Here is a 57,179-nt window from a genome sequence, read left to right as displayed (position 1 = left end):
CGCTGGAACGGCCAGACCACCGGCGCGCACATCTTCTCGGTCGCGCAGCACACGCTGCTGGTCGAGACGGTGATGCGCGCGCGCAAGCCCAACATCGATGCGAAGCTGCGGCTCGCCGCGCTGCTGCACGACGCGCCGGAATACGTCATCGGCGACATGATCTCGCCGTTCAAGGCGGTGCTCGGCGGCAGCTACAAATCAGTCGAGAAGCGGCTGCTCGGGGCGATCCACATCCGCTTCGGCCTGCCGGCCGAGATTGCCCCCGAGATCGAGCGCCAGATCAAGGCGGCCGACCGCGGCGCCGCTTTTCTGGAGGCGACGCGCCTCGCCGGTTTCTCGGACAGCGAGGCGAAGAAGCTGTTCGGCCGCGATCCCGGCCTGCCGGACGCCACCGTGACCGACTATCTGACGCCCTGGAGCGCGGCCAAGGCCGAGAAGCAGTTCCTGACCCGCTTCAATACGGTGCTGGGGGCGTGCTGAGATGCCGCTGACGCCCGAAGAGCGCCAGAACGAGCGCCTGAAGCTGCTGGCCAATTGGGCCAACACGCTGGCGACCGCGATCGTTTCGGTCGGCGTTTTCGTGCCGATTGGACAGGAAATCTATGGCTTCCTGCCGCAAAATACCGACCCGACGCTGATCTATGTGTCGGCCCCGGTTTGCTTCATGGCCGGTTTGATCCTACATTTGGTGGGGCAATGGGTCCTTGGAGGGCTCCGATGACGATGGGCCAGATCTATGCGTTGAGCATGCCGCTCGCGGTGGCCGCGATGGTGGCGCTGTACGCTCTCATCCTGCGGCGTCCGTGGGCAGAGACGGGCGCTCGACAGCCGGTCCATTCATCACAGGCACGCCGTGAGGGTCTGCGCGACGGTCTCGTGGACCACATCGAGCGGCTCAACGCGGAGATCGAGGGCAAGGCCCATCTGGTTCGCCAGGAGCTGCGGCAGCTCAAGAACACGCGCTGAGGGCTGTCGGCGCACACATGCGCCAGCCCGACGGCAGACATCCAAAACGCGCTTTTGCAAAACGCGCTTTTGCCCTTGTGCCCCCATTCGTATAATCGGGCGTTCAAAGGCTCGCCATGATCCACGTCTGCTCACTCGCCGCCCTGCCCGAGACCGTGCGCCTGACCGGCGCCAGCCACGTGCTGACCATCATGGCCAATGTCGAGCAGGTGCGGCGGCCGGAGACGATCCGCCCCGAGAACCATCTGCGGGTCTCGGTCGACGACATCACCGAGCAGCTGCCGGGCTTCATGGCGCCGAGCGAGGATCACGTCGCCCAGGTGCTGGAGTTCGTGCGCGGCTGGGATCGTGCGGCGCCGCTGGTGATCCACTGCTATGCCGGCATCAGCCGCTCCACCGCGAGCGCCTTCGCCGCGGCCTGCGCGCTCAACCCCCATCGCGACGAGCTCGATATCGCCTGGGCGATCCGGCAGGCCTCGCCGATCGCCTCGCCGAACCGGCTGATCGTCAGCCTGGCCGACAGGGCGCTGGGCCGCAACGGCCGCATGGTGCGCGCGCTGGACGCGATCGGGCCCGGCGCCATGATGGTCGACAGCGCGCCGTTCCGGATCGATCTGGACTGAGTTGCGGCGCTGCGTAGCCGAATACCGGCGCGCTTTGAACTTATGTTCCGCGGTTTGACACAGAGGGAACGACGGCCATCGTGCGGCCCGCCGGAGCAGTTGGCCGATTCGCCGGGGTCCGCAAGGGCTCGCAGCTTCCCTCCACCCGTGACGCCTCCCGGCGGCATCGATTTCAGGATTCCCGCGTGATGTTCGATTGGCCCCTGGATTGGATCGCCCTGCTGGTGGCGTTCGCGGCGCTCGCCTTCGCGCGACGGACGTCCGACCGATTGGCCGAGGTGCAGGCACGGCTGGCCAAGCTCGAGGCCGCCCCCCCGATCGCGGCCGCGCCGGTAGTCGCGCCGCCGCTCAGCCCGCTTCAGGAGCCCGCTGAAGCCCCGCCAATGCCGCCTCCATTGCCGGAGCTGACCGAGCCTGCTCTCCAGCCCGCGGCGCTGGCGAGCGACGCAGCGGCCGATCAGCCGCCGCTCGTGTCCCCACCACCCGTGCCGCAGCCCGCGGCCGGCTTCGAGGAGCGCATCGGCACCCGCTGGGTGGTGTGGATCGGCGGGCTGACCCTGGCGCTCGGCGGCTTCTTCATGGTGCGCTATTCGATCGAGGCCGGCCTCGTCGGCCCCGAGGTGCGCGTCGCGCTCGGCGCGCTGTTTGCGGCCGCGCTGCTCGCGGCCGGCGAATGGACGCGGCGCAGGGAGAGCATCTCGCAGATCGCGGCGCTGCCGATTGCCAACATCCCGGCGATCCTCACCGCGGCCGGCACGGCGGTCGCCTTCGCCACCATCTACGCGGCCTACGCACTCTACGACTTCCTGCCGCCCGCGATCGCCTTCGTGCTGCTCGGCGTGGTCGCGCTGGGCACGCTGGCGGCGGCGCTGCTGCACGGCCCGGCGCTGGCCGGGCTCGGCCTCGTCGCGGCATTCACGACGCCGGTGCTGGTGTCGACCGGCGAGCCGAACTACTGGGCGCTCTACATCTACCTCGCCATCGTCACCGCAGCCGCGTTCGCGCTGGCGCGCGTGCGGCTGTGGCGCTGGCTCGCGATGACCACGATCGGGCTGTCGTTCCTGTGGACCCTGCCCGGACTCGACGCGGGCATCGAGACGGTGGCGCCGCACGTCTTCCATGTCGTCACCGGCTTTGCACTGGCCGCGCTGATCGTGGTCTGCGGCTTCATGTTCGGGCCCGCAGCCGACAATGACGAGGTCGAGCCGATCTCGTCGGTGGGGCTCGCCGTCTATCTGCTCGGCGCCATGCTGGTTGTGCTCGCGAGCTTCCATGACGGCCTGGCGCTGATCGGCTTCACGCTGCTGGTCGCGGCCACGCTGGCGGTCGCCTGGCGCGCGCCGAGCGCCGTCGGCGCGGTGGCCGCCGCCGCTGCGACCGTGTTCCTCGTGTTCGCCGAATGGGCGCTGCGCGACAATCCGGACCTGCTGGTGCTGCCCGGCGGCGCGCTGCCGGGAATGGGACCGAACCCGCTCGGCGCATCGGTCACCTCGCATCTGGTCACGGCGGCGATCTTCGCGCTCGGCTTCGGCGGCTCCGGCTTCCTGGCGCAGGGGCGCTCGCACAACGCCGCCGTGCCGGTGGTGTGGTCGGCGGCCGGCGTGTTCACGCCGCTGGCGCTGCTGGTCGCGCTCTACGCGCGCATCGCCCATCTCGACCGCTCGATCCCGTTCGCGATCGTCGCCGTCGTGCTCGCCGCCGCGTTTGCCGTCGCAACCGAGGCGCTGACGCGGCGCGAGGAGCGTCCCGGCCTCAGTGTCTCGATCGCGCTGTTCGCGACCGGCACGCTGGCCGCGCTGGCGCTGGCGCTGACCTTCGCGCTGGAAAAAGGCTGGCTGACGATCGCGCTGGCGCTGATGTCGCTCGGCACCGCCTGGATCTACGAGAGCCGGCCGATCCCGTTCCTGCGCACGCTCGCGGCCGTCTTTGCCGGGCTCGTGGTGCTGCGCATCGGCCATGATCCACGCATCGTCGGCGCCGATGTCGGCACCACGCCGATCTTCAACTGGCTGCTGTGGGGCTATGGCGTGCCGGCGGCGTCGTTCTGGGGCGCGAGCTATCTGATGCGCCGCCATGGCGACGACGCGCCGTTGCGCGCGGTGGAGGCCGCCGCGATCCTGTTCACGACCCTGCTCGCCTTCCTGGAGATCCGCCACGCCGTCAATGACGGCGACATGCTGGCGGTGCCGTCGCTCGCCGAAGTCGGACTCGACGTCTGCGTGGCCCTGGCGCTGGCGATCGGGCTGGAGCGGCTGCGGGCGCGCAGCGGCAGCATCGTGCACAACATCGGCGCCGTGATCCTCACCGGATTCGCCGGCGGCGCCACCGTGCTCGGTCTGCTGATGTTCGAGAACCCGATGATCTCGGACGTCGCGATCAAGGGCGGCCTGCTCAACATCCTGATCCTGGCCTATGCGTTCCCGGCGGTGCTGATGCTGCTGCTGTCCTACGCGGTCGCAGGCCGCCGTCCGCCGGCCTATGGCAATACGCTGGCCGCGGGCGCGCTGGTCATGGCGCTGTCCTATGTCAGCCTCGAGATCCGCCGGCTCTATCACGGCCCCGATCTGACGGCAGGGCCGACCAGCGCCGCCGAGCAGTACACCTATTCGATCGCCTGGCTCGCCTTCGGCGTGGTGCTGCTCGGGATCGGAATCGTCGTGCAGTCGCAGCGCGCGCGTCTGGCGTCCGCCATCGTGATCGCGCTGACGATCCTGAAGGCCTTCCTGGTCGACATGTCGGCTCTGACCGGCGTGTGGCGCGCGCTGTCGTTCATCGGACTCGGCCTGGTGCTGGTCGCGATCGGCTGGCTGTACCAGAAGGTGCTGTTCCGGCGGCAGCAGCAGGTGCCGCCGGCTCAGCCGGCGCAGTGACGATCAGGCGGCCCTGACCGACTGCAGGAACGAGGCGACCTCGCGCTTCAAGCGGTCGCTGTCGGTCGCGAGCGACTTGGCGGCGCTCAGCACGTGCGAGGACGCCGAGCCGGTCTCGGTGGCGCCGCGCTGCACGTCGACGACGTTGGACGACACCTGCTGTGTGCCATGCGCGGCCTGCTGGACGTTGCGCGAGATCTCCTGCGTCGCCGCGCCCTGCTCTTCGACGGCCGCTGCGATCGCCGAGGAGATTTCCGACAGCTTCTCGATGGTGCCGGAGATGTCGCGGATGGCGCCGACCGATTCCTGCGTTGCCGCCTGGATGCTGCCGATCTGCTGGCCGATCTCGCCGGTCGCCTTGGCGGTCTGCTCGGCCAAAGCCTTCACCTCCGAGGCGACCACCGCGAAGCCGCGGCCGGCGTCGCCGGCGCGGGCGGCCTCGATGGTGGCGTTCAAGGCGAGCAGGTTGGTCTGGCCGGCGATGGAGTTGATCAGCTCGACGACGTCGCCGATGCGTGCCGCTGCCTTCGACAGCTCGCCGACGCGATCATTGGTCTGGCGGGCCTGCGAGACGGCCGCCTGCGCCATCCGCGCCGATTCCTGCACCTGGCGGCTGATCTCGGTGATCGACGACGACAGCTCCTCGGTGGCCGAGGCGACCGACTGCACGTTGGTCGAGGCTTCTTCCGAGGCCGCCGCGACCTGGGTCGAGATTTCCTGCGAGCGCGTCGCCGTCGAGGACAGCGCGCCGGCGGAGTGCTCGAGCTCAGTCGAGGCCGACGACACCGTCTGCACGATCTCGCCGATCGTCGTCTCGAACTGGCGGGTGATGTTGTCGACGCGGCGGCCGCGCTCGATCTTGGCCTCGGCGTCGGCGGCGGCGCGCTCGTCGGCCTCCTTCTTGGCGATCAGGGCCTCCTTGAACACCTGCAAGGTGTCGGCCATCGCACCCATTTCGGTCGGCTCGCCGCGGTGTGGCACCTCGGCCGAAAGATCGCCCTGCCCGAGCGCCTGCATCGGCCTGATGATCGAGGCGATGCCGGCCGAGACGTCCTGCACGAGGTAGAAGCCGACGCCGATGCCCGCAGCGATCGTCGCGATCAGGATGGTTGCCATGATCCAGAAGGCGCTGTTGTAGCCATCGACAGCCTCCTGAGTTGCCGTTGCTGCGCCCTTGTCGTTCAACTCGATCGCCTTGATCAGAAGATTCTCGGACTCGGCCGACGCAACGCCGGTGCCCCTGAACAGCCCCTCGATGTCATCAGGCAGGCGGCCGACGCTGTTGCGGGAGACATCGAGGACCTTGTCGGCCTCAACCGTGTATTTTTCCCAAGCCTTCTTCCAGGCCTCGTACAGCCTGTGCTCCTCGGGGTCCGAGATCAGCGGCTCATAGGTCCGGATGTCCTTCCTGACGTTGTCGAGCATGGCCGCCATTCGCTTGTCGACGTTCGCCTTGGCCTCCGCCGACAGCGCCATCACGTGGGCGCGAAGTGTGAGCCGGTAGACGTTGATGTCGGCACGCAGCGCCCCGAGCACCCGCACGCTGGGAAGCCAGTTTGTGGCGATGTCGACGGTGCGGACGTTGATCGACTGCATGCTGCGCACCGCGAGCAGGCCAAGCCCTGACATCGCCACCAGCATGAAGGCGATGACCGCGATGATCTTCAGACGAATGGAAAGCCTGGACACGTCCTGATCCTCCGAGGGAAAGCATCTCGCTGTCGGCCGCCTGGAGGGAGGCCGGCTTCCGCGGTGACCGACCGCGCCGCGGTGGAGACGAAAAAGCGGCACCTGCTGGGGAGCAGGGTGCCGCCGATTACCGCAAAGTTCCGTTAATGCCGAACGTCGTATGACTACGGGACGCGATCTAATCCCGCTCGTCGGACAGATCAGGCCGCGCGCACCGACTCCAGGAACGTCGCCACCTCACGCTTCAGCCGGTCGCTGTCCGAGGCCAGCGATTGCGCCGCGGCCAGCACGTGCGTGGAAGCCGTACCAGTCTCGGTGGCGCCGCGCTGCACGTCGACGACATTCACGGAAACCTGCTGCGTGCCCTCCGATGCCTGCTGGACGTTGCGCGAGATCTCCTGCGTGGCGGCACCCTGTTCTTCCACGGCCGCCGCGATCGCCGACGAGATTTCCGACAGCCGCTCGATGGTCGTGGAGATCGCCCGGATGGCGCCGACCGATTCCTGCGTCGCCGCCTGGATGCCGGACACCTGCTGGCCGATCTCGTCGGTCGCCTTGGCGGTTTGCTCGGCCAGCGCCTTGACCTCGGAGGCGACGACCGCGAAGCCGCGGCCGGCTTCGCCGGCGCGCGCCGCCTCGATGGTCGCATTTAGCGCCAGCAGGTTGGTCTGGCCTGCGATCGTGTTGATCAGCTCGACCACGTCGCCGATGCGCGCGGCCGCCTTGCTCAGCTCGCCGACGCGATCATTGGTCGTACGCGCCTGCTCGACCGCCTCGTTGGCCATGCGGGCCGATTCCTGCACCTGGCGGCTGATCTCGGTGATCGAGGACGACAGCTCCTCGGTGGCGGAGGCAACCGACTGCACGTTGGTAGAGGCCTCCTCGGAGGCCGCCGCGACCATCGTGGAGATCTCCTGCGAGCGCGTCGCGGTGGATGACAGCGCGCCGGCGGAATGCTCGAGCTCGGTCGAGGCCGACGACACCGTCTGCACGATCTCGCCGATCGTCGCCTCGAACTGGCGGGTGATGTTGTCGACGCGGCGGCCGCGTTCGATCTTGGCCTCGGCATCGTGAGCCGCGAGCTCGTCGGCCTCCTTCTTGGCGATCAGCGCCTCCTTGAACACCTGCAGCGTATCGGCCATGGCGCCGATCTCGGTCGGTTCGCCGCGATGCGTCACCTCCGCGCCGAGATCGCCCCTGGCGAGCTCCTGCATCGGCTTGATGATCGAGGCGATGCCGGACGAGACGTTCTGCACGAGATAGAATCCGACGGCGATGCCGGCGATGACGGCCGCGGCAATGATCGAGACCACCAGCCAGATCGCCCGCGAGAAGCTCTCGGCCGCCTGCCGCGTCGCGTTGTCGGCGCCCTTGTTGTTGAAGTCGATGTCCTGGATGAAATACTTGTCGGCGTCGCGCGCGATCGCGGCGGCCGATTTTTCCAGCATTTCGGTGGCTTCGTGCGGGATCTTGCCGACGCTCTTGTTGGATTCGTCCATCACCTGCTTGACCGCGACGACGTACTTCTCCCAGGACTGCACCCAGTTGTTGTAGATCGCACGTTCCTCGGCCGAGGTGATCATCGGCTCGTAGGTCTTGCGGTCCTTGTTGATCGTCTCGAGGATTCCGTTGACGCGCTTCTCCGCGGACTGCTTGGTCTCGGCCGTTTCCGACATCACATGCGCGCGCAAGGCGATGCGCAGCAGGTTGATGTTAGCGCGCAGCTCGCCGATCGCGCGCACGCTCGGCAGCCAGTTGTGGGCGATGTCGACCGTGTTGGCATTGATCGACTGCATGCTGGTGACGGCGAGCGCGCCGAGCCCGCAGATGGTGACGAGCATGAAGGCGATGACCGATATGATCTTCGTACGGATGGACATTGTTGACACGGAGGACCCCAGCTGACTGCGTGGTTCGGCCGCGTTCTGCCAGCGCCAAGGACGGCCCGAACATTCAGGTCTGCGCTGCGCTGCGCGGTCGAAGGTCAGGAGATCGGCAGACTCCGAAAATTCCGGACCCGCACGTCGTCGCTGACGGAACTCATTGGGCGCGAAACAGGCTTATCGGAGGTTAATGCGGGAACCGTAAGATTACGGACAAACCGCATAAAATGATCATCGTGCGCAACGACGCGGTGCTCCGAAACCGGCCCGCGCTGGACCAAGTCTCCCGATACCGTTGCAGGATTGCGTCGAAGCAGGAGCTTCAAACGGTGCGCCGGGCAAAGGGCGATCACTGCCGCCACCCGCACTGGCAGGCGCCGCAGCTACCGACGACGCTGATCATCGTGCGTATCTATCGGAGATGAGGTGGCCGCGGCACGACGCGGAGCCAGGGCCGAACTCTACCGGGTTGCGGCCGACCCGCCCGGAGTGGACGCAGACTTCATCGAAAGATGCCCCGCACGAGCGATCGGCGCCACGGCAAACCGGGCCGGGCTCCGACGGCCCACAACCCAATCACCCGGACAGCCGGACCTCAGCCGACCGCTTCGGACACGAGGCGAATCCGGAACACCGGTTGCTTGGCTTCGTCGAGCAGTTCCATCTGCCACTCGGCCCCCTGCTGCAACGACTTCGAGATCCCACCGATCAGGTCGGAGCAGACAGCCGTCAGCTCGTTCCAGGCGGTTTCCCGGTTGGCGAATTCATAAGGCTGGTCAGCAGCGCCAGAATAGCGGCCCTGGCTGATCCGGAAGAAATAAAGCGACATAACGACCCTTTCTCATGGGCCACCCCCCTGGTCGCAAACTGCACACGAGTCGCTACCGAGGCATGAATTTAAGATTCCGTACGACTACGGCGCAATGACCACTAACGTGCGGTCAGCTTAAAATATTGCTCTATGTTAATAGGGAGCTGGTTTTTCAATGATCGGTGAACTAACAACTAATCGGTCGAGCGACGCAGCTCCGGCGCCGCATCCGACTTCGCGTTATCGGATTTGGTCATCTCAGCCTTCGCGTTTTCGGCCTTGATGTTCTCAGTCTTGGAACTGTCCGCCTTGGCGGCCTTCGCAGCATCTGCCTTCAAGGGTTCAACCTTGCTGCGTTCCACCCGCGGGGTCTCGACCCGCGCCGCGACTTCGGTGTGCGAGCCGTCAGCCGCGGGCGCAGCAGCGCGTGCGCGCGGCCGCGCCACGGCGCGCGCCATCAGCATGGTGGCTCCGCCCTGGTGCTGGAAATCGCAATAGGCGAAGGCGCCCAGCCCGGAGACCGAGCCGCGGAAGCTGCGGTCGTCCTTCTTGTCGAGGTTGAAGCACGGCTCGAACGGCATGCCCTTGATGGCAGCGCAGACATTCTGGCCGCGAATCTGCAGGGTATTGCCGGGCAGACGGATGTGACGCACCGGGCCAGAGCCGGAGAACTGCACCGCGCCGGCGGCGCCCATGTCGTCGAGGATGCGGCCCGCGCCCCGGGTGCCGTCGACACAGGTGAAGGCGAACACCTTCCCGGCGACGAATTTGCGGGCCTCGTCGGCGGTCATCGAACCCGCGATCGCGGGAGCAATCACGGCACCGGCAGTCACGGTCCCCAGCAATATACGCGCGAGCATGCATCAAACTCCCACTTAACCCCACGCAGCGGGTAAGGCGGTATCTTTACCCCATGCTTACCATACCAACCATGGCAACAATGGAGCAGCATGGTTTGAAAAGTCTGAACGTCCTCAGGATATTCTTACCACCGTACGGCCGCGGACCTGGCCCGCGAGGATCTGCGGACCCAGCGACGCGACCTGGTCCAGGGCAATTTCGTGAGTGATTTCAGCTAGTTTTGCGCGATCCAGATCGGTCGAGAGGCGCTGCCAGGCCGCCTTGCGCGCCGGCAGCGGGCACATCACCGAATCGATGCCGAGGAGGCACACGCCGCGCAAAATGAACGGCGCCACCGACGATGGCAAATCCATGCCGGCAGCGAGGCCGCAGGCGGCGATGGCGCCGCCATATTGAGTCATCGCCAGCAGGTTGGCGAGCGTATTGGAGCCGACGCTGTCGATGCCACCCGCCCAGCGCTCCTTCGCCAGCGGCTTGGCCGGCCCGGACAGCTCATTGCGGTCGATGATCTCGGCGGCGCCGAGCGACTTGAGATAGTCGGCCTCGGCCAGGCGGCCGGTCGAGGCGATCACGTGGTAGCCGAGCCTGGCGAGCACCGCCGTCGCCACCGAGCCGACGCCGCCGGCCGCGCCGGTCACCACCACCGGCCCGCTCGCCGGCGTCAGCCCGTGCTTCTCCAGCGCCAGCACCGCGAGCATCGCGGTGAAGCCGGCGGTGCCGATCGCCATCGCGTCGCGGGCCGACAGCCCCTGCGGCAGGCCGACCAGCCAGTCGCCCTTGACCCGCGCCTTCTCGGCATAGGCGCCGAGATGGGTCTCGCCCATGCCCCAGCCGGTGCAGATCACGGCATCGCCCGGCTTCCAGGCCGGATGGCTGGACTGCTCGACCGTGCCGGCGAAATCGATCCCCGCGATCATCGGGAAGCGGCGCACCACCGGCGCCTTGCCGGTCAGCGCCAGCCCATCCTTGTAGTTCAGCGCCGACCACTCGACCTTCACGGTGACGTCACCGTCCATCAATTCAGCTTCATCGAACTGCGTCAGCGCCGCGGTCGTTCCCTTGTCCGCCTTGTCGATCCGGATCGCCTTGAACGTTCCCACAGCCGCACTCCCTGCGCTTTCTTCGTCTCACGCCATGTTTAGCCGATCGGGTCGGCAGCGCAACTCAGGTCGCGGGAACGGCACGCGCGACCGGCTTCTCGACGATCGGCAGGTTGATCAGCGCCGACAGCACGCCGAACAGGATCGAGAGCCACCAGATCGGCGTATACGAGCCGTAGCGCTCGAACACGATGCCGCCGAGCCAGACGCCGAGGAAGCCGCCGACCTGGTGGCTGACGAAGGCGAAGCCATAGAGCGTGGCGAGCCAGCGGGTGCCGAACATGATCGCGACCAGCGACGAGGTCGGCGGCACCGTGGACAGCCAGGCGAGCCCCGACACCGCGCCGAACGCGATCGCCGTCGCCGGCGTCACAGGGAACGAGATGAAGGCGAGCGTCGCCAGCGCGCGGGTGAAATAGATGAAGGACAGGATGTAGCGCTTCGGCAGCCGGCTCTGCAGCCAGCCGACGCTGAGCGAGCCGATGATGTTGAACAGCCCGATCGCCGCGATCACCCAGCCGCCGGTCTGCGCCGACAGGCCTCGATCGACCAGGAATGCCGGCAAATGCACGGTGATGAAGGCGAGCTGGAAGCCGCAGGTGAAGAAGCCGAGCACCAGCAGCACGTAGGAGCGGTGGCCGAACGCCTCCATCAGCGCCGTCGTGAACGACTGCTGCTCGGCCTCCGTCGGCTTGGCCTCGGCGGCCGGCGGCGTTGCCACGGCGAGCGAGAGCGGGACGATGAACAGCATCAGGCAAGCGAACACCATCAGTGCGCTCCGCCAGCCGAACTGGTCGATCAGCGCGACGCCGAAGGGCGCGAACAGGAACTGGCCGAGCGAGCCGGCCGCGGTGCCGGCGCCGAGCGCGATGCCGCGCCGCTCCGGCGGCAGCAGCTTGCTGAAGGCCGACAGGATGAGGTTGAACGAGCAGCCCGACAGGCCGAAGCCGACCAGCACGCCGGCGCCGATGTTCAGCGACAGCGGCGAGCTGGAATAGCGCATCATCAGCAGGCCGCCGGCATAGAGCAGCGCGCCGACACAGATCACGCGCATCACGCCAAAACGATCGGCGATCGCGCCGGCGAGCGGCTGACCGAGCCCCCACAACAAATTCTGCACCGCCACGGCAAGGGCGAACACGTCGCGGCCCCAGGCGAACTCACGGCTCATCGGCTGCACGAAGAAGCCGAGGCTGGAGCGCGGACCGAAGCTCAGCAGCGCAATCGCGCAGCCGCACACGATGATGACCACCGGCGTGCGCCAGCCCTGGCTGCGGGACACCGTGCCGAGATCGCCTGCCTGTACCGACATCCGTGTCCTCCCTGCCGCGGTCGCTGTCCGCCGCGCCTCTCCGGTTAATGCATCTGCATTGAACTCCCAAGCTCAAAAGCGGAACCCAGCCATGAAAAATTTCGATGTGGCGGCCAGCCATGAGCAGGTGTCATCCGAAGCGAGTTCCGGCAGCGGAACTCGCTCCTGCGTCTTTATCCCGGCGGGAAACGTCCTGATGCGCGAGTCGCGAACGACGATTCATCCTGCGCGGGAGCGACCTTCAGAACGGCCGCTATTTGTCGCCAAACACCAATAAACAGCGAAGGAAGTCTCTGAAGAAGAACTAACAGGTACCGCGGTACACATGCGCACGGAATGTGGAATTTGGACAGCACATGGACCACGATCAGATCGAGACATCCGGCCACGTCGTGATCGTCGGCGCCGGAGTTGCCGGACTGTTCTGCGCGCTGAAGCTCGCCCCGCAGCCGGTCACGCTGATCTCCGCCACCTCATTGGGCGAGGCCTCGTTCGGCACGACGATGCAGGCCGACATCGCGGCAGCGGTGTCATCCGGCGACAGCCCCGATACCCACGCCGCCGACATGATCGCTGCGGGTGGCGGCCTGGTCGACGCGACGGCTGCGCTGGCGCTCGCGCGCGATGCTTCGGCCGCGATCGAGGACCTGGTCCGCCTCGGCGTGACATTCGATCGTGATCACGGCGGCAGGCTGGCGACGTCTCGTGCGGCTGCGCACGCCGCGCGACGGATTCTCAGCGTTCGCGGGGACTTCACCGGACAGGCGATCATCACCGCGCTGTCGCAAGCCGTGCGCGCGACGCCCTCGATCCGCATCATCGAGGGCCATGTCGCCGACGCGCTGCTGACGGAAGACGGCGCGGTGCGTGGCCTGCAACTGCGGCCGACCGATGACGACGCGGCCGCGCCGATGCTGATCGCAGCGCCGGCAATCGTGCTGGCCACCGGCGGCATCGGCCGGCTGTTCGCGGCGACCACGAATCCGCCGCACGCCACCGGCATCGGTCTCGCCATCGCCGCGCGCGCCGGTGCGGTGATTGCCGATCCGGAGTTCGTGCAGTTTCATCCGACCGCGATGATGACCGGTCGCGATCCGGCGCCGGTTGTGAGCGAGAGTCTGCGCGGCGCCGGCGCGATCCTGGTCAACCGGCGCGGCCAGCGCTTCATGCTGCCGCGCCATCCGCTGGTCGATCTTGCCCCGCGCGACACGGTGGCCCGCGGCGTCATGGCCGAGATCATCGCCGGACGCGGCGCCTTTCTCGATGCGCGCGACGTGCTCGATGACGACGTCGCCGAGCGCTATCCGATGCTGCACCGGGCCTGCGCCGCCGCGGGGCTCGATCCGACCCGCCAGCCGATTCCAGTGGCGCCGGCGGCGCATTTCCACATGGGCGGGATCGCGGTCGACGCGCGGGGCCGCAGCACGATCGAGGGGCTCTGGGCGGCAGGTGAAGTCGCCGCGACGGCAACGGATGGCGCCAATCACATCGCCGGCAACGCGCTGCTCGGCGCGCTGGTGTTCGCCCGGCGGATTGCCGACGACATCTCCGGCCGGACGTTCACCGCCTCCTCCACCCTGCAGCACGTTGCGTTCGCCGATCCGGCCGGATCCTGTGCGGGCGCTGCCGAGGTGTCGCTGCGCGAGATGATGACGAGCCAGCTCGGCGTCATCCGCGACGAGGAGCGGCTGGCCGAGGCCATCGCCGCGATTGCCAGGATGGAGCGCGACGCCGGCAGCCCGAGGCTGCGCAACATGGCGAGCGCCGCGCTGCTGATCGCCACCGCGGCCTGGAGCCGGCGCGAGAGCCGCGGCGCGCATTGCCGCGCCGATTGCCCGGCCGAGAATCCGGGCTTTGCGCAGCGGACGATGACGACGCTCACGGCGGCGCGCGAAATCGCCGACGAGCTCAGCGCGCGGCCGACGGTGCGCCTGCCACGCTCGCTCAGCGCCTAGCGCCGCGTCCAGTTCGGATTGATCTCGGCCTCGCTCTTGGCGGCCTCGGTGAGCTCGGCCGAAATGGCCGCCGTCTGCTGTGGCGTGCCCCAGCTCGGCGCGTCGCTGCCGTCGCCCCACTTCTTCGGCCGGTAGAAGGTGTGGACGCCGAACTTGTACATCCGCTTCATCTCGGCGACCCAGGATGGCCGCACCCAATAGGCATGATAGTGGGTCGACTTGCCAACCTCCGGCAGCCAGATCTGGCCGTCGAGCATGGCCTTCGCGATCTTCCTGGCGCGGTCCCACATCTCGGGCTCGCGAATGACCTCCGGATTGTTGTCGCAGGCGAAGGTGAACTGGCAGGCGAAGTGGCGGTATTTGTTCTGGTAGACCACGCCGCACACCGTGGTGGGATAGTAGCCGGAGAACGCCCGGTTCAGCACGACCTGCGCCACGGCCATCTGGCCGCGCACCGCCTCGCCGCGGGATTCGAAATAGACCGCTTCAGCGAGGCACTTCTCGGACTTGAAGCGCGCCTTCTCGTCGGTGAGCCCCAGGCGTTCAGCCGGAGTCCTGTCGCGCTGATTGTCGGCGTTGACCTCGCCTTTCGGCGCGATGCTCTCGCCGCCATCACCGGCCTTGGCAGCATCGTCGGCCGGCTGTGACAGCACCGCCATCGGCTTGAGGTCCGGATCCGGCATCACGATCAGCGGCGCCTCGCCCGGCAGCCATGTCTCCATGGTGCCGGCAGCACCGCCCAGCGACGACGTGCCGAAATAGAGATTGGACGTCTTGACGTTGAGGCCGTCATAGCTGACGGCGCCGTCCACCAGGATCTGATCGGTTGCAGGCTTCAGCTCGCCCGAGGGCTGGATCTCGGACTTCGTCGCGTCGTATTGCGCGAGCGGCGGCGCGCTCAGCGCCTCCTGCAATTCGGGATCGAGTGCAGCGCGCTGCGGGAGCGGCGCCTGCGCCGGCGCTTCCGTCGTCTTGGCGCCGAACACCGAGGAGTTCGAATCGGGCTGTGTCGATGGCGTTGGCGCGGGCTCGGACGGCGCGGGCTCGACGGGCGCGGCCGATTCGGTCGGCTGCGCCGGCACCGTCGGCGGGCGCACGACGAGACGATCGCCCTTCAGCGTGCGATCGACCTTGGGAAAGTCGGAGGCCTGGTAGCGCGGCGGAACCTGCAGCACCGGATTGCGCGGCGTCGACCCGGTGATGTCGAGGCCGCGACCATCGAGGCTCGCGAGGCGGATGCTCCCCGCCTGCGGCGCCGAGGTTCCGATCGGACGGCCGAAACTGTAGGTAGCGAGCTGAATGGAGGCCGCAGCCGAGAACACGCGCTTCTGCCAACGCTCGGCGACGCCCGGCTGGCGGGCGAGCAGAGAAGCGATGTCTTGATACCCGGTCTCTGTCGGCATCAGAGCGAAGACGCAGAGACCGAGTCCGAAGGACGCATATCGCGCGCCCTTCGGACCGGGACGCAGAACTAACATCGGTACGCTCAACGCAACGCTTACTGGATCGACCGAACAACAGTGCTTCCGTGCAATTCGATCTTCTCTCTTCGTATCGGGTTTAGGTTGCCGAGGAGTTAATCCGCGTTGCAATCGTGAGACAGGCAAGCGGGGAAGTTGCAGAGCGTTTTGCGATCGATATGTGTGGTAAAGAGCGCGCCGACGAGAACGGTGAACATTCGGTCAACGAACGCGGTGAATGAAAATCATCTGCGCATAATTGACGGCGGCGGAGTGTTCCATCGGACCTGCGCCGTTGCTCTCTCCACTCGTCATTCCGGAGCGCCCCCAGAATGACGGCAGTGTTGGAGAAGGAGTGCAGCTTGCGTCACGTGTGCGCCCCATGGTGACGAACCCTCAGCAATGAAAAAGGCCGGCAACATGTGCCGGCCTTCATCAGATCAGATCGATCGCAGCAAGATCAGGCCTGGCTCGCGATCTCCTTGCCGAGCGCGGATTGCGCGGCGGCGAGGCGCGCGATCGGCACGCGGTAGGGCGAGCACGAGACGTAGTTCATGCCGACCTTGTGGCAGAACGCCACCGAGGCCGGATCGCCGCCATGCTCGCCGCAGATGCCGACCTTGAGCGTGGGCCGCGTGGCGCGGCCGCGCTCGACGCCGATCTTGACCAGCTCGCCGACACCCTCGCGGTCGATCGAGATGAACGGATCGATCTCGAGGATGCCCTTGGCGACGTAGGCGCCGAGGAAGCTGCCGGCGTCGTCGCGGCTGATGCCGTAGGTGGTCTGCGTCAGATCGTTGGTGCCGAACGAGAAGAACTCGGCGGCTTCCGCGATCTGGCCGGCCATCAGCGCGGCACGCGGCAGCTCGATCATGGTGCCGACCTGGTACTCCAGCTTGGCGCCGGTCTCGCGGATCACCGCCTGCGCCATCGCGTCGATGCGCGCCTTGACCAGATCGAACTCGGCCTTGGTCGCGATCAGCGGCACCATCACTTCGAGGCCGACGGCCTCGCCGGTGCGCTTCTCGGCCTCGACCGCCGCCTCGAAGATCGCGCGCGCCTGCATCTCCGCGATCTCCGGATAGGCGATCGCCAGACGGCAGCCGCGGAAGCCGAGCATCGGGTTGAACTCGGAGAGCTCGCGGGCGCGGTCGGCCAGGCGACGCGGATCGGTATTCATCGCGCGCGCGACTTCCTCGACCTCGGCCTGGGTGTGCGGCAGGAACTCGTGCAACGGCGGATCGAGCAGACGGATCGTGACGGGAAGCCCCTTCATGATCTCGAACAGCTCGACGAAGTCGGCGCGCTGCATCGGCAGCAGCTTGGCGAGCGCGGCGCGGCGCTCCTGCTCTTCCTCTGAGAGGATCATCTCGCGCACCGTGCGGATGCGCGTCTCCTCGAAGAACATGTGCTCGGTGCGGCACAGGCCGATGCCCTCGGCGCCGAACTTGATGGCGGTGCGCGCATCCTCCGGGGTGTCGGCATTGACGCGCACGCCGGTCTCGCGCACGGCGTCCGCCCAGCCCATCAGGGTGCCGAACTCGCCGGACAGCTCCGGCTCGATCATCGGCATGCGGCCGGCCAGCACCTGGCCGACGGAGCCGTCAATGGTGATGACGTCGCCGGTCTTGAAGGTGCGCGAGCCGATGCTCATCGTGCCCCGGCCGTAGTCGACGCGGATCGTGCCGCAGCCGGAGACGCATGGCTTGCCCATGCCGCGCGCGACGACGGCGGCGTGCGAGGTCATGCCGCCGCGCGTGGTCAGGATGCCCTCGGCGGCATGCATGCCGTGGATATCCTCCGGCGAGGTCTCGATGCGGACCAGGATCACCTTGCGACCGTCGGCCTGCAGCTTGGTGGCCTCGTCCGAGGAGAACACGATCTCGCCCGAGGCCGCTCCCGGCGAGGCCGGCAGGCCGGTCGCGACCACATCGCGCTTGGCGGCGGGATCGATGGTCGGGTGCAGGAGCTGATCGAGCGAGGCCGGGTCGACGCGGAGCACGGCATCGTTCTCCGAGATCAGGCCCTCATTGGCGAGCTCGACGGCGATGCGCAGCGCCGCCTTGGCGGTGCGCTTGCCGCTGCGGGTCTGCAGCATCCACAGCTTGCCGCGCTCGACCGTGAACTCCATGTCCTGCATGTCACGGTAGTGCTGCTCGAGCAGCGTGTAGATGCGGGTCAGCTCCTTGAAGGCGTCGGGCATCGCGACTTCCATCGACGCCTTGTCGGAGCCGGATTCGACGCGGGCATCCTCGGTGATGTCCTGCGGGGTGCGGATGCCGGCGACGACGTCCTCGCCCTGCGCATTGATCAGGAACTCGCCGTAGAGCTTGCTCTCGCCGGTCGAGGGATTGCGGGTGAAGGCGACGCCGGTGGCCGAGGTGTCGCCCATGTTGCCGAACACCATGGCCTGGACGTTGACGGCGGTGCCCCAGGATTCCGGAATGTCGTGCAGCTTGCGATAGGTCACCGCGCGCGCGTTCATCCAGGATGAGAACACCGCGCCGATGGCGCCCCAGAGCTGGTCATGCGGGTCCTGCGGGAAGTCCTTGCCGGTCTCGTGGGCGACGGCTTCCTTGTACTTGCCGACCAGCATCTCCCAGTCCTCGGAGGAGAGATCGGTATCGAGCTGATAGCCCTGGGCGTCCTTGAAGCTGTCGAGGATGTCCTCGAAATGATGGTGCTCGAAGCCGAGCACGACATCCGAATACATCGTGATGAAACGGCGATAGCTGTCGAAGGCGAAGCGGCGATCGCCCGACAGCGACGCCAGCGCCTCCACCGTCTGGTCGTTGAGACCGAGATTGAGCACGGTGTCCATCATGCCAGGCATCGAGGCGCGGGCGCCGGAGCGCACCGAGACCAGCAGCGGGTTCTCCGGATCGCCGAATTTCTTGCCGGTCAATTTGCCGATGTAGTCGAGCGCCTTGTCGACCTGCGACTGCAGCTCCTTCGGGTAGGTCTTGTCGTTGGCGTAGAAGTAGGTGCAGACCGATGTCGGAATAGTGAAGCCCGGAGGCACCGGCAGGCCGAGATTGGCCATCTCGGCCAGATTGGCGCCCTTGCCGCCGAGCAGGTCGCGCAGGCCGGCCTTACCTTCGGCCTTGCCGTCACCGAAGGTGTAGACCCACTTGTTCGGCTTGATCGCGGTGGCCGCGCTCTTGGCCGGGGCCTTCGCCGCGGACACCTTCGCGGCCTTGGCGACCGGCCTGGCAGCCGTTTTGGCCGGCTTCTTCGGAGCGGTTTTCACCGGCGCTTTCGGTGCAGACCTGGGCGCGACCTTGGCCGGGGCCTTGGCAACGGGCTTCGACGCCGTCTTGAGCGCCTTGCGCGGCGGAGCGAGTGCTGCGGTCTTGGCCTTGCCCGGCTTGGAAGGCTTTGATTTCGCTGTAACTTTCTTAGACTTCGCTACCGCTTTGGCCATGAGGTGCTTCGATCCGCAAATGGGAGGAGAAATCGCGCGCCTTACACCACTTTGGGCGCTGCGGCGCAAGCTCGGGGGTTCCCGACCTTGGGACTAGAAGTGCAGCCACTTCAGCAGGCCCATGCCGATCAGGCCGTTCAGGATGAGGAAGATCGCAACGATCAGGTTCAGCAGGCGCGGCATGATCAGGATCAGGACGCCGGCGATCACGGACATGATCGGCGAGATATGGGCAACGGTCAGGGTCATCGACGAGCTCTGAATGATTGAAGGACGAGGCTGGGACGATTCGATTTGGCCGGACTTTATCCTGGCCTATCGTGGCGGAATAGGAGACGCACGGCACGAGTTCCGGTTCCCCCACCACTGGATCTGCCGCAAAAATGCCGCCGGTTCCACCGTCCGCCGCGCGGAACGATGATCTGTTGCGGGCATTGGGAAGCAGGTGCCGGCACGCGCCGGTCTCTCTCAGCGATCAACAGCTCAGGAGTCCCGTCCATGCGAACCCATCTCACCCTTGCTGCCCTCGTGGCCGCAGTCGTGATTCCGGCGACCGCACAGGCGCAATCCTACACGACGGGCGTCGGCCGCAGCGTCGTGGTCGAGGAGGACGCTCCAGTGATCACGGTCGAGCGCCGGCCGGAGTTTCGCGAATATGTCGTCCGCGAGCGTGTTCCCAACTATGTGATCCCTGATCGCGTAGTTGTTGGCGCCGTGCTGCCGGAGTCCGGTGTTACATACTACGACGTCCCGCAGCGCTTCGGTGCGACACCGTACCGTTACACCGTGGTCAACGGCGAAACTGTTCTGGTCGAACCGCGATCCCGGCGGATCATTCAGGTGGTTGAGTAGTTATAGAGCTGCATTTGGTCGCCAACGCCCCCGCAAGCGGCCAGATGTAAAGGCCCTGCCCGGTTCCCCCCGCCGGGCGGGGCTTACTTTTTTCGTCGTCATCGAAAGCGTCGCGACGCGATCGAAGGGCGGTCCACGACGCCTGCTGTGAGCCAGGGCGCAGTTGCGCTCAGGCAGCCATCTTCACCACCAGGCGATGGATGAGCTTGCCCGAGGAGGCGCTGACCACATCCTCGTCGAGCAGGCTCGTGTCAGCTTTGAAGAGTGAGCGGATTGTTGCGAGATCGACCACCGCATAGAGCCGGCCGTGGGCATCGCGCTGATCGGCCTGCTCCGTCACCCGCCAGCTCAGATACAGGACGCCACCGGGCTTCGTGATCGCGCGCATCCGCCGCACCGACGGCACCACGTCGCTGCGATCGAGATGCATCAGCACGGTCTCGCACAGCACGTTGTCGAAGCTTGCATCTGCGATGTTGGTGAGGGCAGGCAGTTCGGCATGCGTGAACGACGCGTTCGGATAGCGCGTGCGGGCTTCAGCCAGCAGTCCCTCCGACGCGTCGAAACCTTCCGCAGGATACCCGTTGGCATTCAGCCAGCCGACCTCGCGGCCGCTGCCGCAGCCGATGTCCGCGGTGCGGCCACCGGACACGAGGAAGCGCCTGACGATGGCGTGGAGATCGGCCGACGCCGGCTGCGCATGCCAGTCGGCCGCGAACGCCGCCGCCTCACGGTCATAGGCGGCGAGCGTCGGGTGGTCCATCCTCAGCCCTCGATCTTGGAGAAGTCCGCGACCGCGCGCGTCGCGCTACGGATCTCGTTCAGCAGCCTGAGTCGGTTCTCGCGGATGGCCGCGTCGTCGTCGTTGACCTTCACCTTGTCGAAGAACGCATCGACCGCCGGACGCAGCTTCGCCAGCGCGCGCATCGCCGCGGCAAAATCCTCCTTGGCGACGGCAGCGGCGGCTTCAGAGCCGACCTCACCGATCGCCTGGGCCAGCGCCTTCTCCTCCTCGAGCTTATAGAGCGCAACATCCGGCGCGCCCTCGAACTTGCGCTTGTCCTTCTTCTCCTCGATGGCGAGGATGTTGGACGCGCGCTTGGTGCCGGCGAGCAGGTTCTTGCCGTCGTCAGTCTCGAGGAATTTGCCGAGCGCCTCGACGCGGCGGACCACCATCAGCAGGTCATCCTGCCCGCCTAGCGCGAACACCGCGTCGACGAGATCGTGGCGGGCGCCCTGTTCGCGCAGTTGGACCTTGAGGCGGTCGGCGAAGAAGGAGAGGAGATCGCTCAGTTGATTGGTACGACCAAGCAACTCATCTCGATCAACGAGCAGCATCCGATCGGAGTACTTCTGAAACGCCGCGTGAAGCACCTCATCATCATCTAGGATACTTTGGGCCGAGGTTAGATGATCCCAAGCTGGTCGCGTTGCCGCCTTGGCGATGTCGCCATGAACGAAAACGAAGGGTAGCAGGAAAGCTTCGTTTATAAGCCTCAGCCTCAACTTGTTCTCTATGATCAATCTTATTACGCCCAGAGCGGCCCTACGAAGAGCGTAAGGGTCCTTACTACCAGTCGGCTTTTCATCAATGGCCCAGAAACCGACCAAAATATCGATCTTATCGGCGAGCGCCACGGCGACACTCACGAGGCTGGTCGGCACGCGATCGCTTGGCCCTTGAGGCTTATAGTGCTCCTCGATAGCCGCCGCGACCGAGGCGTCCTCGCCCTGCGCCAGGGCATAGTACTTGCCCATCAGGCCCTGCACTTCCGGAAACTCGCCGACGACCTCGGTGAGCAGATCAGCCTTGGCGAGTTTGGCGGCGCGCTTCGTCTGTTCGATGTCGGCTCCCACCAGCGGTGCGATCTCGGCCGCGAGCAGTTCAATCCGCCTGATCCGCGCGGCCTGGGTGCCGAGCTTCTCGTGGAACACGATCTGCTCGAACTTCGGCAGCCGGTCCTCGAGCTTCGTCTTGAGGTCGGTCTCATAGAAGAACTTCGCATCCGACAGGCGGGCGCGGATGACGCGCTCGTTGCCGGCGATGATGGTCTTGCCGCCGTCGGTCGCCTCGATGTTCGCGGTCAGGATGAATTTTGGCGCGAGACCTCCGGTCTTGGGATCGCGGACCACGAAGCATTTCTGGTTGTTGCGGATGGTGGCGCGGATCACCTCGCCGGGGACCTTCAGATACTCCGGATCGAACGATCCCATCAGCACCACCGGCCATTCGACCAGGCCCGCGACCTCATCGAGCAATACGGGGTCCTCGACCAGCTCATAGCCTTGCGCAAACGCGAGCTGCTTGGCGTCGGTGACGATGGTGTCCTTGCGGCGGTCAGGATCGAGCACGACCTTGGCGTCGAGCAGCTTCGCCTCATAATCCTCGAAGCGGCGCACCGAGATCGGCGCGGGCGCCATGAAGCGGTGGCCGAACGTGGTCTGTCCCGCCTCGATGCCGTCGACGGCGAAGCTGATCACGTCGGGCTCCTCGGTCTCCAGGCCGAAGGTCGCGGTGATCGCGTGCAGCGGACGCACCCAGTTCAGCGCACCAGGCTTTTCCGAGCGCTTGCCCCAGCGCATCGATTTCGGCCACGGGAATGTGCGCACGATCACCGGCAGCATCTCGGCGAGCACGTCGAGCGTGGCGCGGCCGGGCTTCTCGATCAGCGCGACGTAGAAATCGCCCTTCTTCGGATCGCGCTGGATCGTGGCCTCCTCGATCGAGGACAGGCCGGTTGCTTTCAGAAATCCCTGGATCGCCGCGTCAGCGCCGCCGACGCGCGGACCCTTGCGCTCCTCTTTCAGGTCCGCCTGCCGCGCCGGAATGCCGTGCACCGTCAGCGCCAGCCGCCGCGGCGTCGCGAACGCCTTGGCGCCCTCATAGACGAGCCCCTCGGCGACCAGCTTGTCGGTCACCATGCGGCGCAGGTCATCCGCCGCCTTGGCCTGCATGCGCGCGGGGATTTCTTCGGAGAACAGTTCGAGGAGAAGGTCGGGCATGTCTCAAGTCTCTCTGCACGAAGAACCACCTTCCCCTGGAGGGACAGGCCATCGCGAATTGCTAAACTCGTGGAAAGCAGCTTGCCTCCCACCGTCCTTCGAGACGCCCGGCGAAGGCGGGCTCCTCAGGACGAGGTCTGATTTTGCGGCGAGATCCGAAAGACCCTCATGGTGAGGAGCGCCGCAGGCGGCGCGTCTCGAACCATGAGGCCCCGGACGCAGCCGCGTTCGTTCTAACCAGCGCCCGCCCCGCCCGCTTCCGTATGCAGCCAGGCCTCGCCGCAGGCCTTGGCGAGCTCGCGGACGCGCAGGATGTAGCTCTGGCGTTCGGTGACGGAGATGACGCCGCGGGCGTCGAGCAGGTTGAAGACGTGGCTGGCCTTGATGCACTGGTCGTAGGCCGGCAGCGCCATCTGGTGCTCCCGGCGATTGCCGTCACGCCAACCGGCGTCGAGATATTTGCGGCAGGCGCCCTCGGCCATCTTGAACTGCTCGAACAGCATGTCGGTGTCGGCATGCTCGAAATTGTGCCGCGAATATTCGCGCTCGGCCTGCAGGAAGACGTCGCCATAGGTGACCTTGGCGTCGCCGTCGCGGCCGTTGAAGTTGAGGTCATAGACGCGGTCGACGCCCTGGACGTACATCGCCAGGCGCTCGAGGCCGTAGGTGAGCTCGCCCGCGACCGGCGCGCATTCGAAGCCGGCGACCTGCTGGAAATAGGTGAACTGCGACACTTCCATGCCGTCGCACCAGCACTCCCAGCCAAGACCCCAGGCGCCGAGCGTCGGGCTCTCCCAGTCGTCCTCGACGAAGCGGATGTCGTGCACGGCGGCGTCGATGCCGATGGCGCCGAGCGACTTCAGGTACAATTCCTGAAGGTTCGGTGGCGACGGCTTCATGATCACCTGAAACTGATAGTAGTGCTGCATCCGGTTCGGATTCTCGCCGTAGCGGCCGTCCTTCGGCCGCCGCGACGGCTGCACGTAGGCGGCATTCCACGGCTTCGGCCCGAGCGCGCGCAAGGTCGTCGCCGGGTGGAAGGTGCCGGCGCCCATCTCCATGTCGTAGGGCTGCAGGATCACGCAGCCCTGCTCGGCCCAGAACCGTTGCAGGGCCAGGATGAAGCCCTGGAACGAACGTTCGGGGCGCATGTGCAGAGGCAGCGAGTCCATCGTCGGTATCGGTCTTTCGCAGGCGTCGGAAAAGCGCGCGGACCGTATCGGCGGGGCCATCAGGAATCAAGGCAATAGGGCCCTCGAAACGACGGCGACGTCCCGTCGTTCGAAGGTCGGCGGAGCGTGTCAGCCCGGCCGGTAGGCGCCGGTGACGGGATCGCGGCGCAGAGTCTTGATCTCGGCGGCCCGCGCGGCCTCGGCGACGCGTGACAGCCGCGCCTCTTCGAGCTCGCGGTTGATCTTCTGCGCGGCCTTGTAGGCCCAGCGAACCACGGCTAGCCCGCCCAGCATACCCGCGAAAGCAACGAACGGCGGCATTGGTCGATCCTCGTTCATGAACAGAGCCACCCCGATTCCCATTGTCGCCGATCCCGGTTCCCCCCGCAATCGGATTGCGAGGGGCGAAATGGCGCGCCCCCCGGGTTCTAGAACCCGAAACGAGCCCAGATCGCCCGGGTTTCGACCGCGGAGATCAGCTCCTCCGCTAGCCCGGTCCAACCGATCCCCAGGCTCCCGGCGCCTGCCGCCCGCCGTCCGAGCAGCCCGGACAGCAGGCCGCCGGCGGGCGCCACCACGGGCATAGCGACCTTGTCGCCGAAGCGGGCGCGCAGCACCGCGCGGAGGTCGCCGATGGCGTCCGCCAGCCCCAGCGTGACGGCGCTGTCGCCGGCCCAGTACTCGCCGGTGAACAGCACATCGTCGGCGCCCTTCAGCCGGGTGGTGCGGCTCTCCTTGACCAGCGAGATGAACAGCGCGTGGATCTCGCGCTGGATCTTCTTCAGCCGCGCCACGTCGTCGGGATTCTCCGGCAGGAACGGATCGAGCATCGCCTTGTGCTCGCCGGCGGTATAGAGCCTGCGCTCGATGCCGATCTTCTTGATCAGGTCCTGCAGCCCGAACGAGCCGCCGACCACGCCGATCGAGCCGAGGATCGAGGACGGATCGCAGAAGATCTCGTCGCCGGCGCACGCAATCATGTAGCCGCCGGACGCCGCGACATCCTCGACGAACACCAGCACCGGCAGCTTCTTCTCCGCCGCGAGCTGGCGGATGCGCAAGTAGATCTGGCGCGACTGCACCGGCGAGCCGCCCGGCGAATTGATCACCAGCGCCACGGCCTTGGCGTTGCGCATCGAGAACGCCCGCTCCAGCACCTTGGCGACGCCCGCGAGCGTCAGCCCCGGCCGCAACGGCGTCACCGCGCCGATCACGCCGGACAGACGGACGACCGGCACCACCGGGACGCCGCGCAGCCGCGCCGGAAGCAGCGCCTTCAGCCGATCGAAGAGCCCGGCTGCATCGCTGGGTTGTGTCAAATTGTCCACCATTCAGTTACCTCGGATTTACCATTTTTTATCGCGCCGCTGCCATCCAAAGGGCTGGAACGAGCCTTGCAATGCCCTGGGCAATTGCACGGCGAGCACAAGGTGCAGAGTGCGGCGGAGGAATACATGAAGGTCTACCTGTTGATGCTGCTGATCGGTACTCTATTGACTGCGATCCGTTTCACGACGGTAACCGAACGCCAGTCGGAAGCTCAGACGCAATAACGCCCGACCACGATCAACCGTTCAGGGGGTGCTCAAGGCCAGCGCCCCCTGCCCCGACAGCACGCGCACGGCCTCGTCATTCGGCACACCTGCCACCTCATTCAGCACCACTCCGGCGTGAATCTGGGTCGGCGCCCGCCCTCCCTTAACGGCCCGGACCAGGATACGGATCGCCGGCTTGCCCGCCTGGCCATGAACCGGTTGAACGGCAAGACTGCCGAAGCCGCGCGCCAGCGCCGCGACCACCTCGCTCAAACCATCGGCCCGCCAGATCAAGGTCAGCACGCCGCCGGATTTCAGCATCCGCCGCGCGGCATGCGTCCAGATCTCCAACGTCGTCGCCGTTGCCATGTGCGCGGTCGCGCGCGCGGCGTCGGGCGAGGCACGGTGACGGGCAACATCGTGGAACGGCGGATTCATCAGCACGACGTCGACACTATCGGGCCCGAGCCCTGCGGCAGCGAAAGCAGCCGCGTCCGCGGCGACGTCCAGCGCCACGACCTCCGCCGGCAACGCATTGGCGCGTGCGTTGTCGCGCGCGAGCCGCGCCAGATCCGGCTCGCGCTCGACCAGCGTCAAGCTGAGACCGCCCACGCGCCGGGCCAAGGCCAGCCCGGCCGTCCCCACGCCGGCACCGAGATCGACCACGCGATCGCCCGAACGCGCGGCCGTCGCCGCCGCCAGCAGGATTGCGTCGTGGCCGGCGCGATGGCCCGTCGTGGGCTGCCGCAGGCGCAATTGGCCGCCGAGCACGGCGTCCTCCGAAATGTCGACAGCGTCACTCATCAGGGCGCAGTTCATGCGCCAGACCGGCGTCGGTGAGAAGCCGCCGGGCCTGGAGAATGTCGTCCTCATGCACGAGGATCCGCCGCGGCAGGATGCCGAGCGAGCCCTCGATGATGCTCATGTTCTGATCGAGCACGAGGTGATGGATGTCGGCGCCGTCGAGCAGCGCCCCTATCGCCGAAACCAGCACGATATCATTGGTCCGAACCAATTCCTTCAATCGTTATGTCTCCATGCGGGCCTGGGTCAAGAAGGGCTTGGGTCAAGAAGAAGGCTTGGGTCAACAAGGCCTGGGTCAAGGTTCCGTGTCTGCCCTTGCCGCCCGCGGCCGCAGTTTCTATTGTCGTTTCGAGCATAGCAAAATCGGAGACCAGAGTGGCGGTTATCGTACCTTTCGAGAGTCCATCGGGAGCCTCCATCGATGGGCTGGTCGCGCTGGTCGCAGCCGACATGGAACGGGTCAACGCTACGATTTTGTCTCGCACCGGGTCGGACGTCACGATGATCCCGGAGGTCGCAAACCACCTGATCTCCTCCGGCGGCAAGCGGCTGCGGCCGATGCTGACGCTGGCGATGGCTCATCTCACCGACTACACCGGCGACGGTCACGTCAAGCTCGCCGCGGCCGTCGAGTTCATGCACACGGCGACGCTGCTGCATGACGACGTGGTTGACGAGAGCGAAATGCGCCGCGGCAAATTGTCCGCGCGCATGCTGTGGGGCAACGAGGCCAGCGTGCTGGTCGGCGACTTCCTGCTCGGCCAGGCGTTCCGCATGATGGTCGAGGTCGGCTCGCTGCGCGCGCTCGACATTCTCTCCGCCGCTGCCGCCACCATCGCCGAGGGCGAGGTGATGCAGCTTGCCGCCGCCAAGAACACCGCCACCACCGAGGACGAATATCTCGCCGTGATCCGCGGCAAGACCGCCGAGCTGTTCGCCGCGGCCTGCGAGGTCGGGCCGGTGCTCGCCGATCGGCCCAAGGCCGAGCAGACCGCCTCGCGGTCCTTCGGCATGAATCTCGGCATCGCCTTCCAGCTCGTCGACGACGTGCTCGACTATGGCGGCAAGGCCGCCAAGCTCGGAAAGAATGTCGGCGACGATTTCCGCGAGGGCAAGATCACGCTGCCGGTGGTGCTCGCGTTCCGCCGCGGTAGCGACAGCGAGCGTGCCTTCTGGATCAAGGCGCTGGAGCGCGGCGAGATCAGCGATCACGATCTCGACCATGCGATCGGGCTGATGAACAAGCACCGCGCCCTGGAGGACACGATCAGCCGCGCGCATCACTATGGCGCGATGGCCGTCGATGCGCTGGCGCTGTTCCCGGCCTCACCGATGAAGACCGCGCTGGAGCAGGTCGTCGCATTCTGCCTGGCACGGTCGCATTAGTTGCTTCAAGCGACTGTCGCTTCGACTACGGCGCTCGTGAAAGGGCCCTCGCCCCAAGGCGAAGCGAAGCTTCGCCTTGGGGCGAGGGCGCTGTATTGGGCAGTCGTTTCGCAGATGCTGATGAGTTAGCTCAGCGTCCCCGCATGCACCCACCATTCGGGATGCGCGGCGGCGATCGCGGCGCCGGCGGCCTTCGCGTCGGCCTTGCTGCCATAGATCGCAAAGCACGTCGCGCCGGAGCCCGACATCCGCGCCAGCAGCACGCCCGCGCTCGTGCGCAGCGCCTCGAGCACGGTGCCGATGATCGGCTGCACCTTCAGCGCCGGCGGCTCGAGGTCGTTGCGCACCTGATCGAGTGCATCGACCCAGCCGCCGACCGAGGCTCCGGCCTTCGGCCAGGACGGCGCGGTGAGAACATCCGTCACCCCGATCAGCAGATCGCCCGGCTTGAGACCAAGCGCCTGGAACACGTCCTTGGTCGCCACCGGCACGCGCGGATTGATCATCACGCAGGGCAGGACGGGAAGCGCGAGCGGCTGCAGGTTCTCGCCGACGCCCGTCATGGTGCAGGCGCGCGAGGGCACGCAAACCGGCACGTCGGCGCCGGTCTTCAAGGCCACCGCCGCGAGGCGCGGGTCGTCCAGGGACAGGCCATTCAGTTTCGCCAGCAACCGCAGCGCCGCCGCCGCATCGGCGGAGCCGCCCCCAATGCCCGCCGCGACCGGCAGCACCTTCTCGAGGGTGAAGGCGCCGAGCTTCAGGCCGGGAACGGCCTCCGCCAGCAGCCGCGCCGCCTTCAGCACCAGATTGTCCGTGGTCTCGCCGCAGGCGTCCGCCAGAGGACCGGTCGTCGTCAGCGTCAGCTCCGGGCCCGGCACCAGCGTCAGCTGGTCCGCGCAGTCGGCAAAAGCAACGACGCTTTCGAGATCATGATAGCCGTCGACCCTGCGGCCGACGACCCGCAGGGTCAGATTGACCTTGGCGCGCCCCTGCTCCTGCAGCGCGCCGGTGACCGTGGACGCCAACATCGGCGCAATGCCCCCAGCATGTTCGGTGGTGGAGGTCGGTTGCCAACGCGCTGCGGCCCAGGCCGAAACGGACGTGGCCGACAACCGCCACCCCTTCATCAAAATCATCCGGGCTCCCCGGCAAGCCGAGGAGCCCGTGATGGCTCTCATATCGCGATCAGGACGAACTAGCCGCCCTTGCCATCGTCCTTCTTGGCGTCGGACGGCGTGTCCTTGGTGTCGTTGCTGGCCGCAGCGGGCGCCGGATCATCCGGCAGGCCATTCTGGATCTTGGCCTCGATCTTCGGCAGCTCCTCGGCCTCCGGCTTCAGGTCGCGGGCATGGGCCCACTGGAACTTGGCTTCCAGCTTGCGGCCGACGCGCCAATAGGCGTCGCCGAGATGGTCGTTGATGGTCGGATCCTCGGGCTTGAGGTCGATCGCGCGCTCGAGGTTCTTGACCGCCTCCTCGTAATTGCCGATGCGGTAATAGGCCCAGCCGAGCGAGTCGACGATGTAGCCGTCGTCGGGCCGCTGCTCGACGGCGCGCTTGATCATCTTCATGCCTTCGTCGAGATTGATGCCCTGGTCGATCCAGGAATAGCCGAGATAGTTCAGCACGTGCGGCTGGTCGGGCTGCAGCTCGAGCGCCTTGCGCATGTCGGCCTCGGCCTTCGGCCACTGCTTGGAGCGCTCCAGGCAGATGCCGCGATAGTAGTAATAGACGCTGTTGGCCTTGTCGTTGTTGGCGGGCAGCGAATCGACGCCGAGCGAATAGGTCTTGGCGCAATCGGCGAACTTCTTGCGGCCGCGCTCGATGTTGCCGAGCGCCATGATCGCCTCGAGATCCTTCGGATCCTGGGCAATCACGTCCTTGAGGATCTTGATCGCCTCGTCGCTGCGGTCGGCGCTGTCGAGATCGGTGGCGAGCTGGATCTGGGCGTTGCGCTTCAGCGGCGAGCTCGCCGGCACGCGCTCATAGACCTTGATCGCCATCTGCGGCTTCTTCACCGTCTCGTAGAGATCGGCGAGCGACAGCAGCGCCAGCGGATGATTCGGCTGCAGGTGCAGCGCGAGCTGCAGATAGACCAGCGCCAGATCCTCGCCGCCGCGGCGGCTCAAGGTGGCGCCGATGCCGTACAGCGCCTCGGCGGCGCCGGCCTGCGGCGAGTCGACCAGCGGCGGCAGCTTCTTGCCGGCCTTGGTCTCGCGCAGGCCCTCCTGCACCAGCGGATGGCGCGCGAGCTTCTTGTCGAAGGCTTCATAGATCGCGGTCGCCGCCGCCGCATCCTTGTTGCGCGACAGCCAATGCGCATAGGCCTCGGTGATGCGCAGCATCGAATCGTCGAGCTTGTAGGCGCGCTCGAACCGGGTGCCGGCGTCCTTCTCCTTGCCGGCCAGCTCCAGGATCATGCCGGCATGAAGGTCCTTGAACAGCGGATACCATTCGGGACCGGTCAGCTTGTCGATATTGGCGACGGCGGTCTTCGAATCGCCCGCGCCCGCCGCGGCCCACGCCGACAGCAAGGTGGCGACGAGATCGGTGATCGGCCCGCGCACCGACTGGTTGATGTTGGTCTGGGCAGCCGCGTATTTCTTCTGCTTGATGTCCTGCACGCCGACCACGAGCCGCGCGATGCGGTTCGACTTGTCGATCGTGAGCACGCGCTCGGCGAGCTTCACGGCCTCGTCGATGTCGCCATCGGCAACCGAGGAGATGAAGGCGCGGTCGAGCAGCTCGTTGTTCTTCGGGTCGCTGCGTAGCGCCGAGCGGTAGAACGCCGCCGCCGAGGCTGCGTCGCGCTCGACGCTGGCGTGGCGGGCCGCCAGATAGCTGCCCGATGTGGTGAGCGACTTCAGATCGACGCTGGTTGGAAATTTTGCGGCGTTATCCGCAGGATGATCCGGCGTCTGGGCCAGGACGGCACCGGGGAGCAGCAAGGCAGAAACGGCAATTGCGGTCCAGCGATTGCGAATTGACAACATCACGGTGCGCTCTGGTTGTTGGAAATGACGGATCGGTACGGACACGAACCCGATCGGCAGCTCTTCAAGGCGCCGACAATGCCGCGTTTGGCGGCCAACCGCAAGGATTTGCAGGATATTCGGGTCAGCCGGGAGCCCCTTTGGCGAAGGTGACCTGCGTCAAACCGCGCCAGTATGGCCGTATCGTGGCCGGCTGCCCTCCCCGGGGCAGCCGACTCACGCAATCGTGCGCATGCGGAGGCTACATCGCCTCGTAGTTCGGCCCGCCGCCGCCTTCCGGAGGAACCCAGGTGATGTTGCCGTTGGGATCCTTGACGTCGCAGGTTTTGCAGTGGACGCAGTTCTGCGCGTTGATCACGAAGCGCGGGCTCGTGCCCTCCTCGACCCATTCGTACACGCCCGCCGGGCAATAGCGGTTGGACGGCCCGGCATAGACGTCGTGCTCGGAGCTCTTCTGCAGCGCCATGTCGGCGACCTTCAGATGCACCGGCTGGTCTTCCTCGTGATTGGTGTTCGACAGGAACACCGAGGACAGCCGGTCGAAGGTCAGCTTGCCGTCCGGCTTCATCGCAGGCTTCGGCTGATGCGCCTTGGCGGGATCGAGCGTGGCGCGATCGGGCTTGGCGTGCGACTGGGTGCCGAACAGCGAGAAGCCGAGCGTGTTGCACCACATGTCGAAGCCGCCGAGGACGACGCCGAGCACGGTGCCGAACTTCGACCACAGCGGCTTGACGTTGCGGACCTTGAACAGGTCCTCGCCCACCGGCGAGCCGCGCCAAGCGTTCTCGTAACTCACCAGCTCGTCATTGGCGCGGCCGGATGCGAGCGCGGCATTGACGTGCTCGGCCGCGAGCATCGCGCTGCCCATCGCATTGTGCACGCCCTTGATGCGCGGCACGTTGACGAAGCCCGCCGCGCAGCCGATCAGCGCGCCGCCGGCGAACGACAGCCGCGGCACCGACTGATAGCCGCCCTCGGTGATCGCGCGCGCCCCGTAGGCAAGCCGCTTGCCGCCCTCGAACACGCCGCGGATCGAGGGATGGGTCTTGAAGCGCTGGAATTCCTCGAACGGCGACAGATAGGGATCGTCGTAGTTCAGGTGGACAACGAAGCCGACCGCGACGAGGTTGTCGTCATAGTGATACAGGAACGAGCCGCCGCCGGTCTTCATGTCGAGCGGCCAGCCGAACGAGTGCTGGATCAGGCCCTTCTGGTGCTTGGTGGGATCGATCTGCCAGACCTCCTTGAGACCGATGCCGAATTTCGCCGGCTCGCTCTTGGCGTCCAATGCGAACTTCGAAATCAGCTGCTTGGACAGGCTGCCGCGCGCACCCTCAGCGAACAGCGTGTACTTGCCGAGCAGCTCCATGCCGCGGGTGAACGAGGCTTTCGGCTTGCCGTCCTTGCCGATGCCCATGTCGCCAGTGGCGATGCCGCGCACCGCGCCCTGCTCGTCATACAGCACCTCGGTGGCCGCGAAGCCCGGATAGATCTCGACGCCGAGCGCCTCGGCCTTGCGCGACAGCCAGCGGCAGACATTGCCGAGCGAGCCGATGTAGCAATGATGATTGTCCATCAGCGGCGGCATCGCGAAGCCCGGCAGCGAGATCGCGCTGCTTTCGGTCATCCAGAAGAACTTGTCGACCTTGACCTGGGTCTTCAGCGGGCAATCATCGTCCGAGCGCCAATCGGGAATGAGCTTGTCGAGCGCAGCCGGATCGATCACCGCACCAGACAGAATGTGCGCGCCGACCTCGGAGCCCTTCTCGACCACGACGATGTTGAGGTCGGCATTGAGCTGCTTCAGCCGGATCGCGGCAGTCAGGCCCGACGGGCCGGCGCCGACGATGACAACGTCGAACTCCATGGATTCGCGCGGAGGTAACTCTTCGGTGCTCATGTCTCTCAATCTCAGGCCCGGCCGGTGCAGTGGATCTGGCCTTTGCATCCCCCTGGCGCGTGCAAAGGTCAAACCCGGAGCTGCAACAGCAACAATGACTTAACTAGGGTTCCTGGAGGCGCCGGCGGTTCGCTGATGGGCAGGTCCCGAGGGGAGCGAAGGCTGGCGCCGGAACACTAGGGCGTTCCGTCCCTTTTTTGGGTTATTCCAAGCTCTTGTTTCCGATTTTTCGGGGCAGGACAACCACCGAAATGCATTCCGCCATGCGCCGAGGCGGCGTACACTATGGCGACGATCGATCATGATGACCCCCGAGCCCCTCCCCGACGTCCGCCAATTGCTCGCCTTCTATCTGGAGGCGGGAGTCGATTGCGCCTTGGCCGACGAGCCCATCAACCGGCTGGTGGAGCCCGACGCCGCGCCCGCTGCCGGACCTGCCGCCCATCAGGCGGCGCCGCCGCAGGCCGGCCGGCTGTCGGCGCCGGCGATCATTCCGCCGCGCGGCGAACCGCCGCCTCCGCCGGAAGCGGCCGTCGCCTCGGCCCGCGAGGCGGCGCGGACAGCACCGACCCTGGAGGCGCTGCGCGCGCTGCTGGAGACGTTCGACGGCTGCGCGCTGAAGCAGACGGCGTCGCGGCTGGTGTTCGCCGACGGCAATCCGCAGGCGCGCATCATGCTGGTCGGCGAGGCGCCCGGCCGCGACGAGGACATCGAGGGCCTGCCATTCGTCGGCCGCTCCGGCAAGCTGCTCGACCGCATGATCGCCGCCATCGGGCTCGACCGCAGCAAGGTCTACATCGCCAACGTCATTCCCTGGCGCCCGCCCGGCAACCGCACGCCGACGCCGCAGGAGACGCAGATCTGCCTGCCGTTCATCCGCCGCCAGATCGAGCTGGTCGATCCGGACGTGCTGGTGACGCTCGGCAACCCGTCGACCCAGGCGCTGCTCGGCACCACCGAGGGCATCATGCGCACCCGCGGCAAATGGCGCGACTACGACACCGGCAAGCGCACCATCCGCGCGATCGCGACGTTCCATCCGGCCTATCTGTTGCGCTCGCCGTCCTACAAGCGGCTGTCCTGGCAGGACCTGCGCGCGATCGCGACGATGCTGGCGGTCTGAGCCCCAGTCTCTCGGTGTCATTGCAAGCGAAGCGCGGCGAAACGTTACGGTCCTTTGGGCCGCACGATCGCCCAGCCGATGCGCAGCACCGGCTGGCGGCCGTTGATCAGCCAGTCGAAGCTGCGCGGCACCTCCGGCACCAGCCCGGGAAAGCGCTGGGCGATCTCCGGCGGGGGGGTGCCGACCGTGTCGGAGGCGCGCCACACCACGACGCCGCCGCTCTCGGCGAATTTGGCCGGCGTGACCCAGGGCGTCCGCTGCGGGGTGGCATCGAGGAACAGATGCGCGCGGCGGCGGCCGAGCGCGACCAGGCTGGCGAGCTGCGGATCGCCGGCGACCGCCTGCAGCCGCTGGTTGGTACGGCGCTCGAAACTCTCGACGAAGAAACGGGAGATGTCGCGGGCCGGCATCGCCGTCGCGACCTCGCGGTCGCCGAGCAACGGCAGCACCACAGCGCTGCCCGCCGCGAGGATGGCGGGCGCGGCGACCGCAACCGCCCAGACCAGGCGCAGCAGCCGCTGCCGCCGCAGATAGATCAGATCGCCCGACGCGACCACCAGGGCAAGGCCGACCATGGTCAGGGTCACGGCAGTGCCGCCGTACACGGTCGGGAGGCCGAACAGAGCGGAGATCAGACTGCCCGCCAGCGCTGGTGCAATCGCGAAGCAATAGACGAAGTCGCGCGCGAGTGGCGGCACCGAGCGGCGATAGATGATCGGCGCATCGGTCTCGCCGCGATCGATCCAGCCGGCGTCGAGCAGCACCAGCAGCAGCACGGCCGAGATCGCCAGCAGCAGTCCCCCCGCCAGCGCGAGCCAATGCCAGGCGCGCACCGAGAGCTCGGCGAGAACGGGCAGCGCCGGTAGGCCGACGCTGTCGGAACGCAGCACGAAAATGAGATAAGGCAGTGCCAGCGCCACCACCACAAGCAGCGCGAACAGCGGATCGAACGAGCGCAGCACGCGGCGGCCCTGCGCGGTCGAGACCACGAAGCCCGCGATCAGCAGCAGCAGGCCGGCGGCGGCCGGCGTGGTCAGCAGCAGCAGGCCGGCCTCGATCGACCAGGCAAACCAGGCGTTGCGCCGGCCCTCGCCGAGAATCCGCCAGCTATGGAGCAGCAGCAGCGCCCAGAGCGGACGCGCCAGCACCTCCGGACCGAATTCCAGCGTGGGCGCACCGAACGCGGTGATGGTCATGGTCAGCAGCACGGCGAGCACCGCCTGCTGGCCGCCGACGATCGCCGCCGCGAGGAGATACATCACCCACAGACTGAGCGCCGAGCACAGCACGGCCAGCACGTAGACGCCGAGCAGATGATCGCCGGCGAGGCGATAGGCAATGTCCGACAGCCAGAACGACAGTGGCGGGCCGAGATCGGTGCCGACCTGGTACTCGCGTCCGAACGCGATGGTGGTGGCAAGCTGGCCGGGCGGGCTGCGATAGAACAGCACGGCCACGCCGAGCCACATCAGGGCCTGGCACAGCACCACGATGACGACGACCAGCCGCGGCCTTGCGCGGATCAGTTCGACAACCAGTGACGTGAAACGCATGAACGGCTGGATCGCTTAGCTGGATCGCTGAGGACGTCGAAGAGGCCGGCAGAACCGTCGCTCATCCGCAGCAGCCTCGCTGTCCGACGCCCGCAATCGATACCGCATGATCGGGGCGCACAAGACCGCCCCCGCTGCGAGGAGTGACACTTCGTGCCGGTTCGCTATCTCAAGCTTTAAGACCGCGGCGCGATCGAGGCAACCAGCATCAGGCCCCGAGCGAGATTTCGGTGGACGTGACCACGGTCACCTCTGCGAAAAGGTCGGGCTCCGGCACCTCGGTCCAGGGCTGATGCTTGCGCCGGGCGGCGACGACCGGCGCAAACAGGCTGCGATGATGTACCGAGGGGCCGAGCCGGTCCAATGCGGCGAGGTGTTCCGGCACAGCATAGCCCTTGTGCTGCTCGAATCCGTAACCGGGGCAATCCTGCGCCAGCGCGCACATCAGCCGGTCGCGCGTGACCTTGGCGACGATCGAGGCGGCCGCGATCGACATCACCAGACCATCGCCGCCGATCACCGCCTCGCACGCGCAATTGACGTCGATGCGGTCGCGACCGTCGACGAACACGTGCTTCGGCGCCTCGGGCAGCGCCCTCACGGCGCGAGACAGCGCCCACAGCGAGGCACGCAGGATGTTGTCGCGGTCGATTCGGGCCGGCGAGGCGACGGCCACCGCAAACGCAGACGTCTTGCAGATCTTGTCGAACAGCGCCTCGCGCTGCTCCGCGCTCAGCCGCTTGGAATCATCGAGCCCCTTCGGAATGCGCGCGGGATCGAGAATCACGGCAGCAGCGACCACCGGACCAGCCAGCGGCCCCCGTCCCGCCTCGTCGCAGCCCGCGACCGGCCAGATCCCCTGCTTCAGCAGCGCACGCTCCCGCCGGAAGCTCGGCGGCGCCACCGCGATGACGCCCTTGCCGAGCTTGGCGGCGGTCTTGCCCTTGGCGCTCTGCGGCGCAGGCTTGGTCCCGGCCTTTGCAGCGGCGCTCTTCGCCACGGCACCGCTGGCGGCCTTCGCCCTGCCCGGTTTCTTTGACTGATCGCGAATCATGGCCGGCATGGTGCGGAACGGCCCGCGGCGGTGCAACCCGAACGGACCTCAATTCCCCGCTATTCGCACCCTCTCCAGCAACCGGCTACGCCGGCAGATGCACCCGATCATCGTCGCCGACATCGATTCCCGGCGCCACCACCACTTCCCAGACATGACCGTCCGGATCGGCAAAATAGCCGGTGTAACCGCCATAGTCGGTCCGTTGCGCGAGCTTCAGCAGCAGCGCGCCCTTCTCCACTGCCGACGCGAGCGCCGCATCGACCTCGGCCTCCGAACGGCAGTTCCATGCCAGCGTCACGCCGCGGAATGCCTGCGGCCGCGGCGTGTCCGGCACACCCGCGTCGTGGGCGAGCGCGCTCCACGGGTACAGCGCCAGCACCGTCCCGCCAGTGTCGAAGAATGCCACTTCCTCGCCGGTCGCGCGGAATTTTCTGACGAAGCCGAGCGATGCATAGAAGGCGATGCTCCGCCGCATCTCGGATACACCGAGTGTGATGACGGTGAACCGCGGGATAACCGCACCTGCACTCATCGCGCCACCTCCACACATGTCAGAACAGGCTGAGCTGCTGCCCGCCGCCCTTCGGCCGGACGAAATGATCGGTCGTCAGCTTGGTCCGGCGCTTGTTCAGCCCAAGCTTTTCGCAGGCGATCTCGAAGCGGCGGCCGATCATCCAGGCCATCGGGCCTGTCCCCTTCATCCGCGTGCCCCATTGCGAGTCGTAATCGCGGCCGCCGCGCATGTCGCGGATCAGGGTGAAGACGTGGCGGTAGCGGTCGGGATAATGCTCGAGCAGCCATTCGCGGAACAGGTCGCGCACCTCCAGCGGCAGCCGCAGCAACACATAGGAGGCTTCCTTGACCCCGGCATGGGCGGCGGCATCGAGGATGCGCTCGATCTCGCTGTCATTGAGCGCGGGGATCACCGGCGCCACCATCACCGTCGTCGGGATGCCGGCCTTGGACAGCGCCTGCAACGCCTCCAGCCGCTTCGACGGCGTCGAGGCCCGCGGCTCCATCGTGCGCGCCAGCTTCGGATCCAGCGTGGTCACTGATATCGCGACCTTCGCCAGGTTCTTCTTGGCCATCCGCGCCAGGATGTCGGCATCACGCATCACCAGCGCCGACTTCGTGACGATCCCGACGGGATGGCCAACCTTTTCCAGCACCTCGAGGATGCCGCGCATGATCTTCCGCTCGCGCTCGATCGGCTGGTAGGGATCGGTGTTGGTCCCGATCGCGATCATCCGCGGCTCGTAGCCGCTGGCCGCGAGCTCCTTCTCCAGGAGCGCGGGCGCATCCGGCTTCACGAACAGCTTGGATTCGAAGTCGAGGCCAGGCGACAGCCCGAGAAACGCATGGGTCGGCCGCGCGAAGCAGTAGACACAGCCGTGCTCGCAGCCGCGATACGGATTGATCGAGCGATCGAAACCGATGTCTGGCGAGTCGTTGCGGGTGATGACCTTGCGCGAGGTATCGGTCGCGACCGTGGTCTTGAACGGCGGCAGGTCTTCGAGGCTCTGCCAGCCGTCGTCGAAGACAACGCGCGCCTCCGCCTCGTAGCGGCCGCTCGCATTGGATTGTGCACCCCGGCCGCGGCGCCGGCCCCGTTCGATGGCGACCGCGAGTTCCGGGAAGTCCTTGTCAGGACCGAAAGAAGGCGCGCCCGCCGGCTCGGAGGGCACCGGGACCGGCGGGCGCTTGAGGGCATGTGAAGATGCTCGGCTCATGGCCAAGACATAGCACACAAAAAGAACATTACAAGAACAAAAGAGAACATCTGCGTGGTGGTTCTGAGCCGGCGCAAGGCCAACCATCACATTCCCGTTCTATCCTCGCAGCGCACTGGAACGGGACGGTGCGGCATTACTCTAATGCACTCTCCCGCGGGCGCGAAGCGGACGGCAAGCGAGGTTACATGAACATCACGTCTTCCCACCAGACGATCCCGGCCGATGATCTCGACCTGCTCGACCGCTACTGGCGTGCGGCCAATTATCTCTCGGTCGGGCAGATCTATCTGCTCGACAACCCGCTGCTGCGCGAGCCGCTGAAAGCGGAGCACGTCAAGCCGCGCCTGCTCGGCCACTGGGGGACGACGCCCGGACTGAATTTCATCTACGCCCATCTCAATCGCGCCATCCAGGCCCAGGATCTCAGCGTCATCTATATCTGCGGTCCCGGCCATGGCGGTCCGGGCATGGTCGCAAACACCTATCTCGAAGGCACATACAGCGAGATCTATCCGGATATCACGGGCGATGCAGATGGCCTGCGCAAGCTGTTCCGGCAGTTCTCCTTCCCTGGCGGCATTCCGAGCCATGCGGCGCCGGAAACGCCGGGCTCGATCCATGAAGGCGGCGAGCTCGGCTACGCGCTGGTGCACGCCTATGGCGCGGCGTTCGATAATCCCGATCTGATCGTGGCCTGCGTGGTCGGCGACGGCGAGGCCGAGACCGGCCCGCTCGCCGCGTCCTGGCATTCGAACAAGTTCCTGAACCCGGCCCATGACGGCGCGGTGCTGCCGATCCTGCATCTCAACGGCTACAAGATCGCCAATCCCACCGTGCTCGGCCGCATGGGCGACGCCGAGCTCAAATGCCTGTTCGAAGGTTACGGTTATGAGCCGCTGTTCGTCGAAGGCGCCGAGCCCAGGGCGATGCATCGGCAGATGGCGGACGCGCTCGATGTCGCGCTCGCAAGCATCCGCTCGATCCAGCAGAATGCGCGTCAGCCGGATGCAACGATCCAACGGCCGCGCTGGCCGATGATCGTGCTGCGCAGCCCGAAGGGCTGGACGGGCCCGAAGGAGGTCGACGGACTCAAGGTCGAAGGTTTCTGGCGTGCCCACCAGGTGCCGATCGCCAATCCGCGCGGCAAGCCGGAGCATCTCGCGCTGCTCGAAGCCTGGCTGAAGAGCTACGAGCCGGACACATTGTTCGACGCGCAGGGCCGGCTGATGCCGGAGCTGCAGGCGCTGGCGCCGAAGGGCGCGCGGCGCATGGGCGCCAACCCGCACGCCAATGGCGGCTTACTCAAGCGTGAGCTCAAGCTCCCAAACTACCAGCATTTTGCGGTCGACGTGTCCTCTCCGGGCCAGACCATCGCTGAAGCCACGCGCGAACTCGGCAAGTTCCTGCGCGACGTGATCACGCTGAATGCAGAGACACGCAACTTCCGCATCATGGGCCCGGACGAAACCGCCTCGAACCGGCTCGATGCCGTGTTCGAGGTCACCGAGCGGGTGTGGATGGAGGGCATCGAGCCCTACGACGTCCACCTCGCCCATGACGGCCGCGTCATGGAGGTGCTGAGCGAGCACCTCTGCCAGGGCTGGCTGGAAGGCTATCTGCTCACCGGCCGCCACGGCCTGTTCTCCTGCTACGAGGCGTTCATCCACATCGTCGATTCGATGTTCAACCAGCACGCCAAATGGCTGAAAGTGTCACGCGAGCTGCCGTGGCGGCGCCCGGTCGCGTCGCTGAACTATCTCCTGACCTCGCATGTCTGGCGGCAGGACCATAACGGCTTCAGCCACCAGGATCCGGGCTTCGTCGACCTCGTCGCCAACAAGAAGGCGGACATCGTCCGCATCTACTTCCCGCCGGACGCCAACACGCTGCTGTGGATCGCCGACCACTGCATGCGCACCTATGACCGCATCAACGTCATCGTCGCCGGCAAGCAGCCTGCGCCGCAATGGCTGTCGATGCAAGATGCGGCCATCCATTGCGACGCCGGCATCGGCATCTGGTCGTGGGCCGGCACCGAGCCCGCCGACGAGGAGCCCGACGTGGTGATGGCCTGCGCCGGAGACGTCCCGACTTTGGAAACGCTCGCTGCCGTCGATCTGCTGCGCAAGGAATTGCCCGACCTCAAGATCCGCGTCGTCAACGTCGTTGACCTCATGACCCTGCAGCCGAAGCAGGACCATCCGCACGGCCTCAGCGACCGCGACTTCGACAGCCTGTTCACGACCGACAAGCCGGTGATCTTCGCCTATCACGGCTATCCGTATCTCATCCATCGTCTCACCTACAGCCGCACCAACCATGCCGGCATGCACGTGCGCGGCTTCATCGAGGAAGGCACCACGACGACTCCGTTCGACATGGTCGTGCTCAACGAGCTCGACCGTTTCCACCTCGCCATCGAGGCGATCGAGCGCGTGCCCGGCCTCAGTGTGTCGGCGGCCCATGTGAAGCAGAAATTCCGCGACGCACTGATCGAGCATGCCCGCTACATCCGGGCGCATGGCGAGGACATGCCCGAGATCCGCGACTGGGTCTGGCCGAACAGCACCGGCGACACCACGCCGACACAGGCAGGCGACTGACGTCGCCCGCACACCTTATATGACGGTTCGATGAATGATCCAACGCAAGGACTTGCGTGCGGTGCTGAGGCACGGTGACGGCATCGGAAACCTGATCGATGCCGTCATGAAATCCCAGATCATCAAGGAGCTCGGCGAAGCCGACATCCTGCTGCCGTCACTGATTGCCGACGGTCTCGCTGCCAACGACCGTGTCAAGGTGCGCATGAGCGCGCTGCAGGCCGCCGCCCAGCACGCTCAGGCGCCGGAACAGCGGCCGACCGATCTCTCGACCGAGTGCCGCGCCGCGCGCATCGCACCGGCTGATCTCGCGAGCCTGATCGGCGGCGCGCATCGCACCGCGACCGGACGCCTTGCCGCTCCCGGTCTCGCCGCGCTGATCGGTGATATCGAAAACGATACGCGCGCGATGATCCGCGCGGTCAACGCCGGACGAAGCTCCGAGGGCCAGTCTGCCGAACGCCGGCTCGGCACGATGCAACGCGCGGGCCTGCTGACGATAGGCGACGAAATCGATTTCACGCGCGTCGCGCGTCTGACTGGCGCCCAGGAAGAAGCGGACAGCCTGCACCGGCTGGTGATGGATCTCCACAAGGCGCTCAACCGCATCGCCGCCGACTGCGCCGAGGACACGCTCGACGGAGCTCATGTGTACGGGCTCGCCGCTGACGACAAGCCCGCTGTCGTCGCGTTCATGCGTGGGCTCAACGCGACGCGCGCACTCAAGTTCGACCATCCCGGCCTGGACACGATGGCGACCCGCGCCGGCGAACGCCTCCTAATCCAGAACGACATCGGCACCACCGATGCGCATGTCATGGTGATCGCGGTCCAAGGTCTGACGGTCACGGTCACCTACACCGACGTTCACCTCGCCCGCGCGAAGTTCTTCGTTCGCCTGTTCGATGGTTTCGCGGCGACCTGGAGCGGTCTCGACCGTCACACCGGGACGAACCTCGCGGACGAGAACGCGTTCTACCTGGTGACCGGCCAATTCCAGGGCAACACCGCGCAAGCGCGCGACGATTTCCTCACGGCACTCGGCGCCGCGCTGGTGTTCCTGATCGACTGGAACAAGGCCCGGAAACTGCTGCGGACCTGGCTGTCCAAGGATGATGCGATCAGACTTCTCGACTGGGCGGCGCGCAACCGGATCGGCCACCGCGCCTTCCTCGAGCTCGGCGGCAACGAACTGTTGGGTGCGGCCGTCCGGAACGCGGCGCCCCATCGTATCGGCTTCGGCGAACGTCTGGATCGCGCCCTGGGCCGCACCGCTGCAGTCGAATTTCTCAAGGCCGCGTTGCGTGCTGCGACCGAGGGCCTGCAGGCCGGCCGCTCGGTGCGGCTGGTCCGCGACCAGATCGAAGCCGATCTGGTGCGGCATCTCGATCGTGCCGACGGTGCGCTGCTCGCGATCGTGATGCGCCAGCTCGGCCTGGCCCACGACCTCGCCGCCGCGCTGAACCGCGATCTCAGTGCGCTGCAGTCCGGTGTTTCCGGCGACCGCAAGCTGCTGGCCGCACGCGCCAGCAGGATCGAACAGAAGGCCGACCGGATCGCGATCGAGGCCCGCGAGGAGATCACGCGGCTCAAGGCCGAGCCGCTGATCGCGCAACTGGTCGACCGGGTCGAAGAGGCCGTCGACGAACTCGAACAGGCGGCGTTCATCGCCTCGCTCGCGCCGGCTGCGATGCCGCCAACGCTGTCGGCGGCCTTGGCCGAGCTCTGCAAGGTCGCCATTGGCGGGATCGAGGCGGCCGCGAGCGGCCTCGCCGCCGCTGCCGAGGTGCCCGAAGGACGGCGGGCGGATTCCGATGATGCGCTCGCCGCCGTGCTGCGCCTCATGGACAGCGAACACGCGGCCGATGCGCAGGAACGCGCGATCACCGCCCTCGTGTTCACAGCGGGCTTCGACGTCGCGACATCGCTGTCCGGGCTGGAGCTGGCGCGCGCCATCGAGCGTGCGACCGACCGCCTGGCGAGCTTCGGACATCTGCTGCGCCAGTACATCATGATCGATCTCGCGGGTTAGGAACTGCCATGTCCATCATTTGCATTTTCGGCACGAACACCGAGCCATGCTCGGCCGAGACCGTCGGCGCCAAGGCCGCCAATCTGGCGCGCATGGCGACGCTCGGACTGCCCGTGCCGCCGGCCTTCGTGCTTCCCGTCGAGCTCTGCGCCGACATCATTGCGAACCAGGCCGATGCCGAACGGCGCCTGCGCGACGGCCTGCGGGCGGGCATCCGGTTTCTCGAACAGACGACCGGCCGGGTCTTCGGCGATCATCGCCGGCCCTTGCTTGTATCCGTCCGCTCCGGCGCTGCGCGATCCATGCCGGGCATGCTCGACACCGTGCTCAATGTCGGCTGCACCTCGGCTGCCATGCGCGGCCTGATCCGCAGCACCGGACGGCCGCGCCTCGCCTTCGACTGTCGCCGGCGCTTCATCGAGAGCTTCTCCGAGACCGTGCTCGGCTTCGATGCCGGGACGCTCGCGGCGCGGCGCGACGAGCTGGTTGCGCACGAAGGTGTTGCCAACGACCGGGATCTGGACAGCGAAGCCATTGCGCGGCTCGCGGCCGACGAACAGGCGCTGGTCGAGACCGGCAGCGATGGCTGGCTGGAGGATGCCGAAGCGCAGCTCATGGCCGCGGCGCGTGCCGTCTATGGTTCGTGGAGCAGCGAGCGTGCGCAGACCTATCGCAAGCTGCAGAACCTGGAGGACCTGCGCGGCACAGCCGTCACCGTGCAGACGATGGTGTTCGGCAATGGCGGTCTCGGTTCGGGCGCGGGTGTCGCGTTCTCGCGCGATCCCTCCACCGGGGCGCGGCAGCCCATGATCGACCTCGTGCTCGATGCGCAGGGCGAGGACGTCGTCTCCGGCCGCCGCATGCCGGACAGCGAGGATGCGATCACGCGCGCACTTCCCGCTCTGCAGGATGAGCTCGGTGCGGTGCTGCGGCAGCTCGAACAGGCATTCGGCGACGTGCAGGACGTCGAGTTCACCGTTGAAGATGGCCATTTGTGGATTCTCCAGACCCGGGCCGCCAAGCGCACGCCGCGCGCCGCGTTGAGGTTTGCGGTGGATTTGGTTCGCGAGCGGGTCATCGCGCCTCATGAGGCCCTGGAGCGGCTGGCCGACATCGATCTGGAGCGGCTGGTCGAGACGTCGCTGGTCGCGGCCGGCGCCCCGGTCGCAACAGGCATCGGTGCCTCCGGCGGCATCGCCACAGGGCGCGCCGCCTTCGACGCGGACGGCGCCAAGCGGCTGGCCGCCAGCGGCGAGCCGGTCATCCTGATGCGCCCGGATACCTCGACCGCCGATGTCGCGGGCTTCGCCGTCGCAGCCGGCATCGTGACGTCGGTCGGCGCACGCACCGCCCACGCCGCTCTGGTCGCGCGCCAACTCGGGCGGCCCTGCATCGTCGGCTGTCGTGCGCTCGAGGTGCGTGTCGAAGCCGGCTGCGCGACACTCGCCGGAACGCCGGTCGGAAGCGGCGACTGGGTGACCATCGACGGCGATCGAGGCTGCCTCTATCTCGGACGGCTGGAGATCGTGGCGACTCGACCCGACGCCGAGCTGGCCGAGGTCGCGGCCTGGCGCAGCGGTGCGACCCAGCCCGACAAACGGCTGTCCGCCTGACCCTCCCTTTTCCTCCCCGTGCCGCCAAACCGGCATGCTGCAAAATTCCGCAGCGCAGCGGGCTGATTTGGCTATGACAAGATGATAACAATCATGCCGGAGGCGCGACAGATAACGATGCCAGGTTCATGCTGAGCGTGATCATCCCGACCGAAGGTGTCGAGCAGACCGCCGTGGCCACCCTGTCGGCGCTGGTGCCCGGCGCTGCGGCCGGTGTCGTCACCGAGGTGCTGCTGGTCGATCGCTCGCCCGATTCCAGCGTGATCGAACGTGTCGCCGACGTTGCCGGCTGCCACTTCATGAAGTTCGAGGGCTCCCAGGCCGCTGCCCTCGCGGCAGGGGCGGCGAAAGCGCGTGCGCCCTGGCTGATGTTTCTGCCGGCCGGCGCGATGCTCGATCCCGGCTGGATCGACGAAACCATGCAGTTCGTCCAGAGCGTCGCCGCCGCTGGCCGGCCGCGCGCCGGCGTCTTCCGTTATGCCCGGTCTCCCTATGCCGCCATCAGCCTGCGCGACCGGCTGCGCGCGGTTGCGCGGGTCCTGGTCGGACCGCTCGGCGATCAGGGCCTGCTGATCGCCAGGGATCACTACCGGCAGCTCGGTGGATACAAGCCCGACCACAAGCGCGCCGAGACGCGGCTGCTGCGTCAGCTCGGCCGGTCCTCGCGGACGATGCTGCGCAGCCGGATCGTGATGGTGTAGCGGCACGACCATACTTGCCATTGTCAACCAATTGGTTGACAATGGCAAATATTGGAGGCGCCCCCATGAATTCCACCCCAGCCGACGGCCAAGTCGCCGCCATCCGCGCGTTCAACCGCTTCTACACCAGGAAGCTCGGCGCACTGGACCAGCATCTGCTCGACAGTCCGTTTTCGCTGGCCGAGGCGCGTGTGCTCTATGAGCTCGCACAGTACGAGGCCATCTCGGCCAAGGAGATCGGTCTCTCGCTCGGCCTCGATGCCGGCTATCTCAGCCGCATCGTCCAGAGCTTCGACGAGCAGGGGCTGATCACCCGCACGCCTTTGCCAACCGACCGCAGGCAGCAGCAGCTCGGCCTGACCGCGAAGGGACGGCAGGCCTATGCCAAGCTTGACCGCAGCTCGCAGAAGGAGATCGCGGCCATGCTGGCGCCGCTGGCGCCCTCCGTGCGCGACCGGCTGGTCGGTGCAATGACGACGATCGCGACCGCCCTGGAGCCGCAGCAGCCGGGCCGCTCCCCGGTCCTGCTGCGCAGCCATCGTCCGGGCGACATCGGCTGGGTGGTTTCACGGCATGGCGCCGTCTACGCCGAGGAATATGGCTGGGACGTCTCGTTCGAGGCGCTGGTCGCCGAGATCGGCGCACAGTTCATCAGGAGCTACGATCCGGCGCGCGAGCACTGCTGGATCGCCGAGCTCGCGGGCGAGCCGGTCGGCTCGATCTTCCTGGTCAAGGGCAGCGGCGAGGTCGCCAAGCTGCGGCTGCTGCTGGTCGAGAAGAAGGCACGCGGGCTCGGCGTCGGCCGGGCTCTGACCGAACAATGCATCCGCTTCGCGCGCGAGAAGAACTACAGGACGATCGAGCTGTGGACGCAGAGCATCCTCACCGCCGCACGCGACATCTATGCCCGCGCCGGGTTTCGCAAGATCGCCGAGGAGCCGCACGCCATGTTCGGCGTCCCGCTGACCGGCGAGACATGGCGGCTGGAGCTGTAGCCGCGCGGCTAGCACAACAACCGCCGGTAGGCCGAGATCACCTCCACAACAGGCTGCGCATGCCGATTGCGAAGTTCCGGCGCGCCGGTAGTATCGCGCCAAACCGGGGCGGGTATCGGCAGTGATGCAATCGATGGTGCGTTCGAAGCTTGCGGCGCTTGTCGCGCTGGCAGGCTTGTTTGGGGTCGAGGCCGGGACGGCGGCTCACGCCGCACCCAAAGGGCGCGCAACGGTCGCGATTACGCGCACGACGGACTTCCTCTATCTGGCGGCGCCGGCGGCGATCGAGATCAATGGCGCCAAGGTGGCGAGCCTTGGCCGCGGCGAGAGCTATAGCGGCCCGATTGCGCCGGGCGCCACCACGATCACCGTATCGACATGGTCCTCGCCGGGCTCGTCGAACATTCGTTTCACCGCCGTGCCCGGCAAGACCTACCGGATGGTCGTGGGGCCGCGCGGCCAGAATTTCGCGGCCAGCATGATGGGCGGCCTCATCGGCGCGGCGATCGAAGGCGGCGGCGCTTTCGATATCGTACCAACGAAGTGAGACGCGCGATCAACGCGCGATACGGCATTGCGCCGTGGCCCTACGCCGTCGCGCCCTGCGCCTTGGGCCGGCGCAGATGCTCGTCGAGCCGCGGCATGATCTCGACGAAGTTGCAGGGTCGCGTGCGATAGTCGAACTGGGCGGCGAGGATGCCGTCCCAGCCGTCACGGCAGGCGCCCGGTGATCCCGGCAGGCAGAAGATGTAGGTCGCCCCGGCGACGCCGGCCGTGGCCCGGCTCTGGATCGTCGACGTCCCGATCTTGGCGTGGCTCAGCATGTGGAAGGCGATCGAGAAGCCGTCCATGCGCTTCTCGAACAGGGGCTCGATCGCTTCCGGCGTGACGTCACGGCCGGTGAAGCCGGTGCCGCCGGTGGTGATGACGACGTCGACGCCGGGGTCGGCGATCCACGACTTCACCACCGCGCGAATCTTCTCGACATCGTCGGTGACGATCTCGCGCGCCGCGAGCTTGTGGCCGGCGGCGGTCAGGCGGTCGCTCAAGGTGGTGCCCGACTTGTCGTCGGCGAGCGAACGCGTGTCCGACACCGTCAGCACGGCGATGTTGAGGGGAATGAAGCTCTTGCTCTCGTCGATCGCCATGAGCGCGTCTCCTACAGCGAACCGGCGCTGAACGTATTGCAGGCCTGCACCGTGCCCTGCTGATAGCCGACCATGAACCAGCGCTTGCGCTGCGCGGCAGAGCCATGGGTGAACGAATCCGGCACCACCCGTCCGGTCGCCTTCCGCTGCAGGGTGTCGTCGCCGATCGCCGAGGCCGTCGTCAGCGCGGCGTCGATGTCGCCATCCTCGAGGAAGCCCGGACGCTTCTTGGCCTCACGATTGACCCACACCCCGGACAGGCAGTCGGCCTGCAGCTCGACCTTGACCTGCAGCGCGTTGGCTTCGGCCTTGTTGTCCGACTGCTGCTGCATCCGCGTGACGCGCGGCAGGATGCCGAGCAGGTTCTGGACGTGGTGTCCCGCCTCGTGGGCAATGATGTAGGCCGCGGTGAACTTGCAGGCGCTGCCCGAGCAGCCCCGGAAGCGCGTCTCGACCTCGCGGAAGAAGTTGGTGTCGAGGAAGATCTGCCGGTCCGGCGGACAGTAGAACGGCCCCATCGCCGACTGCGCCATGCCGCAGCGGCCGCCATTGGTGCTGTTGCGAAACAGCACGATCTTGGGCCCGGTATAATTCTGGCCGCTGGCCTGGAAGATCTCGCTCCAGCGGTCGTCGATCTCGCCGAGCACACCGGAGATCATGTCGCCCATCTCGTCCTTCGGCGCGCCGGTCTTGCCGGGCGACCGCCGGTCGGCCTGCTCCATCGGTGCGCCGCCATGGGTGATCATCTCGGCGCCGCCGATCAGGATACGCGGGTCGATTCCGAAGGCGTAGCCGATCAGGCCGAGCACGATGATGGTGCCGATGCCGAGCCCGCCGCCGCCGATCGGCAGACCCATACCGCCGCCCATCCCGCCGCCTTCATCGCGACGGTCGTCGATGTCGTCGCTGCGACGGAAATCATCGTAACGCATGGCGGCCTTTCCTCACTGTCCTTGCGCGGCTCTGCGCGAAATGCCTAACGCGGCAAACAGGTAAAATTTCCACTGTGTTAATCAATAACCCGGCCGGCAAATTTTGCCTAGCGCGAGCCGAAAAATCCGGCATGTGCAACCTCCCCTCGCCGGGCGGCGCGTGCGCGCGAAGCGAAAAAGCCCATCGCAATCGCCACGTTGCGCAGAGATCATCGCGCATCGACGAACGGCTCATCATCGTCGGTGCGCGTGATGAACGCGTGCGCATCGATGCGAAAAATTTTCCCGATTAAGTCCATTTTTACTTTGCCACGTCAATGTGTGGGCAGTCGGTTGTTAGGTCCCGCGTCGCCGACAGCGTCGCCTGAGTCAGAGTTCTTGAGTCATGGTAGAGTCGCGTCGCGGGGCGTCTGCAAAGGCGCCCCGCACTAAATTTCAGCCGCTTGAAGAGCAACGAATCATCGTCGGCGACTGCGTCGCCGAGATGTCGAAACTGCAGGCCGCATCCGTCGACCTGGTGTTCGCGGATCCTCCCTACAATCTGCAGCTCAAGGGCGAGCTCAAGCGTCCCGACGAATCGCAGGTCGATGCCGTCGACGACGATTGGGACAAGTTCTCCTCGTTCGCCGCCTATGACGACTTCACCCGCGCCTGGCTGCTCGCCGCGCGCCGCGCGATGAAGCCGAGCGCGACGATCTGGGTGATCGGCTCCTATCACAACATCTTCCGCGTCGGCGCGATCATGCAGGATCTCGGCTTCTGGATCCTCAACGACATCGTCTGGCGCAAGTCCAACCCGATGCCGAACTTCCGCGGCCGCCGCTTCACCAACGCGCACGAGACCATGATCTGGGCCGCGCGTGACGAGAAGGCGAAGGGCTACACGTTCAACTACGAAGTGCTGAAGGCCGCCAACGAGGACGTTCAGGCGCGCTCGGACTGGCTGATTCCGTTGTGCACCGGCGAGGAGCGGCTGAAGGACGGCGACGGCAAGAAGGTTCATCCGACGCAGAAGCCCGAGGGCCTGCTGGCGCGGGTGCTGCTGTCGTCATCGAAGCCCGGCGATCTCGTGATCGATCCGTTCAACGGCACCGGCACGACCGGGGCCGTGGCAAAACGCCTCGGCCGCCGCTATATCGGCTTCGAGCGCGACAAGGTCTATGCGAAGGCAGCAGAGCGGCGCATCGCCGCGGTCGAGCCGCTGCCGGAGGCCACGCTCGCACCATTCATGACGGCGCGCGAAGCGCCGCGCGTCGCCTTCTCGGAGCTGATCGAACGCGGCATGATCGCGCCCGGCACCAAGCTCGTCGACTCCAAGCGCCGCCACGGCGCGCTGGTGCGCGCCGATGGGGCCATCATGCTGGGCGACAAGGTCGGTTCGATCCACCGCATCGGCGCGGTGGCACAAGGTCTGCCGGCCTGCAACGGCTGGACCTTCTGGCATGTCGAGACGAAGGGCGGCCTCAGGCTGATCGACGAATTGCGCGCCGAGATTCGCTCCGAGATGTCCGTCGCCTGACGCTCACGAATTCCGGCGTTCCTGTCCGGAATAACGCGCCAGCAGGTCTTCGACCTCGTACTGCTCATCGTAGCGAGCGTCGTCGCGCGGCACGACCGAGACCTGCGCAGTCGACTGCGACGATTTACCCCTGCGTCCCGCCAGGGCCGGATAGTAGCTGTCCACCGGCGGCAGCTGCATGCGATCGAGCTCAGGCTCCGCCGGCCAACGCGTGACGCGCCGGGCGGCCGCCGGCTCGATGCGGAGCTGCCGCCTGCCCCGGGCGCGCGCAAACAGCACGCTGATCGAGAAGCCCGCAATCGCGACTGCGCCGAGGAAAGCGAACATCCGCGTCTTGGACGCATCGTCCCCGGACATGCCGATCGTCACGGCCGGCGACGCATCCGCAGCGGCCAGCGCCGGCGTCGCGGGAGCTGCCGCTTCCGCGGCGCTGGTGTCGCTGGCGGCAGCGAGCGTGTAGGAGGATGCGCGCGGCGCGCCGGGCTCCGCCGCTGCCTGCAGCGTGCCGGACTGGTCGGGCCAACGCGTCGCAACAGCAGATTCGTTCACAGCCGCGCCGACCGGGTCGGGCGCACCCGCCGACGCTGACGCGACGGGCGCCGGCGCGGCGACCGGTGCAGGCGCGGCAGGAAATGCAGCAACCGACGGAAACGCAGACGTCGCCGGCACAGACGCCGCAGCGGTCGGCGTCGAGGACGCGACCTTCACCTCATCGGCGGCGTCCTTGGACGACGATTGGATCTCGGCACGTGCATTGGCCGCGGTCGACGAGAGCTGAGCCCGCTCCTTCTGCGAGGCGAGCTTGCGCGTGACCAGCGACGCGCCCTTCGCTTCGCGATCGTCGTCGCGCAGATACCAGCACTGCTTCTTGGTCGCGCGATCGATGCGATAGAACCAGTGCTTCCCCGCCGGCGTCCCCGCAGGCTTTGCAAGGCATTCGTCTGCAGCCGATGCCGGTGTAAACTCGATTGTCGTCGCAGCCGCTCCCGCCAGCACGGCGATAGCAACGCACGGCAACAAACTCGTCGTTCGATTCGTCATCAGACCTCCGACGATTCAACGCGCCCCCGTTGCGCCGTTTCGGCGATGACTTCGTTCGGAATAAGGCTGCGGAGGTTCCATTTGTCGAAACAATGTTAGAACAGCGGTGTCCTTTGGATGCGTTCTAATATTTTCGGGCTGTTTTGTCGCAGCAACAGTGGGAATAGTCGACGCTGTGTCTCCCATCGTGCGTTATGTCGCTCACGACAAACACGCGGATGTGAGAAAACCCAAGACTGCAATCATGAATGCCAATCACCGCGACGCGCAAAGCCGACTTTGATGCGCGTGCGACTCATTTGATCTTCATCAATGCCTTCTCGACGACTTCGCGCGTGTACGGCTTCTGAATCACCGGCATGTCGGACAGCTCCGCCGGAATCGGCGCACGCTCGCCATAGCCGGTCGCGAACATGAAGGGCACGCCGAGTTCCTTCAACCGGTGCCCGACCGGCAGGCTGCTCTCCGCGCCAAGGTTGATGTCGAGCAGCGCGAAGCTCGGCACCGCGCGCTCGATCGACTTCAACGCCTGATTGACGGAGGCCGCGGTGTCGATGTGCCGCGCACCCAGCTCGAGCAGAATCACTTCGGCGCCCATCGCGATGATCAGATTGTCCTCGACGATCAGCACCGTACCGGACAGCCGCGGCGTGTCCTCTTCCTTGAACTGATGACGGGAGGGAGCGCCTGTCATCGCCGGCACCATCTGGACGAAATTGGCAGGGATCACGAAACGCGCCTGCACGCCGAGCAGGTCGAAGCGGATCTCGGCGTCGCCCTTGAGGTCGAACGGCACCGAACGCTCGATGATGGTGGTGCCGAAGCCGCGCCGCGACGGCGGCTGCACAGGCGGGCCGCCGCTCTCCTTCCAGTCGATGACCAGGCTCGAGCCGGGATCGAGCCGCCAGATCACCTGCACCTGTCCGGTGGAGTCGGCCAGCGCGCCGTATTTCGCCGAGTTGGTCATCATCTCGTGCACGACGAGCGCGAGCGTTGCGAACGCCTTGGGGTCGAGCGCGACATCCGGCCCTTCCATCAGCACCCGCCCTGCCCGCGAACCGAGATAGGCCCCCGCTTCCGATTCGAGCAGTGCGCGCAACGCGACCGGCGCCCAATTGAGATTGGTGATCTGGTCGTGGGCGCGCGCCAGCGACTGGATGCGACCGCCGAGCACGGAAGCGAACTCCTCGACCGAGCTCGAGGTCTCCTTGCTGTGCGCGACCAGGCCGCGCACGAGGCTGAGGATGTTGCGGACGCGGTGATTCAGCTCCGCGATCATCAGCTCCTGCCGCTCCTGTGCGCCGCGGCGCTCGCGCGCGGCGAGCTCCGAAAGCTGCAGAATCACTTCAAGCAGAGTGATGCGCAGGCCCTCGGCGATGCGCAGGTCCGCCGAAGACCATGGCTTCGACTGGCCGGCCACCGTCTGCTGCCACAGCTCGAAGCTCTTGCGCGGCGTCAGGCGCGGCCCGAGCGGCCCCTCGGCATAGGTCTTGTTCGGATCGCCCGCCCAGTTGACCGAGCGCAACACCTCGCGGCGGAAGAAGATCAGGCAGTCGCGCGGCGTGCGCGAGATCGGGACGGCGAGGAAGCCGGCGGCGCGATCGCGGAATACCTCGCCGGCCGCGTACACCTTGGCAATCTCGGCGCTGGCGCAGATGCGGCCGGGGGAGGTCCGGTTGATGAAGCCGATGAGGTCCTGCACCTCCTCTTCGGTCGGCGTCTCGCCCTCGAGCGTGATCTCGTCGTCGGACCACACGGCGATGCCGTCGCACTCGATCATCTGCCGATAGTCGGCGACAAGGTCGAGGATCGCGCGCTTGCTGTGCGCCTGCGCAGCCGCGCGCTCGATCAGCCGTTCCTGGATCTGATGCGCACGCGCCTCATAGGCGACGTCGGTCTCGCGCTCGCGCGCCTCGAGCAGCCAGGAGTACATCTGGCCGAACAGCTCGGCCGCGGTACGCTTCTCGAACGACAGATGATGCGGCGCATAGTGATGGCAGGCGAACAGGCCCCACAGCTTGCCTTCGCGCAGAATCGAGACCGACATCGACGCGGCGACGCCCATGTTGCGGAGATACTCGATGTGAATGGGCGAGACCGCGCGCAGCACGCTCATCGACAGGTCGAGCAGTCCGGCATTGTGCGTAGGCGTCGACTGCAGCGGCGCAGGCGCGGCGTTGATGTCGGCGATGATCCGGAGCCAGTTGCGCTGATAGAGCTGCCGCGCCTGCTTGGGAATGTCCGAGGCCGGATAATGCAGCCCGAGGAACGGCTCCAGGCCGGTGCCCGCGACCTCGGCGATCACCTCGCCCGAGCCGTCGGGATGAAACCGATACACCATCACCCGATCGAAGCCGGTCAACAGCTTGAGCTGGCGCGCCGCCTCCTGCGCCAGATCCATCATCCCCGTCGTCTTGCGGATGCGGCCGAGCATCAGCCGCACCAGTTCGCCGGAATTGACGCCGGGCTCGATCAGACTGGGCTCGGCCTCGACGACGAGATACGCACCGGAAAAGTGGATGGCGAGGTCGAAAAGCTTGCCACGACCCTGCAGATCGACGCCGAACACGCGCTCGACCGCATCCGGGCCGCTGAGATAGTCGACCCTGGCACGGATCGCGGCCGCGGCCGCCTCCGAGAGCACGGCGTCGAGCGGCTGCTGCAGCAGCCATCCGAGGTCGCCGCCGAGAAAGTCCGGCGCGTTCTCCGAGGCCATGCATATGGTGAAGTCCGACACCAGCGCCAGCAGGAATCCGAACGGCTGAACCGTCCCGGGAACATGGATCGGCTCGCGATCGCAATTGGTGAGGTTGACCGGCTCGTTCATGCTGCTGCCATCGCCTTCGCAAACATCGCGAACGCTTCGCGTGCACTCATGATCACTCTGACATCGTCGCCGGGAGGAAGCGGCTCTTCCGCAAGCTGTGACAGGAAGCTGCGCCACAGCCCCTGCCCCGCGCCGTGACGCAGATAGCGCGTTGCCCGTCGCACGCGGGGGTCGGCCGAAGCCGCGACGATGCGCAGCAGATAGGCCGCCCCGAGACGCGAGCCTTCCAGGACATAGAGCGTGCCGAAGACGAAGGCACGATCGAGCGGCCGCGCCGGCAGCTCCATGGGAACGATACGGCCGTTGAGATCGGCAAGATCGGCGCGGATCGCCTCCGCGCGCCGCCGCCGGGTCCAGTCGCCGAGCATCGCGTCGGCGCCGGCACGGTCGAGCATCTGTTCCAGCGGCAACAGCACGGCCGCGCTCGCCTGCAGGAAGCGGCGATAATGCGCCGTTGTGGTCAGGTCGAAGCGGCTGAGGCGCTCGTCGAGGGCATGATGAGCCGCCGACGTGGCGGCCTTCAATCTGTCGCGAATGCCCTCGGTGCCGTCAGCGGGAATTGGATCATCGGAAATGGCAGCCAGCGACATCAAGGGGCTCAGAAAAAGGAGATGGGGCCGCACGGCGCGCCACGGCCTCATGCAACGTCACTGGAACGGGTGAGTTCCCGCTCCAAGCGACGTTTTTTCTGGCATCCCCGGGGGCCTTGGCATTCCTCAGGCCGAGACCTCGGCGAGCGCCTTCTTCACCGCCGGCCGTTCAGCCATGCGCTTGAAATGAGCGGCGACCTTCGGGAAGGCGTTGATGTCGACGCCGTCGCCCTCGAGCCATTGCGCGATCGTGAACAGATAGGGATCGCAGATCGTGTACTGCTCGCCCATCACCCAGGGACCGCGCAGCATCTTCTGCTCGATCAGCGCGAAGCAGGCGCCCATCGTCTCCGGCACCTTCTTCTTCATGTCGGCGAAGGAGGATTCTTCGGTGGCCCAGCGATAGCCGCGCATCTTGTGCGCGTGGGCGATGTGGACCGTCGAGCAGAGATAGCTGGTGAACGACTGCACCTCCGCGAAGGCGAAGACATCGTCGAGCGGTGCAAGACGAGCCTCCGGGAAGCGCTGCGCGATATAGGCGAGCATCGCCGGCGTCTCGGTCAGAACCCCCTGCTCGGTCACCAGCGCCGGAACGCGCCCCTTGGGATTGATCGCGAGATAGTCCGGGCTGTTCTGCTGGTTGGTCTTGAAGCTGAGCTTCTCGGCGACGTAGTCGGCGCCGGTCTCGGCCAGCGCGATGTGTGAAGCGAGCGCGCAGGTGCCTGGCGCCACATAGAGCTTGAGCATGGTGATCCCTGACAAGACGAGACGCGAACCTAGCGGCGGCGGCATCGGCCGTCCATCCCGCTGTCGAGGGAACACGTCTGCGCAGCCAGCATGCGCCGGCGGTCGGGCAAACGGCAAGGCGGCCTCAGGTCACAGCGGCGCCACATCCATCGTGTGGACCGCCGTCGGGAAGTAGCGGAAGCCGTCACCGGCCTTGCCGATGTGCCCGATGCCCGGCCATGGGAAGTGATAACCGAGAATCCGCGTCCGGTTGGCGGCGAGCATGTCGAGCACGCGGACGCGGGTCTTGGCGGCCTGCTTCGGGTCGGTGTCATAGGCGAACTCGATCAGCGGCTTTTCGATCAGCAGCACCGGATGATGGGAGATGTCACCGATATAGGCGAGCTGATCCTTGCCCGACTGGATCAGGAAGATCGTATGCCCGACGGTGTGGCCCGGCGTGAACATCGCCTGGACGCCCGGCAGGAACTCCTGGCCGTCCTTGAAGAAGGTGATGCGGTCCTTGACAGGCACGAGATTGCGCACCGCCTGCTCGTAGAACGCCTTGTAGTTGGGGCCGACCTTGGCCTCGTCGGTCCAGAAGGTGAAGTCGGCTTCGGAGATGAACAGCTCGGCATTGGGGAAGCTCGGCTTGCCGTCCGGGCCGATGACGCCGCCGCAATGATCGATATGGGCATGCGTCATGACCAGCGCATCGACGTCCTTGGCCTCGATGCCCGCCTGCTTCAAGGTCATCAGCATCTTGCCGGTGGTGTCACCGAACAGCTTCGAGACACCCATGCCGTTGTCGAAGATGATGATCTTGTCTCCCGTGTTGAGCACCAGGATGTTCTGCTCGAGGGTCGCGGCGCCTGTCGGCAGAAAGTTGCTCGTCAGCATCGCATCGAGATCACCGGGAGAAATGCCGAGGAACGCCGCATGGGGATCGCCGAGCGGCAGCACGCCGTCGGAGATGATGGTGGCCTCGGCCGAGCCGAGCTTGAAGCGGAAGAAGGTCGGCGCCTGCGTTTTCAGGAACGGCCCCTTGGCCAGGACGGGACTCGTGAGACCGTACAGCCCGGCCGCAGCGCCAAGGCCCAGCATCGAACGACGTGAAAATCCTGTTAGCTTTGTCATCTTTGCCTCCCCAAATCGATCTTATCCTTGCTCGCGTTGGTCCGAGCTGCCGATCATGATGTTGTCACTTCAACAAGGTGCCGACGCTTTCCCCTTCTCGATCAGCACGCCCGTTCTCGATGAGCACGCCGCTCATGGTCATGTGCAGCACCGGTTTCCGCGCTCACCCCTCATGGTGAGGAAGCGCGCAGCGCCGTCTCCGGACGATGCTACGCATCGCCGGGAGAACCATGAGGCCCCAGGGTGGCCTCGCCCTTCGAGACGCCCGCCTGCGGCGGGCTCCTCAGGGTGAGGAGCAGCAGCTCGGAACAGGTCTGCGCGCTCGAAGAGCACGACCATCAAACACAATCTAAGATTATCTACATCTGCAATGCAGTCGCAACGTAAAAGACAAGCCAAGCGAAAGGATTCACCGCTGCAGTCGCGAAACTTGGCGCAGCATCGGCGGTTGCTTGCAGAATGATCGTTCCAGGCGACGCGACGCAGGGTCCATCGGCGCGGATCGGATGTCTGGCTATGCGAGTCAGGCACGCCCCTGCCCTTGAGAAGCAGTGTTCCTGTCGATCGATGGCGAAACACGACAGACGCGACCTCGCCGTCTCGCGGCGCGACGCGCCCGAGCTGTTGCCGAGAAGGACCCTCGCAAAGAGGAGGGCGCAGGGAATGCCGGGTGCTGGCCGCAACCCATGGCCCGCCTGCAACAAAGAAAGCAGGCGGCAGTCACCACAGGTCCAGCCGGTCATCCGGCATTCCCTGCGCGATGGGCTTCCGTCTTATACGTGATCTCCCCGGGGACCGGCTGTCTTGCCCCCGTCACCGGCGGATCATCATCACCGCCCGCTTGGCATCAGCACCGGGATGCCGGGACCACACGATTTCAACGTCCGCGAAAGACCTCGCACCCACCCCACGCCGGCAAGCCGACACAGCGCTGCACGAGACCGGTCGACGTCGTTCGTCTGACGACGCCGTCGCAGCCACCGCATCCCGCCCCGCGTGTCGTGACGACGCGTACGCCCCTCCTGCCGGGACGGAACGGGGCTGATAAGACACCTGATTTGGGGGTGAAGTCAAGAGAAATTCTGAAAAACGGAACTTGCATCTGGATGACTGCCAGGGTTGGCCCGCTGCAGTTGCCTCGTCGCCTCCCGCTCGTCGGAGCAGGTTTTATGCAGTGGACTGCACCCCTCAAGTGAGACACGATAATCTCAGTGACAGGCATTCCGAGGATGACCTGTGGCAGCAAGAGGG

Annotated in this window: 48 protein-coding genes (1 of these 48 running past the window's edge); 18 read left to right on the top strand and 30 right to left on the bottom strand. The window is 66.4% G+C overall.

Annotated features, from left to right (window positions below):
* From ACQR2C_RS22115 to ACQR2C_RS22095, 5 genes are all read left to right on the top strand, one after another.
* A protein-coding gene (locus ACQR2C_RS22115) for an HD family hydrolase (RefSeq protein ID WP_316178222.1) crosses the window boundary here: on the top strand, positions 1 to 480 show its 3' portion. Its footprint begins 138 nt before the window's first position; 480 of the gene's 618 nt are visible here — the last part of the coding sequence; its start codon lies off the left edge, out of view; it ends in the stop codon at positions 478 to 480.
* 1 nt (position 481) lies between these two features.
* Positions 482 to 721, top strand: a complete 240-nt coding sequence (locus ACQR2C_RS22110; RefSeq protein WP_315802850.1) for a hypothetical protein — start codon at positions 482 to 484, stop codon at positions 719 to 721.
* The gene (locus ACQR2C_RS22105) at positions 718 to 966 is read left to right on the top strand and encodes a hypothetical protein (RefSeq protein ID WP_315802849.1); all 249 of its coding nucleotides are present in this window, start codon (positions 718 to 720) and stop codon (positions 964 to 966) included. Before ACQR2C_RS22110 ends, ACQR2C_RS22105 begins: the two co-directional genes overlap by 4 nt.
* Positions 967 to 1,082: 116 nt before the next feature.
* Positions 1,083 to 1,589 carry a tyrosine phosphatase family protein gene (locus ACQR2C_RS22100; RefSeq protein WP_315802848.1) on the top strand — a complete coding sequence of 169 codons (507 nt, stop codon included), beginning with the start codon at positions 1,083 to 1,085 and terminating at the stop codon, positions 1,587 to 1,589.
* Positions 1,590 to 1,777: 188 nt separating this feature from the next.
* Positions 1,778 to 4,459 carry a DUF2339 domain-containing protein gene (locus tag ACQR2C_RS22095; RefSeq protein WP_434882100.1) on the top strand — a complete coding sequence of 894 codons (2,682 nt, stop codon included), beginning with the start codon at positions 1,778 to 1,780 and terminating at the stop codon, positions 4,457 to 4,459.
* Positions 4,460 to 4,462: 3 nt separating this feature from the next.
* On the opposite strand, the gene ACQR2C_RS22090 is transcribed toward ACQR2C_RS22095, so the two are convergent.
* Positions 4,463 to 6,148 carry a methyl-accepting chemotaxis protein gene (locus ACQR2C_RS22090; RefSeq protein ID WP_434882099.1) on the bottom strand — a complete coding sequence of 562 codons (1,686 nt, stop codon included), beginning with the start codon at positions 6,146 to 6,148 and terminating at the stop codon, positions 4,463 to 4,465.
* 200 nt (positions 6,149 to 6,348) lie between these two features.
* Positions 6,349 to 8,037: a methyl-accepting chemotaxis protein gene (locus tag ACQR2C_RS22085; RefSeq protein WP_316238250.1), complete on the bottom strand. Its 1,689-nt coding sequence runs from the start codon at positions 8,035 to 8,037 to the stop codon at positions 6,349 to 6,351.
* 221 nt (positions 8,038 to 8,258) lie between these two features.
* Here ACQR2C_RS22085 and ACQR2C_RS22080 point away from each other — a divergent pair, with 221 nt between their 5' ends.
* Positions 8,259 to 8,456 (top strand): hypothetical protein, encoded by a 198-nt coding sequence (locus ACQR2C_RS22080; RefSeq protein ID WP_315802844.1) that lies wholly within the window; start codon positions 8,259 to 8,261, stop codon positions 8,454 to 8,456.
* Positions 8,457 to 8,626: 170 nt separating this feature from the next.
* Here ACQR2C_RS22080 and ACQR2C_RS22075 read toward each other — a convergent pair whose 3' ends face one another.
* From ACQR2C_RS22075 to ACQR2C_RS22060, 4 genes are all read right to left on the bottom strand, one after another.
* Positions 8,627 to 8,860 carry a DUF6894 family protein gene (locus ACQR2C_RS22075; protein WP_015668557.1) on the bottom strand — a complete coding sequence of 78 codons (234 nt, stop codon included), beginning with the start codon at positions 8,858 to 8,860 and terminating at the stop codon, positions 8,627 to 8,629.
* A gap of 176 nt (positions 8,861 to 9,036) precedes the next feature.
* Complete coding sequence (locus tag ACQR2C_RS22070; RefSeq protein WP_315802843.1) at positions 9,037 to 9,702, bottom strand: hypothetical protein; 666 nt, start codon at positions 9,700 to 9,702, stop codon at positions 9,037 to 9,039.
* A gap of 114 nt (positions 9,703 to 9,816) precedes the next feature.
* Complete coding sequence (gene acuI, locus ACQR2C_RS22065; protein WP_434864099.1) at positions 9,817 to 10,803, bottom strand: acrylyl-CoA reductase (NADPH); 987 nt, start codon at positions 10,801 to 10,803, stop codon at positions 9,817 to 9,819.
* Positions 10,804 to 10,867: 64 nt separating this feature from the next.
* Complete coding sequence (locus ACQR2C_RS22060) at positions 10,868 to 12,115, bottom strand: MFS transporter (protein ID WP_434882098.1); 1,248 nt, start codon at positions 12,113 to 12,115, stop codon at positions 10,868 to 10,870.
* A 356-nt stretch (positions 12,116 to 12,471) separates the two neighbouring features.
* On the opposite strand from ACQR2C_RS22060, the gene ACQR2C_RS22055 reads away from it, so the two are divergent.
* A complete protein-coding gene (locus ACQR2C_RS22055; protein ID WP_315802840.1) occupies positions 12,472 to 14,070 on the top strand; it encodes an L-aspartate oxidase in 1,599 nt (532 codons plus the stop codon).
* Here the strand turns inward: ACQR2C_RS22055 and ACQR2C_RS22050 are convergent.
* The 3 genes from ACQR2C_RS22050 to ACQR2C_RS22040 form a co-directional block, all read right to left on the bottom strand.
* Positions 14,067 to 15,548 (bottom strand): cell wall hydrolase, encoded by a 1,482-nt coding sequence (locus tag ACQR2C_RS22050; RefSeq protein WP_316178213.1) that lies wholly within the window; start codon positions 15,546 to 15,548, stop codon positions 14,067 to 14,069. The two genes, ACQR2C_RS22055 and ACQR2C_RS22050, sit on opposite strands and share 4 nt — an antisense overlap.
* Before the next feature lie 442 nt (positions 15,549 to 15,990).
* A complete protein-coding gene (gene ppdK, locus ACQR2C_RS22045) occupies positions 15,991 to 18,954 on the bottom strand; it encodes a pyruvate, phosphate dikinase (RefSeq protein WP_434882097.1) in 2,964 nt (987 codons plus the stop codon).
* A gap of 93 nt (positions 18,955 to 19,047) precedes the next feature.
* A complete protein-coding gene (locus ACQR2C_RS22040; protein WP_012042558.1) occupies positions 19,048 to 19,203 on the bottom strand; it encodes a DUF3096 domain-containing protein in 156 nt (51 codons plus the stop codon).
* Between the two features lie 249 nt (positions 19,204 to 19,452).
* Here ACQR2C_RS22040 and ACQR2C_RS22035 point away from each other — a divergent pair, with 249 nt between their 5' ends.
* Entirely contained in the window at positions 19,453 to 19,806 is a 354-nt protein-coding gene (locus tag ACQR2C_RS22035) for a DUF1236 domain-containing protein (protein ID WP_316238244.1), read from the top strand.
* A 169-nt stretch (positions 19,807 to 19,975) separates the two neighbouring features.
* On the opposite strand, the gene ACQR2C_RS22030 is transcribed toward ACQR2C_RS22035, so the two are convergent.
* From ACQR2C_RS22030 to ACQR2C_RS22000, 7 genes are all read right to left on the bottom strand, one after another.
* Positions 19,976 to 20,569, bottom strand: a complete 594-nt coding sequence (locus tag ACQR2C_RS22030; RefSeq protein WP_316217290.1) for a class I SAM-dependent methyltransferase — start codon at positions 20,567 to 20,569, stop codon at positions 19,976 to 19,978.
* Positions 20,570 to 20,571: 2 nt separating this feature from the next.
* Complete coding sequence (glyS, locus tag ACQR2C_RS22025) at positions 20,572 to 22,809, bottom strand: glycine--tRNA ligase subunit beta (protein WP_434882096.1); 2,238 nt, start codon at positions 22,807 to 22,809, stop codon at positions 20,572 to 20,574.
* A gap of 233 nt (positions 22,810 to 23,042) precedes the next feature.
* A complete protein-coding gene (locus ACQR2C_RS22020) occupies positions 23,043 to 23,981 on the bottom strand; it encodes a glycine--tRNA ligase subunit alpha (RefSeq protein WP_315802834.1) in 939 nt (312 codons plus the stop codon).
* 129 nt (positions 23,982 to 24,110) lie between these two features.
* Positions 24,111 to 24,302 (bottom strand): hypothetical protein, encoded by a 192-nt coding sequence (locus ACQR2C_RS22015; RefSeq protein WP_315802833.1) that lies wholly within the window; start codon positions 24,300 to 24,302, stop codon positions 24,111 to 24,113.
* 107 nt (positions 24,303 to 24,409) lie between these two features.
* Positions 24,410 to 25,312, bottom strand: coding sequence for a S49 family peptidase (locus tag ACQR2C_RS22010; RefSeq protein ID WP_315802832.1), 903 nt, complete (start codon positions 25,310 to 25,312; stop codon positions 24,410 to 24,412).
* 243 nt (positions 25,313 to 25,555) lie between these two features.
* On the bottom strand, positions 25,556 to 26,320 hold the full coding sequence (locus ACQR2C_RS22005; protein ID WP_434882095.1) for a tRNA1(Val) (adenine(37)-N6)-methyltransferase: 765 nt from the start codon (positions 26,318 to 26,320) through the stop codon (positions 25,556 to 25,558).
* Complete coding sequence (locus tag ACQR2C_RS22000; protein WP_315802830.1) at positions 26,313 to 26,540, bottom strand: DUF2007 domain-containing protein; 228 nt, start codon at positions 26,538 to 26,540, stop codon at positions 26,313 to 26,315. Before ACQR2C_RS22000 ends, ACQR2C_RS22005 begins: the two co-directional genes overlap by 8 nt.
* 155 nt (positions 26,541 to 26,695) lie before the next feature.
* On the opposite strand from ACQR2C_RS22000, the gene ACQR2C_RS21995 reads away from it, so the two are divergent.
* On the top strand, positions 26,696 to 27,706 hold the full coding sequence (locus ACQR2C_RS21995) for a polyprenyl synthetase family protein (protein ID WP_315717243.1): 1,011 nt from the start codon (positions 26,696 to 26,698) through the stop codon (positions 27,704 to 27,706).
* Positions 27,707 to 27,831: 125 nt separating this feature from the next.
* On the opposite strand, the gene ACQR2C_RS21990 is transcribed toward ACQR2C_RS21995, so the two are convergent.
* From ACQR2C_RS21990 to ACQR2C_RS21980, 3 genes are all read right to left on the bottom strand, one after another.
* The gene (locus ACQR2C_RS21990) at positions 27,832 to 28,734 is read right to left on the bottom strand and encodes a 4-(cytidine 5'-diphospho)-2-C-methyl-D-erythritol kinase (protein ID WP_315802829.1); all 903 of its coding nucleotides are present in this window, start codon (positions 28,732 to 28,734) and stop codon (positions 27,832 to 27,834) included.
* Positions 28,735 to 28,901: 167 nt separating this feature from the next.
* On the bottom strand, positions 28,902 to 30,698 hold the full coding sequence (locus ACQR2C_RS21985; protein WP_315802828.1) for a tetratricopeptide repeat protein: 1,797 nt from the start codon (positions 30,696 to 30,698) through the stop codon (positions 28,902 to 28,904).
* 241 nt (positions 30,699 to 30,939) lie between these two features.
* Positions 30,940 to 32,598: an electron transfer flavoprotein-ubiquinone oxidoreductase gene (locus tag ACQR2C_RS21980; protein WP_434882094.1), complete on the bottom strand. Its 1,659-nt coding sequence runs from the start codon at positions 32,596 to 32,598 to the stop codon at positions 30,940 to 30,942.
* A 304-nt stretch (positions 32,599 to 32,902) separates the two neighbouring features.
* On the opposite strand from ACQR2C_RS21980, the gene ACQR2C_RS21975 reads away from it, so the two are divergent.
* Positions 32,903 to 33,721: a uracil-DNA glycosylase gene (locus tag ACQR2C_RS21975; RefSeq protein ID WP_434882171.1), complete on the top strand. Its 819-nt coding sequence runs from the start codon at positions 32,903 to 32,905 to the stop codon at positions 33,719 to 33,721.
* Between the two features lie 44 nt (positions 33,722 to 33,765).
* Here ACQR2C_RS21975 and ACQR2C_RS21970 read toward each other — a convergent pair whose 3' ends face one another.
* The 4 genes from ACQR2C_RS21970 to ACQR2C_RS21955 form a co-directional block, all read right to left on the bottom strand.
* Entirely contained in the window at positions 33,766 to 35,274 is a 1,509-nt protein-coding gene (locus ACQR2C_RS21970; protein ID WP_434873996.1) for a glycosyltransferase family 39 protein, read from the bottom strand.
* Positions 35,275 to 35,482: 208 nt separating this feature from the next.
* A complete protein-coding gene (locus ACQR2C_RS21965; protein WP_434882093.1) occupies positions 35,483 to 36,337 on the bottom strand; it encodes a ribonuclease HII in 855 nt (284 codons plus the stop codon).
* Positions 36,338 to 36,413: 76 nt separating this feature from the next.
* A complete protein-coding gene (locus tag ACQR2C_RS21960; RefSeq protein ID WP_434882092.1) occupies positions 36,414 to 36,863 on the bottom strand; it encodes a VOC family protein in 450 nt (149 codons plus the stop codon).
* 19 nt (positions 36,864 to 36,882) lie between these two features.
* Complete coding sequence (locus tag ACQR2C_RS21955) at positions 36,883 to 38,061, bottom strand: PA0069 family radical SAM protein (RefSeq protein ID WP_315802880.1); 1,179 nt, start codon at positions 38,059 to 38,061, stop codon at positions 36,883 to 36,885.
* A 188-nt stretch (positions 38,062 to 38,249) separates the two neighbouring features.
* On the opposite strand from ACQR2C_RS21955, the gene ACQR2C_RS21950 reads away from it, so the two are divergent.
* The 6 genes from ACQR2C_RS21950 (at position 38,250) to ACQR2C_RS21925 (ending at position 46,555) form a co-directional block, all read left to right on the top strand.
* Positions 38,250 to 40,667, top strand: coding sequence for a phosphoketolase family protein (locus tag ACQR2C_RS21950; RefSeq protein WP_434882091.1), 2,418 nt, complete (start codon positions 38,250 to 38,252; stop codon positions 40,665 to 40,667).
* A 106-nt stretch (positions 40,668 to 40,773) separates the two neighbouring features.
* Entirely contained in the window at positions 40,774 to 42,699 is a 1,926-nt protein-coding gene (locus ACQR2C_RS21945) for a hypothetical protein (RefSeq protein ID WP_434882170.1), read from the top strand.
* An 8-nt stretch (positions 42,700 to 42,707) separates the two neighbouring features.
* Positions 42,708 to 44,312, top strand: coding sequence for a PEP/pyruvate-binding domain-containing protein (locus ACQR2C_RS21940; RefSeq protein WP_434882090.1), 1,605 nt, complete (start codon positions 42,708 to 42,710; stop codon positions 44,310 to 44,312).
* A gap of 128 nt (positions 44,313 to 44,440) precedes the next feature.
* On the top strand, positions 44,441 to 45,013 hold the full coding sequence (locus tag ACQR2C_RS21935; RefSeq protein WP_315802821.1) for a glycosyl transferase: 573 nt from the start codon (positions 44,441 to 44,443) through the stop codon (positions 45,011 to 45,013).
* Positions 45,014 to 45,078: 65 nt separating this feature from the next.
* The gene (locus tag ACQR2C_RS21930; protein WP_316217310.1) at positions 45,079 to 46,008 is read left to right on the top strand and encodes a bifunctional helix-turn-helix transcriptional regulator/GNAT family N-acetyltransferase; all 930 of its coding nucleotides are present in this window, start codon (positions 45,079 to 45,081) and stop codon (positions 46,006 to 46,008) included.
* A 133-nt stretch (positions 46,009 to 46,141) separates the two neighbouring features.
* A complete protein-coding gene (locus ACQR2C_RS21925) occupies positions 46,142 to 46,555 on the top strand; it encodes a hypothetical protein (RefSeq protein WP_316178186.1) in 414 nt (137 codons plus the stop codon).
* A 40-nt stretch (positions 46,556 to 46,595) separates the two neighbouring features.
* On the opposite strand, the gene moaB is transcribed toward ACQR2C_RS21925, so the two are convergent.
* Together moaB and ypfJ are read right to left on the bottom strand one after the other, a co-directional pair.
* Complete coding sequence (gene moaB, locus ACQR2C_RS21920; RefSeq protein WP_316178184.1) at positions 46,596 to 47,156, bottom strand: molybdenum cofactor biosynthesis protein B; 561 nt, start codon at positions 47,154 to 47,156, stop codon at positions 46,596 to 46,598.
* A gap of 11 nt (positions 47,157 to 47,167) precedes the next feature.
* Complete coding sequence (gene ypfJ / locus ACQR2C_RS21915) at positions 47,168 to 48,088, bottom strand: KPN_02809 family neutral zinc metallopeptidase (protein ID WP_316178183.1); 921 nt, start codon at positions 48,086 to 48,088, stop codon at positions 47,168 to 47,170.
* A gap of 131 nt (positions 48,089 to 48,219) precedes the next feature.
* Here ypfJ and ACQR2C_RS21910 point away from each other — a divergent pair, with 131 nt between their 5' ends.
* Together ACQR2C_RS21910 and ACQR2C_RS21905 are read left to right on the top strand one after the other, a co-directional pair.
* Positions 48,220 to 48,381: a hypothetical protein gene (locus tag ACQR2C_RS21910; protein WP_434882089.1), complete on the top strand. Its 162-nt coding sequence runs from the start codon at positions 48,220 to 48,222 to the stop codon at positions 48,379 to 48,381.
* Between the two features lie 92 nt (positions 48,382 to 48,473).
* Complete coding sequence (locus ACQR2C_RS21905; RefSeq protein ID WP_316178181.1) at positions 48,474 to 49,607, top strand: site-specific DNA-methyltransferase; 1,134 nt, start codon at positions 48,474 to 48,476, stop codon at positions 49,605 to 49,607.
* A 3-nt stretch (positions 49,608 to 49,610) separates the two neighbouring features.
* Here the strand turns inward: ACQR2C_RS21905 and ACQR2C_RS21900 are convergent, their stop codons facing one another.
* The 5 genes from ACQR2C_RS21900 to ACQR2C_RS21880 form a co-directional block, all read right to left on the bottom strand.
* Positions 49,611 to 50,624: a hypothetical protein gene (locus ACQR2C_RS21900; RefSeq protein ID WP_434882088.1), complete on the bottom strand. Its 1,014-nt coding sequence runs from the start codon at positions 50,622 to 50,624 to the stop codon at positions 49,611 to 49,613.
* Positions 50,625 to 50,943: 319 nt separating this feature from the next.
* Complete coding sequence (locus tag ACQR2C_RS21895) at positions 50,944 to 53,475, bottom strand: HWE histidine kinase domain-containing protein (RefSeq protein WP_434882087.1); 2,532 nt, start codon at positions 53,473 to 53,475, stop codon at positions 50,944 to 50,946.
* Positions 53,472 to 54,065, bottom strand: coding sequence for a biliverdin-producing heme oxygenase (locus tag ACQR2C_RS21890; RefSeq protein ID WP_434882086.1), 594 nt, complete (start codon positions 54,063 to 54,065; stop codon positions 53,472 to 53,474). Before ACQR2C_RS21890 ends, ACQR2C_RS21895 begins: the two co-directional genes overlap by 4 nt.
* A gap of 126 nt (positions 54,066 to 54,191) precedes the next feature.
* Positions 54,192 to 54,812 carry a glutathione S-transferase family protein gene (locus tag ACQR2C_RS21885; RefSeq protein ID WP_434882085.1) on the bottom strand — a complete coding sequence of 207 codons (621 nt, stop codon included), beginning with the start codon at positions 54,810 to 54,812 and terminating at the stop codon, positions 54,192 to 54,194.
* Positions 54,813 to 54,941: 129 nt separating this feature from the next.
* Positions 54,942 to 55,928, bottom strand: a complete 987-nt coding sequence (locus tag ACQR2C_RS21880) for an MBL fold metallo-hydrolase (RefSeq protein ID WP_434882084.1) — start codon at positions 55,926 to 55,928, stop codon at positions 54,942 to 54,944.
* Positions 55,929 to 57,179: the final 1,251 nt, after the last annotated feature.

This window comes from Bradyrhizobium sp. HKCCYLRH3061 (assembly GCF_051168015.1).
GTDB lineage: Bacteria > Pseudomonadota > Alphaproteobacteria > Rhizobiales > Xanthobacteraceae > Bradyrhizobium.
This window is presented reverse-complemented; position numbering and strand designations above follow the sequence as displayed.

What these genes read in the sequence shown, in the direction of transcription:
- ACQR2C_RS22110 (WP_315802850.1), top strand. Translation starts at nt 482, where the DNA reads ATGCCGCTGACGCCCGAAGAGCGCCAGAACGAGCGCCTGAAGCTGCTG.
- ACQR2C_RS22105 (WP_315802849.1), top strand. Translation starts at nt 718, where the DNA reads ATGACGATGGGCCAGATCTATGCGTTGAGCATGCCGCTCGCGGTGGCC.
- ACQR2C_RS22100 (WP_315802848.1), top strand. Translation starts at nt 1,083, where the DNA reads ATGATCCACGTCTGCTCACTCGCCGCCCTGCCCGAGACCGTGCGCCTG.
- ACQR2C_RS22095 (WP_434882100.1), top strand. Translation starts at nt 1,778, where the DNA reads ATGTTCGATTGGCCCCTGGATTGGATCGCCCTGCTGGTGGCGTTCGCG.
- ACQR2C_RS22080 (WP_315802844.1), top strand. Translation starts at nt 8,259, where the DNA reads ATGATCATCGTGCGCAACGACGCGGTGCTCCGAAACCGGCCCGCGCTG.
- ACQR2C_RS22075 (WP_015668557.1), bottom strand. Translation starts at nt 8,860, where the DNA reads ATGTCGCTTTATTTCTTCCGGATCAGCCAGGGCCGCTATTCTGGCGCT.
- ACQR2C_RS22070 (WP_315802843.1), bottom strand. Translation starts at nt 9,702, where the DNA reads ATGCTCGCGCGTATATTGCTGGGGACCGTGACTGCCGGTGCCGTGATT.
- ACQR2C_RS22060 (WP_434882098.1), bottom strand. Translation starts at nt 12,115, where the DNA reads ATGTCGGTACAGGCAGGCGATCTCGGCACGGTGTCCCGCAGCCAGGGC.
- ACQR2C_RS22055 (WP_315802840.1), top strand. Translation starts at nt 12,472, where the DNA reads ATGGACCACGATCAGATCGAGACATCCGGCCACGTCGTGATCGTCGGC.
- ACQR2C_RS22050 (WP_316178213.1), bottom strand. Translation starts at nt 15,548, where the DNA reads ATGTTAGTTCTGCGTCCCGGTCCGAAGGGCGCGCGATATGCGTCCTTC.
- ppdK (WP_434882097.1), bottom strand. Translation starts at nt 18,954, where the DNA reads ATGGCCAAAGCGGTAGCGAAGTCTAAGAAAGTTACAGCGAAATCAAAG.
- ACQR2C_RS22040 (WP_012042558.1), bottom strand. Translation starts at nt 19,203, where the DNA reads ATGACCCTGACCGTTGCCCATATCTCGCCGATCATGTCCGTGATCGCC.
- ACQR2C_RS22035 (WP_316238244.1), top strand. Translation starts at nt 19,453, where the DNA reads ATGCGAACCCATCTCACCCTTGCTGCCCTCGTGGCCGCAGTCGTGATT.
- ACQR2C_RS22030 (WP_316217290.1), bottom strand. Translation starts at nt 20,569, where the DNA reads ATGGACCACCCGACGCTCGCCGCCTATGACCGTGAGGCGGCGGCGTTC.
- glyS (WP_434882096.1), bottom strand. Translation starts at nt 22,809, where the DNA reads ATGCCCGACCTTCTCCTCGAACTGTTCTCCGAAGAAATCCCCGCGCGC.
- ACQR2C_RS22020 (WP_315802834.1), bottom strand. Translation starts at nt 23,981, where the DNA reads ATGGACTCGCTGCCTCTGCACATGCGCCCCGAACGTTCGTTCCAGGGC.
- ACQR2C_RS22015 (WP_315802833.1), bottom strand. Translation starts at nt 24,302, where the DNA reads ATGCCGCCGTTCGTTGCTTTCGCGGGTATGCTGGGCGGGCTAGCCGTG.
- ACQR2C_RS22010 (WP_315802832.1), bottom strand. Translation starts at nt 25,312, where the DNA reads ATGGTGGACAATTTGACACAACCCAGCGATGCAGCCGGGCTCTTCGAT.
- ACQR2C_RS22005 (WP_434882095.1), bottom strand. Translation starts at nt 26,320, where the DNA reads ATGAGTGACGCTGTCGACATTTCGGAGGACGCCGTGCTCGGCGGCCAA.
- ACQR2C_RS21990 (WP_315802829.1), bottom strand. Translation starts at nt 28,734, where the DNA reads ATGTTGGCGTCCACGGTCACCGGCGCGCTGCAGGAGCAGGGGCGCGCC.
- ACQR2C_RS21985 (WP_315802828.1), bottom strand. Translation starts at nt 30,698, where the DNA reads ATGTTGTCAATTCGCAATCGCTGGACCGCAATTGCCGTTTCTGCCTTG.
- ACQR2C_RS21980 (WP_434882094.1), bottom strand. Translation starts at nt 32,598, where the DNA reads ATGAGCACCGAAGAGTTACCTCCGCGCGAATCCATGGAGTTCGACGTT.
- ACQR2C_RS21975 (WP_434882171.1), top strand. Translation starts at nt 32,903, where the DNA reads ATGACCCCCGAGCCCCTCCCCGACGTCCGCCAATTGCTCGCCTTCTAT.
- ACQR2C_RS21970 (WP_434873996.1), bottom strand. Translation starts at nt 35,274, where the DNA reads ATGCGTTTCACGTCACTGGTTGTCGAACTGATCCGCGCAAGGCCGCGG.
- ACQR2C_RS21965 (WP_434882093.1), bottom strand. Translation starts at nt 36,337, where the DNA reads ATGCCGGCCATGATTCGCGATCAGTCAAAGAAACCGGGCAGGGCGAAG.
- ACQR2C_RS21960 (WP_434882092.1), bottom strand. Translation starts at nt 36,863, where the DNA reads ATGAGTGCAGGTGCGGTTATCCCGCGGTTCACCGTCATCACACTCGGT.
- ACQR2C_RS21955 (WP_315802880.1), bottom strand. Translation starts at nt 38,061, where the DNA reads ATGAGCCGAGCATCTTCACATGCCCTCAAGCGCCCGCCGGTCCCGGTG.
- ACQR2C_RS21950 (WP_434882091.1), top strand. Translation starts at nt 38,250, where the DNA reads ATGAACATCACGTCTTCCCACCAGACGATCCCGGCCGATGATCTCGAC.
- ACQR2C_RS21945 (WP_434882170.1), top strand. Translation starts at nt 40,774, where the DNA reads ATGAAATCCCAGATCATCAAGGAGCTCGGCGAAGCCGACATCCTGCTG.
- ACQR2C_RS21940 (WP_434882090.1), top strand. Translation starts at nt 42,708, where the DNA reads ATGTCCATCATTTGCATTTTCGGCACGAACACCGAGCCATGCTCGGCC.
- ACQR2C_RS21935 (WP_315802821.1), top strand. Translation starts at nt 44,441, where the DNA reads ATGCTGAGCGTGATCATCCCGACCGAAGGTGTCGAGCAGACCGCCGTG.
- ACQR2C_RS21930 (WP_316217310.1), top strand. Translation starts at nt 45,079, where the DNA reads ATGAATTCCACCCCAGCCGACGGCCAAGTCGCCGCCATCCGCGCGTTC.
- ACQR2C_RS21925 (WP_316178186.1), top strand. Translation starts at nt 46,142, where the DNA reads ATGGTGCGTTCGAAGCTTGCGGCGCTTGTCGCGCTGGCAGGCTTGTTT.
- moaB (WP_316178184.1), bottom strand. Translation starts at nt 47,156, where the DNA reads ATGGCGATCGACGAGAGCAAGAGCTTCATTCCCCTCAACATCGCCGTG.
- ypfJ (WP_316178183.1), bottom strand. Translation starts at nt 48,088, where the DNA reads ATGCGTTACGATGATTTCCGTCGCAGCGACGACATCGACGACCGTCGC.
- ACQR2C_RS21910 (WP_434882089.1), top strand. Translation starts at nt 48,220, where the DNA reads ATGTGCAACCTCCCCTCGCCGGGCGGCGCGTGCGCGCGAAGCGAAAAA.
- ACQR2C_RS21905 (WP_316178181.1), top strand. Translation starts at nt 48,474, where the DNA reads ATGGTAGAGTCGCGTCGCGGGGCGTCTGCAAAGGCGCCCCGCACTAAA.
- ACQR2C_RS21895 (WP_434882087.1), bottom strand. Translation starts at nt 53,475, where the DNA reads ATGAACGAGCCGGTCAACCTCACCAATTGCGATCGCGAGCCGATCCAT.
- ACQR2C_RS21890 (WP_434882086.1), bottom strand. Translation starts at nt 54,065, where the DNA reads ATGTCGCTGGCTGCCATTTCCGATGATCCAATTCCCGCTGACGGCACC.
- ACQR2C_RS21885 (WP_434882085.1), bottom strand. Translation starts at nt 54,812, where the DNA reads ATGCTCAAGCTCTATGTGGCGCCAGGCACCTGCGCGCTCGCTTCACAC.
- ACQR2C_RS21880 (WP_434882084.1), bottom strand. Translation starts at nt 55,928, where the DNA reads ATGACAAAGCTAACAGGATTTTCACGTCGTTCGATGCTGGGCCTTGGC.